Annotated in this window: 41 protein-coding genes and 1 riboswitch (2 of these 42 running past the window's edge); of the genes, 22 read left to right on the top strand and 19 right to left on the bottom strand. The window is 66.4% G+C overall.

All coding sequences use genetic code 11. The features are described from left to right. Positions 1-678, top strand: partial view of an endonuclease/exonuclease/phosphatase family protein gene (locus tag QZL87_RS04715; RefSeq protein ID WP_295324445.1) — the 3' portion only. Its footprint begins 189 nt before the window's first position; the window shows 678 of its 867 coding nt (coding positions 190-867); the start codon falls outside the window, past its left edge; it ends in the stop codon at positions 676-678. Between the two features lie 44 nt (positions 679-722). Here the strand turns inward: QZL87_RS04715 and QZL87_RS04710 are convergent, their stop codons facing one another. Next, on the bottom strand, positions 723-2,117 hold the full coding sequence (locus tag QZL87_RS04710) for a glucoamylase family protein (protein WP_295324440.1): 1,395 nt from the start codon (positions 2,115-2,117) through the stop codon (positions 723-725). Positions 2,118-2,296: 179 nt separating this feature from the next. After that, on the bottom strand, positions 2,297-5,332 hold the full coding sequence (locus tag QZL87_RS04705) for a TonB-dependent receptor (protein WP_295324435.1): 3,036 nt from the start codon (positions 5,330-5,332) through the stop codon (positions 2,297-2,299). Between the two features lie 214 nt (positions 5,333-5,546). On the opposite strand from QZL87_RS04705, the gene bglX reads away from it, so the two are divergent. The 3 genes from bglX (at position 5,547) to QZL87_RS04690 (ending at position 10,883) form a co-directional block, all read left to right on the top strand. After that, entirely contained in the window at positions 5,547-7,898 is a 2,352-nt protein-coding gene (gene bglX / locus QZL87_RS04700) for a beta-glucosidase BglX (protein ID WP_295324431.1), read from the top strand. A gap of 1 nt (position 7,899) precedes the next feature. Beyond that, on the top strand, positions 7,900-9,456 hold the full coding sequence (locus QZL87_RS04695; RefSeq protein WP_295324426.1) for a sulfatase: 1,557 nt from the start codon (positions 7,900-7,902) through the stop codon (positions 9,454-9,456). A gap of 185 nt (positions 9,457-9,641) precedes the next feature. Next, a complete protein-coding gene (locus tag QZL87_RS04690; RefSeq protein WP_295324422.1) occupies positions 9,642-10,883 on the top strand; it encodes an MFS transporter in 1,242 nt (413 codons plus the stop codon). 3 nt (positions 10,884-10,886) lie between these two features. Here QZL87_RS04690 and QZL87_RS04685 read toward each other — a convergent pair whose 3' ends face one another. Both QZL87_RS04685 and QZL87_RS04680 read right to left on the bottom strand, forming a co-directional pair. Next, complete coding sequence (locus QZL87_RS04685; protein ID WP_295324418.1) at positions 10,887-11,819, bottom strand: winged helix-turn-helix transcriptional regulator; 933 nt, start codon at positions 11,817-11,819, stop codon at positions 10,887-10,889. Between the two features lie 83 nt (positions 11,820-11,902). Then, positions 11,903-14,191: a TonB-dependent receptor gene (locus QZL87_RS04680; protein ID WP_295324413.1), complete on the bottom strand. Its 2,289-nt coding sequence runs from the start codon at positions 14,189-14,191 to the stop codon at positions 11,903-11,905. Between the two features lie 116 nt (positions 14,192-14,307). On the opposite strand from QZL87_RS04680, the gene QZL87_RS04675 reads away from it, so the two are divergent. The 11 genes from QZL87_RS04675 (at position 14,308) to QZL87_RS04625 (ending at position 27,231) form a co-directional block, all read left to right on the top strand. After that, positions 14,308-15,276: a nitronate monooxygenase gene (locus tag QZL87_RS04675; RefSeq protein ID WP_295324408.1), complete on the top strand. Its 969-nt coding sequence runs from the start codon at positions 14,308-14,310 to the stop codon at positions 15,274-15,276. Next, positions 15,273-16,769, top strand: a complete 1,497-nt coding sequence (locus QZL87_RS04670) for a carotenoid oxygenase family protein (RefSeq protein WP_295324403.1) — start codon at positions 15,273-15,275, stop codon at positions 16,767-16,769. The genes QZL87_RS04675 and QZL87_RS04670 overlap by 4 nt, the downstream gene beginning before the upstream one ends. A 1-nt stretch (position 16,770) precedes the next feature. After that, positions 16,771-18,462, top strand: coding sequence for a class I adenylate-forming enzyme family protein (locus QZL87_RS04665; RefSeq protein WP_295324399.1), 1,692 nt, complete (start codon positions 16,771-16,773; stop codon positions 18,460-18,462). A 1-nt stretch (position 18,463) separates the two neighbouring features. Then, positions 18,464-19,693 (top strand): acetyl-CoA acetyltransferase, encoded by a 1,230-nt coding sequence (locus tag QZL87_RS04660; protein ID WP_295324394.1) that lies wholly within the window; start codon positions 18,464-18,466, stop codon positions 19,691-19,693. A 1-nt stretch (position 19,694) separates the two neighbouring features. Beyond that, complete coding sequence (locus QZL87_RS04655) at positions 19,695-20,849, top strand: acetyl-CoA C-acyltransferase (RefSeq protein ID WP_295324389.1); 1,155 nt, start codon at positions 19,695-19,697, stop codon at positions 20,847-20,849. Between the two features lie 209 nt (positions 20,850-21,058). Next, positions 21,059-21,278, top strand: a riboswitch (cobalamin riboswitch). A 177-nt stretch (positions 21,279-21,455) separates the two neighbouring features. Further along, complete coding sequence (locus QZL87_RS04650) at positions 21,456-23,315, top strand: TonB-dependent receptor (protein ID WP_295324384.1); 1,860 nt, start codon at positions 21,456-21,458, stop codon at positions 23,313-23,315. Then, positions 23,315-23,923, top strand: a complete 609-nt coding sequence (cobO, locus tag QZL87_RS04645) for a cob(I)yrinic acid a,c-diamide adenosyltransferase (protein WP_295324380.1) — start codon at positions 23,315-23,317, stop codon at positions 23,921-23,923. The genes QZL87_RS04650 and cobO overlap by 1 nt, the downstream gene beginning before the upstream one ends. Then, entirely contained in the window at positions 23,923-24,780 is an 858-nt protein-coding gene (locus QZL87_RS04640; RefSeq protein WP_295324375.1) for an ABC transporter substrate-binding protein, read from the top strand. The genes cobO and QZL87_RS04640 overlap by 1 nt, the downstream gene beginning before the upstream one ends. Next, positions 24,777-25,778 (top strand): iron ABC transporter permease, encoded by a 1,002-nt coding sequence (locus QZL87_RS04635; RefSeq protein ID WP_295324371.1) that lies wholly within the window; start codon positions 24,777-24,779, stop codon positions 25,776-25,778. The genes QZL87_RS04640 and QZL87_RS04635 overlap by 4 nt, the downstream gene beginning before the upstream one ends. After that, a complete protein-coding gene (locus QZL87_RS04630; RefSeq protein ID WP_295324367.1) occupies positions 25,772-26,545 on the top strand; it encodes an ABC transporter ATP-binding protein in 774 nt (257 codons plus the stop codon). Before QZL87_RS04635 ends, QZL87_RS04630 begins: the two co-directional genes overlap by 7 nt. After that, complete coding sequence (locus QZL87_RS04625) at positions 26,509-27,231, top strand: hypothetical protein (RefSeq protein ID WP_295324364.1); 723 nt, start codon at positions 26,509-26,511, stop codon at positions 27,229-27,231. Before QZL87_RS04630 ends, QZL87_RS04625 begins: the two co-directional genes overlap by 37 nt. A 74-nt stretch (positions 27,232-27,305) precedes the next feature. Here the strand turns inward: QZL87_RS04625 and QZL87_RS04620 are convergent, their stop codons facing one another. Continuing rightward, positions 27,306-28,316, bottom strand: a complete 1,011-nt coding sequence (locus tag QZL87_RS04620) for a cupin-like domain-containing protein (RefSeq protein WP_295324360.1) — start codon at positions 28,314-28,316, stop codon at positions 27,306-27,308. A gap of 17 nt (positions 28,317-28,333) precedes the next feature. Continuing rightward, entirely contained in the window at positions 28,334-30,892 is a 2,559-nt protein-coding gene (locus QZL87_RS04615) for a family 20 glycosylhydrolase (protein WP_295324355.1), read from the bottom strand. Positions 30,893-30,992: 100 nt separating this feature from the next. On the opposite strand from QZL87_RS04615, the gene QZL87_RS04610 reads away from it, so the two are divergent. Beyond that, entirely contained in the window at positions 30,993-32,036 is a 1,044-nt protein-coding gene (locus QZL87_RS04610; RefSeq protein ID WP_295324351.1) for a glycosyl hydrolase family 18 protein, read from the top strand. Between the two features lie 100 nt (positions 32,037-32,136). Then, positions 32,137-32,874: a GntR family transcriptional regulator gene (locus QZL87_RS04605; RefSeq protein ID WP_295324348.1), complete on the top strand. Its 738-nt coding sequence runs from the start codon at positions 32,137-32,139 to the stop codon at positions 32,872-32,874. A gap of 94 nt (positions 32,875-32,968) precedes the next feature. Here QZL87_RS04605 and QZL87_RS04600 read toward each other — a convergent pair whose 3' ends face one another. The 4 genes from QZL87_RS04600 to QZL87_RS04585 form a co-directional block, all read right to left on the bottom strand. After that, positions 32,969-34,459: a tryptophan halogenase family protein gene (locus QZL87_RS04600; protein WP_295324345.1), complete on the bottom strand. Its 1,491-nt coding sequence runs from the start codon at positions 34,457-34,459 to the stop codon at positions 32,969-32,971. Beyond that, on the bottom strand, positions 34,456-35,919 hold the full coding sequence (locus QZL87_RS04595) for a tryptophan 7-halogenase (RefSeq protein WP_295324343.1): 1,464 nt from the start codon (positions 35,917-35,919) through the stop codon (positions 34,456-34,458). Before QZL87_RS04595 ends, QZL87_RS04600 begins: the two co-directional genes overlap by 4 nt. After that, positions 35,916-37,421: a tryptophan halogenase family protein gene (locus QZL87_RS04590; RefSeq protein ID WP_295324341.1), complete on the bottom strand. Its 1,506-nt coding sequence runs from the start codon at positions 37,419-37,421 to the stop codon at positions 35,916-35,918. Before QZL87_RS04590 ends, QZL87_RS04595 begins: the two co-directional genes overlap by 4 nt. Before the next feature lie 67 nt (positions 37,422-37,488). Further along, positions 37,489-40,722: a TonB-dependent receptor gene (locus QZL87_RS04585; protein ID WP_295324339.1), complete on the bottom strand. Its 3,234-nt coding sequence runs from the start codon at positions 40,720-40,722 to the stop codon at positions 37,489-37,491. A gap of 174 nt (positions 40,723-40,896) precedes the next feature. Here QZL87_RS04585 and QZL87_RS04580 point away from each other — a divergent pair, with 174 nt between their 5' ends. From QZL87_RS04580 to nagE, 5 genes are all read left to right on the top strand, one after another. Continuing rightward, positions 40,897-41,979, top strand: coding sequence for a heparan-alpha-glucosaminide N-acetyltransferase domain-containing protein (locus QZL87_RS04580; protein WP_295324335.1), 1,083 nt, complete (start codon positions 40,897-40,899; stop codon positions 41,977-41,979). An 88-nt stretch (positions 41,980-42,067) separates the two neighbouring features. Further along, complete coding sequence (locus QZL87_RS04575; protein ID WP_295324330.1) at positions 42,068-43,108, top strand: SIS domain-containing protein; 1,041 nt, start codon at positions 42,068-42,070, stop codon at positions 43,106-43,108. Next, entirely contained in the window at positions 43,105-44,235 is a 1,131-nt protein-coding gene (gene nagA, locus QZL87_RS04570; RefSeq protein ID WP_295324326.1) for an N-acetylglucosamine-6-phosphate deacetylase, read from the top strand. Before QZL87_RS04575 ends, nagA begins: the two co-directional genes overlap by 4 nt. A gap of 83 nt (positions 44,236-44,318) precedes the next feature. Next, positions 44,319-46,805, top strand: coding sequence for a phosphoenolpyruvate--protein phosphotransferase (ptsP, locus tag QZL87_RS04565; protein WP_295324322.1), 2,487 nt, complete (start codon positions 44,319-44,321; stop codon positions 46,803-46,805). Then, on the top strand, positions 46,805-48,487 hold the full coding sequence (nagE, locus tag QZL87_RS04560; protein ID WP_295326753.1) for an N-acetylglucosamine-specific PTS transporter subunit IIBC: 1,683 nt from the start codon (positions 46,805-46,807) through the stop codon (positions 48,485-48,487). Before ptsP ends, nagE begins: the two co-directional genes overlap by 1 nt. 74 nt (positions 48,488-48,561) lie before the next feature. On the opposite strand, the gene QZL87_RS04555 is transcribed toward nagE, so the two are convergent. From QZL87_RS04555 to QZL87_RS04515, 9 genes are all read right to left on the bottom strand, one after another. Next, entirely contained in the window at positions 48,562-48,882 is a 321-nt protein-coding gene (locus QZL87_RS04555; RefSeq protein ID WP_295324318.1) for a multidrug efflux SMR transporter, read from the bottom strand. A 231-nt stretch (positions 48,883-49,113) separates the two neighbouring features. Further along, positions 49,114-50,133 carry a sugar kinase gene (locus QZL87_RS04550; protein ID WP_295324315.1) on the bottom strand — a complete coding sequence of 340 codons (1,020 nt, stop codon included), beginning with the start codon at positions 50,131-50,133 and terminating at the stop codon, positions 49,114-49,116. A 3-nt stretch (positions 50,134-50,136) separates the two neighbouring features. After that, a complete protein-coding gene (locus QZL87_RS04545; protein ID WP_295324311.1) occupies positions 50,137-50,916 on the bottom strand; it encodes a 2-keto-4-pentenoate hydratase in 780 nt (259 codons plus the stop codon). Then, positions 50,916-51,662, bottom strand: a complete 747-nt coding sequence (locus QZL87_RS04540) for an FCD domain-containing protein (RefSeq protein ID WP_295324308.1) — start codon at positions 51,660-51,662, stop codon at positions 50,916-50,918. Before QZL87_RS04540 ends, QZL87_RS04545 begins: the two co-directional genes overlap by 1 nt. 92 nt (positions 51,663-51,754) lie before the next feature. Next, a complete protein-coding gene (locus tag QZL87_RS04535) occupies positions 51,755-54,625 on the bottom strand; it encodes a TonB-dependent receptor (RefSeq protein WP_295324304.1) in 2,871 nt (956 codons plus the stop codon). 112 nt (positions 54,626-54,737) lie between these two features. After that, positions 54,738-55,577 (bottom strand): rhamnogalacturonan acetylesterase, encoded by an 840-nt coding sequence (locus tag QZL87_RS04530; protein ID WP_295324301.1) that lies wholly within the window; start codon positions 55,575-55,577, stop codon positions 54,738-54,740. Continuing rightward, positions 55,577-56,329 carry an SDR family oxidoreductase gene (locus QZL87_RS04525; protein WP_295324298.1) on the bottom strand — a complete coding sequence of 251 codons (753 nt, stop codon included), beginning with the start codon at positions 56,327-56,329 and terminating at the stop codon, positions 55,577-55,579. The genes QZL87_RS04530 and QZL87_RS04525 overlap by 1 nt, the downstream gene beginning before the upstream one ends. 13 nt (positions 56,330-56,342) lie before the next feature. Beyond that, positions 56,343-57,626 (bottom strand): MFS transporter, encoded by a 1,284-nt coding sequence (locus QZL87_RS04520; protein WP_295324294.1) that lies wholly within the window; start codon positions 57,624-57,626, stop codon positions 56,343-56,345. Then, a protein-coding gene (locus QZL87_RS04515; protein ID WP_295324290.1) for a heparinase II/III family protein crosses the window boundary here: on the bottom strand, positions 57,623-57,671 show its end. The gene runs 2,114 nt beyond the window's last position; only the last 49 of its 2,163 coding nucleotides appear in the window; its start codon lies off the right edge, out of view; the stop codon is at positions 57,623-57,625. The genes QZL87_RS04520 and QZL87_RS04515 overlap by 4 nt, the downstream gene beginning before the upstream one ends.

Below are 57,671 nucleotides of genomic sequence, written 5' to 3'. Positions count from 1 at the left end.
GTCGGGATGCAGGAGGTTCTGCAGCACCAGAAGCAGGCGGTCGAGGCCGATCTGCCCGCCTATCAATTCGTCGGCGTCGCGCGCGACGATGGCAAGGCTAAGGGCGAATATTCAATGCTGGGGTTCCGCCGCGACCGCTTCGCGCTGGTCGGATCGGGCACCTTCTGGTTGTCGCCGACGCCCGACGTGCCGAGCAAGGGCTGGGACGCCGCGCTGCCGCGGATCGCGACCTGGGCGCGGCTGCACGACCGGACGGCGCAGCGCAATCTGCTCGTCGTGAACACCCATTTCGACCATATCGGCGAGGTTGCGCGGCAGGAAAGCGCCCGCCATATCCGCCGCTGGATCGACGGCGAACGCAAGCCCGGCGAGAGCGCGGTGCTGATGGGCGATTTCAACAGCCCCGCGACGAGCGAGCCCTATGCCGCGATCGTCGCGCCCGGCCAAGGCGCGCTGCGCGACAGCCGCATGATCAGCCGCACGCCGCACTATGGTCCGCTCGGCACCTTCACCGGCTTCGACATCGCGCGGACGGACGCGAGCCCGATCGACCATATCTTCGTCAGCGACGATGTCGCGGTGCTGCGCCACGCGACGCTGACCGACCAGAATGGCGGCAAGCTGCCGTCGGACCATTATCCGGTGGTCGCGGACCTTTGTATCGGAAGGGGTTGCTAAGGCTATCTACGTCATCCCGGCAAAGGCCGGGATGACGAAATGAATTAGTCTGCCTCCGCCTTGTCCAGCCAGCCGCCGGTGAAGCCGATACGCTTCAACCCGCGAATGATATGCGGGTTCTTGCGCATCACTTTCCACACCAACCCGCTGCGGTGGTTCTCCATCATCGCGAGGATCGGCCCCTGGTCGATGCCGAGATAATCGTTCGCGACCCAGCCGTGGACGGGATCGACCTCGCCCGATTTCGACCCGAAATCGGTGAAGGTGAAGCTGGGATTGAACGCATCCTTGAAACCGTAGCGCGTATAGAGTCTGGGGCCATATTGCCGCCGCATAGCCATCAGTGCGGGGATCGCCGCTTCGGGCGCAAAGGCGACCGAGCCGCCCGCCGCGGTCGGGACGACCGTGCCGTCGTCGACGACGCGGATCGCGCTGACGCCGCGCGCCATATAACCGTTGAAATCGCGCGGCGTGCCGTTGACGCTATATTTGCCCTGCGAATAGCCGGGCCCGTCGGAGGCGGTCCACCCCCAGATGTCGGCGCCATAGCCCTTCCATCGGTTCGGATTGTCGGCGCCATAGGGACGCTGCGCCAGCGTCGCGCGGCGGCTGTTCTCGAAATAATCGATGCCCTTGCCGCGCATGAACGCATCGCGAATGCCGCGGAAATCGACCCAGACATGGCTATACTGGTGCCCGAACAGCGGCTCGAACTGGAGGTGCTCCTGCCCGTAATAGCGGCCCCAATCCTTTTCTAGGTCGGCCGCCCAGCCGGTATCCCACGCATCCTTGCCCACCGGATGCGTCGGCGAACCGAGCGCGAGGATATAGACGAGCATCCCTTCGTTATAGCCGACCCAGTCGTGCGTCCCGAAATCGCCGCCATCACCGCGCTCGGGATACCAGCCCATCGCGATCGCCTTGCGTCCGCCGCCATTCGCCGACGGAATCCTGCTGTTTTCGCGCTGGACGAAGGTCCAGTCGACGCGAGCGTAGATTTTCTCCGCAAGGTCGCGAATCTCGCTCTCGACCGGATCGCTGCGATCATAATAGCTTTGGGCGAACAGCACGCCGCCCAGCAGCAGCGCGGTGTCGACGGTCGAAAGCTCGGTCTTGCCGCGGCGCGTGCCGTCCTGATTGTTGAGGAAATGATAGAAGAAACCCTTGTAGCCGGCCATGCCAGTGACGGCCGCTCCCTGCGGCGCGGTCCAGTAGAAGCGCAAGCAGTCGCGCGTGCGCTCCGCCGCCTCGGCGCGCGTGACGTAACCGCGCTCGGCGCCGATGCCATAAGCGGTGAGCGCGAAGCCCGTCGCGGCGATCGACGAAAAGGGGTTACTCGGCCAGCGGTCGGGCGCGAGACACCGTTTCGTGTCCGTCGTGTCCCAGAAATAACGGAAAGTGCGCTCGGTCAGCTCTTCCGAAAAGGCCGTCTCGGTCATTGGCGCCAGTGTCGGCGCTGGGGCGGCCGCGGAGGGAGCCGGACCCGGCGTGCAGGCGGTAGCCAGCGCGATCAGGGGCAGAAAAAGGACCCCGCTGCGAAACGACATGAAATACTCCAAAAAATGAGGCGCCCGGCCCGCGGGAGGAGGGGTGCGGAGCCGGGCGCCCGGTCAGCCGGTCAGAAAGAGAAACCGGCCGAGAACTTGACCGTCCGCGGCGGATTCCCGCCAACGCCATTGCCCGTAATGCTCAGATAATCGGGCGACGTCGGGTCATTATTGTAATCGACATAATTGCGGTCGTTGAACAGGTTCAAAATGTCGACACGGAGCCGCAGGCGCGATTCCTCGCTGATGAACCTGAACGGGATATATTTGGTGATCGCGATGTCCATCTGGCGGAAACCCCAGCGATCACCGTTGCCGTCGGCCTCGTTCGAGATCACGTCGCGCGACGGATTGGCGCCGCCGACGTTGATGAAGCGTTTCAGATAGGGCGGCGACGCGATCTGGAACTTGCCCGACAGCGTGACGCCGATCGGCAGGTCGACCGACCCCGTCGCGACGAGGCGATGCTTGCGCACTCCGCTCGACCGGGTGATCGGATAATCGTCGAGCGACGGGAAATCGAGGCTGAAAGTTTCGCCGAACTGACGATTTTCCTCGGCCTCGGTGTAGGTATAGGTCGCCGAGAAGCTCCACGGCGAAGCCGCCGTATAATTTTTGACGAGCTTCAGATAGCCCGAGTCCGCGCTCGTTTCGATCCCGTTCGTGCCGATGATGATCGAACCGAAGCCCGGAGGAGCGAAGCCGAAGGGCGAATCCGGCGCCGCCGGCGCCGCCGGGAAGAAGCTGCCATCAGGGCGGCGATTGCCGAGCAGATAGGCGAAACCATCCTTCGATTCGATGTGGCTATAGCCGACTTCGGCCTCGAACAGCGGGGTCACGCGCGCGCGAAACCCAAGACTGAACTGGTCCGAATAAGGAACCTTGAGGTCGTTGTCGATGAAACGCAGCTCGCGTCCGCCGCCCGGCCCGGCCTGCGCCAGCAGCTGGGCTCGGCCGGCCTCGGTCAGGTAGATCGGGTCCCAGGGAACGCAGGTCGGCCCGGGGGCGCATGTGTTGTTCGGATCGCCCGTGATGAAGTTGAACGTCCGGGTCGTATAGGAACCGACGCTGATCTCCTGCTGCAGGAAGTCGAACTGGTTGCGGTCGTAAGACCGACCGAAGCCGCCGAACAGGACGTAGCGCGCATCGTCGTCGAGTTCGTAGCTGAAGCCGATGCGCGGTTGCCACGCCCCGGTAAACGCCTTGCGCTCTGACCCCGTCGAGATGAAGTCGTTGATGTCGTAATCGGCATTGATCAGGTTCGGATAATTGGCCGGCGAAACCGCGTTCACGGCATCGGCCGGGTGGACGAAATCGAGGAAAGCGGGCGTCCGCTCATAATCCCAGCGCACGCCGAGGTTCAGCGTCAACCGGTCGGTGACCTCCCAGTCGTCCTGAACATAGATGCCGAACTGAAAATTCTTCGAATTGACGATCGGGCTGCCGTTGCCGGTCTGCGCGCCGAACTGGACGCGATACGGAATCGCGTCGTTGAAGCTGCCGCCGCCGGGGTTGAAGGCGGGGTTATAGGTATAGAGAGGGTTGAAATTGCCGAGTTGCAACGTGTTGAGTTCGACCCATTTCGCCTTCGCGCCGACCTTGATCGTATGGCCTTCGAACCCGGTCCAGGTGAAATCATTCTGGACGCCCCAGCCCTTCTGGCCCTTGTCCTGATAATTGCCGCCGCCGCCGACACGCAGAATATCCTCGCGCACGACAACGCCCGGTTGCGGGTTGGTTGGCGAGGGTCCCGCATAGGCGAAGAGCTGCGCATTTTCGAAAACCACGGGCGTCGGCGCCCAGCTGACATCTTCATACGTCAGCTTGAAATCGTTGATCCAATTGTCGGCCGTATGCTCCCAGCGCCCGGTGACGCGCAGCTCCTCGACGTCCTGCGAACTGATCGTGCTGCGAGCGTTGATGCCGGAACCCAGGAATTCACCGCTTTCGTCGCGATATTTTGCGGACACTTCAATGAGGTCGCTGTTCGACGGCTGAAAGCTGAGCTTGCCGAAATAGAGATCTTCGTTGAACGTCGCATTGGTCGGTCCGAAAACGCCCTGATATTCCGACGGAAAATAGCTGACGGGCAGGCTGAGTCCCGGACGAATGTCGACCGGATTTTCCTGCCGCTTGCCTTCATAGGTCACGAAGAAGTGCAGCACATCCTTGATGATCGGTCCGCCAAGCGCGCCGCCGAACTGGAAATCCTTGGTCTTGACCTTGGACGTCGTGAGCTCGTTCGGCCGCGCGTCACGCAGGCTCTGGTCGGTATAGTCGATGAAGGCTTCGCCATGGAATTCGTTGGTGCCCGACTTGGTCACCGCGGTGATCGCGACCGAGCTGACCTGGTCGAATTCGGCCTTATAGTTCGATGACAGGACGCGATACTCGCCGACCGCGAGTTGCGGGAAGGGGTTGCCTTGCGTCGAATCCTGGCCGGTGATGCCGTTCTTGAGGACATAGTCCTTTTGCCCGATGCCATCGATGAAGATGTTGACGCTGCGGCTGTCCTGCGCGCCGCCCTGCAAGCGCGACTGGCCGTTGCCGCCGGTCACGAACTGCACACCCGGCGCGAGATCGGCAAAGGCGAGAAAGTTGCGGTTGTTCTGCGGCAGCACCTCGATCTGGCGCTGGGTGATGTTCGAGCCGACCTCGCCGCCTTCCAGCGAGCGGAGGCGCGTGCCGGTGACGATGATCGCGTCGCCCTCGGCCGAAGCGATGTCGGGCTGCGAGAAGTCGAAGTCGAGTACCGCGCTCTGTCCGACCGATAGCGTGAATTCGTCGGTCCGCCGGACGCCGTTCGGCGTCGTGAGTTCGAGACGATAGGTGCCGACCGGGAGCGATGCGATATTGTAGCTGCCGTTCGCACCCACCGCGACGCTGCGCGTCAGGCCGGTATCGACGTTGATCGCGGTGACCTGCGACACGCCGCCCTCGGCTTTCACCGCGCCGCGGAGCGAGGCGTTCGAAACCTGGGCGTGCGCGGGGGTTGCGACACCGATCGCCAGCGCCGCGCCGGCGCTGCTCCATGCCAGCGCCGCGGCGAGCCGGCGCGCGCGCGACCGGTGCGCGGTCATGGTCTGAAATTCATTTGAAAACTTCACGGCATCCTCCCTTTTTGGCCCCGACATTTCCCGCCCCCCGCTTCATCCGCCGCCCGGCCTTGCCTCCGGTGCGGCGACGAGTCGCGAGAAATCGCGTCGTTGTTTTTTTGATTTGTAACCGGTTTCATGATCGCTGTATAGGGGGAAGCGACACAGATGGAGATGATCGGGGACCAGCCGGTTTTCGGCCGAAATTCGGCCAATCCGCGTGACAATGTACAAAGAGACCGATTGGGAAGGACGAATCATGCCGCCGATGCCGCGCAACCTCACATGCCTCACGCTGGCGACCCTGATGATGGCCGGACAACTCGCCCCCGCCCCGCTGTTCGCGCAGCCAGCGGCCGCCGCGTCCGAGGAGGTGTCCGCAAGTTCGGCGGCGTGGACGCGCCCCGATCCGAAGATGGACCGCTTCATCGCCGAGCTGATCGCGAAGATGACGCTCGACGAGAAAATCGGCCAGTTGTCGCTCCTGACGAGCGACTGGGATTCGACCGGTCCGACGATGCGGCAGGGTTATCAGGACGATATTCGCAAGGGTCGGATCGGGTCGATCTTCAACGCCTTCACCGCCAAATATACGCGCGACCTGCAACGGCTGGCGGTCGAGGAAACGCGGCTCAAGATTCCCCTGCTCTTTGGTTATGACGTCATCCATGGTCACCGCACCATATTCCCCATCTCGCTCGGCGAATCGGCAAGCTGGGACTTGAAAGCCATTGAAAAGGCAGCGCGAATCGCGGCAACCGAAGCCTCGGCCGAGGGCATCCACTGGACCTTTGCGCCGATGGTCGACGTCGCGCGCGATCCGCGCTGGGGCCGCATGTCCGAAGGCGCGGGCGAAGATGTCTACCTCGGCAGCAAGATCGCCGCGGCGCGTGTGCGCGGGTTTCAAGGCGACGATCTGAAGCGCGTCGATACCGTGCTGGCGACGGCGAAGCATTTCGCCGCTTACGGCGCCGCGCAGGCGGGGCGCGACTATCACACGGTCGACATTTCGGAACGCACGCTGCGCGACGTCTACCTGCCGCCCTTCAAGGCCGCGGCCGATGCGGGCGCCGCGACCTTCATGACCTCGTTCAACGAATATGACGGCGTCCCGGCGTCGGGCAGCCACTATCTGCTGACCGACGTCCTGCGCGAGAAATGGGGCTTCAAGGGCTTTGTCGTAACCGATTACACGTCGATCAACGAAATGGTCGCGCACGGCTATTCCAAGGACCTGAAGCAGGCGGGCGAACAGGCGATCAACGCCGGCGTCGACATGGACCTGCAGGGCGCGGTGTTCATGGACCATCTCGCCAAGTCGGTCGCCGAGGGCAAGGTCGACGTGAAGCGCGTCGATGCGGCGGTGAAGGCGATCCTCGAAATGAAATACCGCCTCGGCCTGTTCGAGGATCCCTATCGCTATTCCGACGAAGCGCGCGAGAAAGCGACCATCTATCGCCCCGACTTCCTCGAAGCCGCGCGCGACGTCGCGCGCAAATCGATCGTGTTGCTCAAGAATCAGGGCGATGTGCTGCCCCTCGCGGCGTCGGCGAAGTCGATCGCGGTGATCGGCCCGCTCGGCGACAGCAAGGAGGATATGATCGGCAGCTGGTCGGCGGCGGGCGACCGCAAGACGCGGCCGGTCACCTTGCTCGAGGGGATGCAGGCCGGCGCACCGAAGGGGACGAGTGTCGCTTATGCCAAGGGCGCGAGCTATGCCTTCGCCGACGCGGGCAAGAGTGACGGGTTCGCCGAAGCGATCGCGCTGGCGCAGAAATCGGACGTGATCATCGCGGCGATGGGCGAACGCTGGGACATGACGGGCGAGGCGGCGAGCCGCACCTCGCTCGACCTGCCCGGCAATCAGTTGGCGCTGCTCCAGGAGCTCGAGAAGACCGGCAAGCCGATCATCCTCGTGCTGATGAGCGGGCGGCCGAACAGCATCGAATGGGCCGACGCCCATGTCGATGCGATCCTCGAGGCCTGGTATCCGGGCACGATGGGCGGCCACGCGATCGCCGACGTCCTCTATGGCCGGTATAATCCGTCGGGAAAGCTGCCCGTCACCTTCCCGCGCAATGTCGGGCAGGTGCCGATCCATTACGACATGAAGAACACCGGGCGGCCGATCAATCCGGCGGATCCCAATGCGAAATATGTATCGCGCTACCTCAATACCCCGAACACGCCGCTCTATCCGTTTGGCTATGGGCTGAGTTACACCAGCTTCACCTATTCGCCGGTGACGCTCGACCGGGCGAAGATTCGCCCCGGCGAGACACTGACGGCGAGCGTTACCGTGACGAACAGCGGCGCGCGCGACGGCGAGGAAGTCGTGCAGCTTTACGTTCGCGATCTTGTCGGATCGGTGACGCGGCCGGTGAAGGAGTTGAAAGGCTTCGAGAAGATCAGCCTCAAGAAGGGCGAGAAGCGGACGGTCCGCTTCACCCTGACCGACGCCGATCTGGCCTTCACGCGGCAGGATATGAGCTGGGGCAGCGAGCCCGGCCAGTTCAAGCTGTGGGTCGGACCGTCGTCGGCCGAGGGTCAGGAAGCCAGCTTCGAGCTGACCGAATAGGATGCGCTTTCGCCCTCCTCTCGCGCTCGCGCTCCCGCTCGCTTTCGTAGCCGCGGCGGGCGCGCAGCCGGCCGCCCGCCCGAACATCGTCTACATCATGTCGGACGATCATGCCTATCAGGCGATCTCGGCCTATGGCTCGCCGCTGTCGAAGCTTGCGCCGACGCCCAATATCGACCGGATCGCGAAAAATGGCGCGATCTTCACGCAAAGCTTCGTCGGCAATTCGCTCTGCGGCCCCAGCCGCGCGACGCTGCTCACTGGGCGGCAGAGCCACGCGCACGGCTTTACGCAGAACGGCCAGCGGTTCGACAACCATGTCTGGGTCTGGCCGCGCGCGCTGAGCCAGGCAGGCTATGCGACCGCAATGTTCGGCAAGTGGCACATCAACCATTCGCCCGAGGGCATCGGTTTCGACGACTGGAAGGTGCTCGACGATCAGGGCGAATATTATAACCCCGACATCATCACGCCCAAGGGGCGCAGCATCGTCGAGGGCTATGCGACCGACCTGATCACGCAGTACAGCCTCGACTGGCTGAAGACCGGGCGCGACAAGTCGAAGCCCTTCGCGATCCTGATCCACCACAAGGCGCCGCACCGCAATTTCATGCCCGCGCTGCGCCACGTGCGGAAATATCAGGGCGTGACCTTTCCCGTGCCGGGCAATTATTTCGACGATTATCGGGGCCGCATCGCCGCGGGCACACAGGAAATGAACATCTATCGCGACATGTATGAGGGGCACGACCTCAAGATGACGGTCGCGAAGGGATCGGCGCAGCTGCGCTACAATCGCTGGCCCGGCGCGTTCGACCGCATGACGCACGCACAACAGGCCGAATGGGATGCGGCGATGCAGGCCGACAACGACCGGCTGAACGACGCGAACCTCTCGGGCCGCGACCTCGCGCTGTGGAAATATCAGCGCTACATGCAGCAATATCTGGGCACGATCGCCGCGGCCGATGAAGGCGTCGGCGCGGTGCTCGACTATCTGGAGGAAAGCGGCCTCGATCGGAACACGATCGTCGTCTATACCTCCGACCAAGGCTTTTACCTTGGCGAGCATGGCTGGTTCGACAAGCGTTTCATCTATGAAGAATCGATGCGTACGCCCTTCCTGATCCAGTATCCGGGGCATATCCGCCCGGGAACGCGGATCGCGGCGCCGATCCAGAATATCGACTATGCGCCGACCTTCCTCGACTATGCCGGGGTGAAGGGCCCGGCGACGATTCAGGGGCGGTCGATGACGCCGCTGCTCGCCGGCCGCACGCCGCGCGACTGGCGCAAGGATGTTTATTATCATTATTATGAATTTCCGGGGTTCCACTCGGTGCGCGCGCATTACGGCGTGCGCGGCGAGCGGTACAAACTCGTGCGCTTCTATGGCGAGGGGCTCGACGCGTGGGAATTTTACGACCTCGAGAGCGATCCGCACGAGATGAACAACCGGATCGACGATCCGGCGATGAAGGGCCCGATCGCGTCGATGAAGCGGCGGCTGATCGAACTGCGCCGCGAATATCAGGATGACAGCGGCCCCCCGGTTTGAAAACGGCAATTCCTTCATAATTATAGCGGCACTGTATCCCCGCGAAGGCGGGATCCATCTCCGGCCAGTTCAAGATAACGCGGGCAGGAGATGGGCTCCCGCCTTCGCGGGAGCACGCGGTTTTTGTTCGGAGCATTCCCCCGCCGCCCTTGTCGCATGACGCCGGCAGGGCTACCCGCTTTTGGGTGAGTCCCGCCGCGCCTCCTCCCCCGCCATCCGCGTTCGCTCCCTTCCGCTACCCGGCGTTCCGCGCGATCTGGATCGCCAATCTCGCGTCGAACATGGGGTCGATGATCCAGTCGGTCGCGGCGGCGTGGCTGATGACCGAGCTCACCGAATCGCACCTGCTGATCGCGCTGGTGGCGGCGAGCACGACGATCCCGGTCATGCTGCTCGGCATCTTCGCGGGCGCGATCGCCGACAATTTCGACCGCCGGCGCGTGATGCTCGCGGCGCAGACCGGGATGCTGATCGTCTCGGCGGCACTGACAGTCACGACCTATATGGATGCGATCGCGCCGCTCACCCTGCTCTTCTTCACGCTCGCGGTCGGGTGCGGTACCGCGCTCAACGGACCCGCCTGGCAGGCGTCGGTGCGATTGCAGGTCGGGCCGCGAGATTTGCCGCAGGCGATCGCGCTCAACACCATCGCCTTCAACCTCGCGCGCAGCGTCGGGCCCGCACTCGGCGGGATGCTGGTCGCGATCGTCGGCACCGCGGCCGCCTTCGGGCTCAATGCGCTGAGCTATGTCGCGCTGATTGTCGTGCTGCTGCGCTGGCACCCCGAAACGGCGCCGCCGCGCCGGACGCCGATGCTGACCGCGATCGCCGCGGGCATCCGCTTCTGCGCGCATTCGGACCCGGTGCGCCGCGTGCTGATCCGCGGTTTCGCCTTCGGTGTCGGCGCGGCGGGGTTTCAGGCGCTGCTTCCCTCGCTCGTCCGCGACCGGCTGCACGGGACCGAAATCGTTTATGGGCTGTGCCTTGCCGCCTTTGGCGCGGGATCGATCTTTGCCGCGCTGTGGGTCGGACAGGCGCGGCGGCGCTGGGGCAGCGACCGGGTGGTGACCACGGCGTCGCTGATCTTCGCCGCCGCGATGCTGCCCGTCGCGCTCACGGCCAATCTCCCCGCCTTGATGATCGCCGCCTTCATCGCGGGCGGCGCGTGGGTCTCGACGCTGACGACGCTCAATGTCGCGATGCAACTCCGCTCGCCCGAGGAGATTCTTGGCCGCTGCCTGTCGATCTATCAGGCGGTGACTTTCGGCGCGATGGCGCTTGGGGCCTATACGCTCGGACTGGTCGCCGACCTCAGCAGCCTGCCCGCGGCGATCCTCGGGTCCGCCGGCTGGCTTCTGCTCTCCGCGCTAGTGCTGCGTTTCGTCGCGCCGATGCCGCGCCGCGACGAAGGCCGCATCCTGCCCTGAGCCTCAGCCCGCCTCTTCGATCGTGAAGCGGCTGTTCGACAGCGCCAGTTCGTCGCCGCAATGGCTGCACGCCGCGACCATGTGCAAGTCATGGCCGCACGGGCGATGCGTCAGCAGCACCGGTGGGCCCCGCTCGTCGGAAAACCATTTATCGCCCCATTGCAGCAGCGCGAGCAGCACCGGGTAAAGATCGCGCCCCTTGTCGGTCAGGCGATATTCGAACCGGTCGGCGTGGCTCGAATAGGGCACGGTCTTCAAAATACCCTGCCGCACCAGCCGTTCGAGGCGGCCGGTCAATATATTTGTCGCCATCAGCGTGTCGCGCTGGATGTCGTCGAAACGGTTGATGCGCGTGAACATCGCGCGGACGACGAGCGTCGCCCAGCGGTCGCCGAACAGTTCGATCATCGTATCGACGAGCGGGCGACCGCCGGGGCGCCGCGCGCCGACTTCGCCGTTGAAGCGGCGGCGTTCGTAATGCGGCACGACCTGCGCGAGCCCCGGCCCCTCGCGCCAATCGACATCGCGTGGATCGATTTCGGCGCGGCAATGCGCGCATACGGGCACTGGCTCGGTCGCATGGCCGCACGTCGCATGGTGGAGCCGGACCTGGAAATCGCGGCTGTCCGCCTCCCACTTATGCTGCCAGCGCAGCATCATCAAACCGTTGGGGAACTGGTCGCGGCCCTTTTGGGTCAGGATATAATGAAAGCCGCGCCCATTCTTCTTGGGCACTTTGGCTAGGCAATCCTCCTCGACCAGCTTCTTGAGGCGGCCGTTGACCACCGAGCGCGCGAGGCCGGTGCGCGCGACGAATTCGTCGAAGCTGTGGATGCCGAGGAACGTCTGTTCCATGATCAACAGGACCGGCACGTCGCCGACGACATCGAGCGCGCGCCAGATCGAACAGGCCCTGATGGTGCGGTCGTGTTTCAATAGCTGCCCTAGCTGAATCCGTCATCCCAACCTGCGCCGGGATGACGTCTTTAAGGCAAAGCGCCGCGAAATTGAAACAGTCCTCAAAAGCGCCCGGTCAACTGCACCGCGATCGTGCGCGGGCGGTCGACGATGCCGTTATAGGCGTTACCCGCATTGCCGGTAATCGTCGTGGCGAGCGGCATCGAACTCCCCGTTTGCAGGATGCGCTGGTTGGTGAGGTTACGGCCGATCAGCGCAACCTCCCAGCGATCGTCTACCTGCGCCAGCGCGAGCCGCGCGCCAAGCTTCACATAACCGTCCTGATGCGTGCGCGGGTCGAGGTTCGCCGCCGCGATATAGGAGGAGGAGAAGTCGGCGTTGACGTTGAACGCGACCTTCATGTCGCTCGTCACCGGCGTGGTGTAATCGAGGTTGAGGTTGCCCGACCATTTGGGGCTGAGCGCGTTGCGCTTGCCCGAATAGTCGCAGAAGCCGTTCGCGTCGGGCGTCTGCAGATAATAGCATTGGCCGTCGGTGAAGTTGCTGAACTTGAAATCGAGATAGGCGACCGCGCCGCTGACCGTCAGCCCGGGGGCAAGCGCGGCGCGGAAGTCGGCCTCGACGCCCTGTGTGCGCGCTTCGGCGGCGTTGCGGACGTTGAAATTGAGCGTGCCGTCGAAGATGTTGACCTGAAGATCCTTGTAGTCGGTGCGATAGACCGAAAGGTTGAACGCGACATTGCGCCCCTTGTATTTGAGGCCGGCCTCGAAATTGTCGGCGCTTTCATCCTCGAACTCGAACGCGCCGGGCTTTGCGACGGTGGTCGAGGTCGGCAGCGAGTTCGAGCGAATGTCGAAACCGCCCGCTTTCGTCCCCTTGGCGTAGGAGGCGTAGAGCATCAAATCGTCGGTCGCGTCGAACTGGACGTTGACCATCGGGTTGAAACTGTCCTCGCTGATCTTGCCCGAAATGCTGTGCGCCTCGATGTTGAGCGCGCGGAACACCGCCGCGACGACCGGCGCGGGGGCGGTGCTGAGCGGCCCCTGGACGATCGCAAGGCTGCGGCTGCCGCTCTTCTTCTCATGGTTGAAGCGCGCGCCCGCCGTAACGCGAAGCTGATCGGTCACCGACAATTCGCCCTGCGCGAAAGCCGAGATCAGATCTGATTTCTGCGTGTAATTGCGGTCGTTGCTCGTATCGCCAAGCGCGCTGAACGGCGCGCCCAGCGCGAGGAAGGTCGGGTTGAACAAGGTGAAGTCCTGCACGTCGAGTTTCGCATGCTGGTAATAGACGCCCGCGATATAGTTGAACGCCTCGCCGCCCGGCGACGCGAGGCGCAGTTCCTGGCTGAACTGGCGATAATCCTCGCGCAAATTGGTGCCGTCGAGAAAGCTGATCCCCGAAAAATCGACATCGACGATCTCGCGCGTCTTGTAGTCGAGCAGCGACGAGACCGAGGTCAGCGTGTGGTCGCCGAGTTCGAGATCGGCGTTGAGCGTCGCGCCGAACACCTTGTTCTTGCTCTCATAACCATTGTCCTCGCGGACGTAATCGGGGTCGGTGCTGACGAAGAAGGGCCCCTGGAAGACGGCATTGTAATTGCCGACCGCGCCGAACACGTCGCGCGGCTGCCCCTTCATTTCAAAGTCGGCATATTCGAGCTTGAGTTCGGCCGCGAACGGCCCGCCCTTGTCGAATTCGAGCTTGCCGCGGAAATAATATTCGTCGACGTTCGGCTCGTCGCGGTCGAGCTTCTGGTTATAGAAATAGCCGTCCATCGAGCGGTGATAACCGACGACGCGCGCCTCGATCCCTTCGCTCAGCGGTCCCGAGAGCACGCCGGTGAGCTGCAATTCCTTGTGGTTGAATTCATAGAGGCCGCTGATCGAGCCTTCGAATTCGTCGGTCGGGCTGCGCGTCGTGATGTTGACCGCACCCGCGATCGCATTTTTCCCGAACAAGGTCGGCTGCGGCCCGCGCAGCACCTCGACGCGCTCCATGTCGACGAGCGGCAGGCGCGAGAGCTGGTCGCGGCCGTAATAGACACCGTCGACGAACATCGCGACCGACTGTTCGAAGCCCTTGTTGTCGCCCGACGCGATGCCGCGGATCGCGATGCGGTTGGCGATCGCGGTCTGGGTGATCTTGAGGTTCGGGACCGACGAGGAAATCTGTTCGAGGTTGGTCTGGCCGTAATTTTCGACCTGCTTGCCGCTGACCGCCGAGATCGAGATCGGCACGTCGGACAAACCCTCGGCGCGCTTTTGCGCGGTGACGATGATTTCCTCTAGCCCGCCCTGATCTTCCGCGGGCGCGGCGTTCTGCGCAAAGGCGGTGCCGGGGCTGGCGAGCGCCGATGCGGCGAGCAGCGCGACCAAATGCTTTTTCATGAAACTCTCTCCCTCCCACCACCGTCGGGTTCGCCCGCGATGTTTTTCTGGCCTTGCGACTCATACCGGGTTTAAGTATCGTTATGCAAGTCAGATAATTTGAGAGAGGATGACGAGTGCCGAAACACGGCCTTCCACCCGCGCTGACGCGGGGCCTGCGCCTGCCCGCGATCGCCGCCCCGATGTTCCTTGTCTCGGGTCCCGAAATGGTGATCGCCGCGTCGCGATCGGGCGTGATCGGCAGCTTCCCCGCGCCCAATGCGCGCACGTCGGCCGACCTCGAGGATTGGGTGCGCCGTATCGACTCGGCGCTCTCGAACGACCCCGACGCCGCGCCCTGGGCGGTGAACCTCGTCGTTCATCCGTCGAACAGCCGCCTCGCCGAAGACCTTGCCTGCGTCGTCCGCCACAAGGTGCCGCTCGTCATCACCGCGCTCGGCAGCCCGGCGCGCGTCGTCGAGGAAATTCATTCCTATGGCGGGCTGGTCTTCGCCGACGTCAATTCGGTCGGCTTCGCGCGCAAGGCCGCGGCGGCCGGGGTTGACGGGTTAGTACTCGTCGCGGCGGGCGCGGGCGGGCACACCGGCGCAACCGCGGGCTTCGCCTTCGTCGAGGAGGTGCGGCAATTCTGGGGCGGGCCGCTCGTGCTCGGCGGCGCGATCTCGACCGGCCACGCGATCCGCGCGGCTGAGATATTGGGTGCCGACCTCGCCTATCTCGGCACCTCGCTGATCGCATGCGCAGAAAGCATGGCGGTGCCGGGGTACAAGGAGATGGTCGTCGCGGCGGGCGCCGAGGACATCATCCCTTCAAAGGGCATTACCGGTGTGACCGCCAACTGGCTGAAATCGAGCCTGATCGCTGCGGGCTACGACCCCGCGAATATGCCCGAGGACAAGCGCCCGAATTTCTCCGACGCGCAGGATGACGCGAAGGCGTGGAAGAATGTCTGGTCCGCCGGACAGGGCGTCGGCGCGGTGCGCGCAGTCGAACCCGTCGGGGCCATCGTCGATCGTCTCGTGGAGGAATATGATACCGCCGCCGCAAGGCCCCGCTTTGCCGCCGCCGAAGGAGTCATCGCATGACCGCCCAGCTCGTCGATACCATCACCTCGACCATTCAGCCGAACGACCATCCCTATATGAAGGGCGCGTGGCGCCCGACCTATAATGAGTGGAACGCTATCTTCGCCGATGGCGATGCCGAGGTGATCGGCAATATCCCGACCGATATCGACGGCGTCTACGTCCGCACCGGCGAAAACCAGATCCACGAGCCGATCGGCCGCTATCATCCCTTCGATGGCGACGGTTTCATCCACGCGATCAGCTTCAAGGACGGACGCGCGAGCTATCGCAGCCGCTTCGTGCGCACCAAGGGGTTCGAAGCCGAGAAGGAAGCCGGCCGCTCGCTCTGGGCCGGCCTGATGGAACCGCCGCACAAGTCGACCCGCCACGGCTGGGGCGCGCAGGAGTGGCTCAAGGATTCAAGCTCGACCGACGTCGCGATCCATGCCGGCAAGATCATCTCGACCTTCTATCAGTGCGGCGAAGCCTATCGGCTCGACCCCTTCACGCTCGAACAATATGGCACCGAAAGCTGGGTGCCGCTCGACGGCATTTCGGCGCATTGCAAGGTCGATCTCGCGACCGGCGAGCTGATGTTCTTCAATTATTCGAAGCACGCGCCCTATATGCACTATGGCGTCGTCGGGGCGGACAACAGGCTCAAACATTATACCCCCGTGCCGCTCGCCGGCCCGCGCCTGCCGCACGACATGGCCTTCACGGAAAATTACACGATCCTCAACGACATGCCGCTCTATTGGAACGAAGAGCTGCTCGAGAGAGGTCTGCACGTCGTTCAGTTTCACCCCGACGAAAAGACGCGCTTCGCGATCATCCCGCGCCACGGTCAGCCGGAGGACATCCGCTGGTTCGAGGCCGAACCGACCTACACGCTCCACTGGCTCAACGCGTGGGAGGAAGGCGACGAGATCATTCTCGACGGCTATTATCAGGAAGAGCCGATGCCCAAATCCTATCCGAACGCGCCCGAGGGGCTCGAACGGATGATGGCCTATCTCGACCAGGGTCTGCTCAAACCGCGCCTCCATCGCTGGCGTTTCAACCTGAAGACTGGAAAGACAACCGAACAGCGGCTCGACGACCGCGACCTCGAATTCGGCATGTTCAACCATCGCTATGCCGGCAAGCCCTATCGCTACGCCTATAGCGCGATCCCCGAACCCGGCTGGTTCCTGTTCCGCGGGCTCGTCAAGCACGACCTGAATGCAGGGACGAGCGAGGAATATGAATTCGGTCCCGGCCGCTTCGGCAGCGAGGCGCCCTTCGCGCCGCGCATAAATGCGAAGGACGAGGACGACGGCTATCTGGTCTCCTTCATCGCCGACCTTGAAACCGACACCAGCGAATGTGTGCTCATCGACGCGAAGAATGTCGCGGCAGGGCCGGTATGCCGGATCATCCTGCCCGAACGCATCTGTTCGGGAACGCACAGCGTCTGGGCGAGCGGCGACGATATCGGCATGGGTCCGAACAGCGTGCTGGCCGCCTGAGATGATCGCCGCGGGAGAGGAAAAACGGCGACAATATCGCGAGAGCGGCTGGTGGGGCGACCAGAGCTTCGCCGACCTGTTCGCGGCCAATGCGGCGGCGCATCCCGAGTGGCTGGCGCTGGTCGACGCGCCCAATCGCGGCGAGTTCGCTTTCGGCGAACCGCGGCGGCTGACTTATGCGGAGCTGGCGGCGGAGATCGACCGGCTCGCGAGCGCGCTGGTCGTCGCCGGGATCGGCAAGGACGATGTGCTGTTCGTCCAGCTTCCGAACATCAGCGAATTCGTCGCGCTCTATTTCGCCGCCGCGAAGATCGGCGCGATCGTCAGCCCGGCGGCGGTGCAATATCGCAGCCATGAGCTGAAAGACATGCTCGCCATCGTCGAGCCCAAGGCCTTCGTCTGCGCGACGCAGGTGAAGGGCTGCGAGCATGTCGGCGTTGCGGCGCCGCTGCTGGACGGCATCGCGCTGATGACCTTCGGGCCCGGCGTCCCTGCGGGCGCGCTCGACCTCTCGACCGCTGGGGGCGACGCCGAAGTCCTCGCCGCGCATGTCGCGGCGAACCCGGTCGATGCCGACGATATCTTCACCATCTGCTGGACCTCGGGCACCACCGGCGTCCCCAAGGGCGTGCCGCGCAGCCACAACCACTGGATCGCGGTCGCGGGCGCGGGGTATGAGGCGATGAAGGTCGGGCCGGGCGACGTCCTCCTCAACCCTTTCCCGCTGATCAACATGGCGAGCATCGGCGGCATCACCATGTGCTGGCTGACCAGCGCGGGCACGATGGTGCTGCACCACCCCTTCGACCCCGGCGTCTATTTGAAGCAGATCGCGACCGAGCGGCCGAGCCTGACGATCGCGCCGCCCGCGGTGCTCAACATGCTGCTGCAGAATGAGGCTTCGCTCGCCTCTGTCGACCTCTCCAGTCTGCGCGTCATCGCCTCGGGCTCGGCGCCGCTCGCGCCCGCGATGGTGCGCGGTTTTCAGGAAAAGCTCGGCATCATCATCGTCAACGTTTTCGGATCGAACGAGGGGATGAGCTTCATCACCGGCGAAGGCGACATGCCCGACCCCGACAAGCGCGCGAGCCTGTTCCCGCGCCGTGGCACGTACCAACGCCCCTATGGCGAAGGCGCCGCGCCCAACATCGAAAGCCGGCTCGTTCCCCCCGGCGGCGGTGATCCGATCGAGGAAGACGGTGTATCGGGTGAGTTGCAAATCCGTGGTCCGACGCTGTTCGAGGGCTATCACAACGCCCCCGAACGGACTGCCGAGGCCTTCACCGACGATGGCTGGTTCCGCACCGGCGACCTGTTCGAGATCGCAGAGGGCGGCGACTTCTACCGCTTCGTCGGACGCTGCAAAGACCTGATCATCCGCGGCGGGGTCAATATCTCGCCCGAGGAGATCGACCAGTTGCTGGGCGGCCATCCGCTGCTGGCGGAGGCATGCGTCTTTTCGCTACCGTGCGAGCGAATGGGCGAGCGCATCGGCCTAGCCTATGTGCCGCGTGGGCCGGACGATGTCGGGCTGAGCGACGTCGCCGACTATCTCCGCGACAAGGATCTCGCCGTGTTCAAACTGCCCGAACGCCTGTTCCGCTTCGACGCGCTGCCGCGCAACGTCACGAACAAGGTGATGCGCAGTGAAGTGCGCGAAATGGCACTCGCGACTTTGCAAAAGGAAGCCTGATATGGCGAAAGACGTCTTCATTCTCGGCGGCGCGCAGACCGACTTTTCGCGCAACCTGGACCGCGAGGGCGGCGGGCTGTTCGAGCTATTCCGCGATGTCGCCGAAGCGGCTTTCGTCGCAACGGGTATCGAACCCAAGGAAGTCGAGACGGCGCATGTCGGCAATTTCGTCGGCGAGCTGTTCGCGGGACAAGGCCAGCTCGGCGGCTTTTTCGGCCATGTTCACCCCGACCTCGCAGGCATTCCGGCGTCACGCCACGAGGCGGCCTGCGCATCGGGCAGCATCGCGATCCTCGCCGCCGCCGCCGAGATCGAGGCCGAACGCTATGGTCTCGCGCTCGTGCTCGGCATCGAGCTGATGCGCAACGTCCCCGGCCAGCGTGCCGCCGAATATCTCGGCGCCGCGGCGTGGGCAGGGCGCGAGGCGCAGGAGGCGCGTTACCTCTGGCCCTATATGTTCGCGCGGGTCGCCGAGGAATATGAGGAGCGCTTCGGGCTCGACCGCGCGCATCTGCGCGGGATTTCGGCGAATAATTTCGCGAATGCCAAGAAAAACCCGTATTCGCAGACGCGCAGCTGGGCGATCACCGACGAGCATCTCGGCGAGAATGACGAGGTCAATCCACCGATAGAGGGCAGTCTGCGCAAATCCGATTGCGGCCAGGTCACAGATGGCGCCGCCGCGATCTTCCTCGCCTCGCGCGAGGTTGCCGAAGCCTATGCGAAACGCCGCGAGATTTCGGTCGACAGCATCCCGCGCATCAAAGGCTGGGGCCACGCCACCGCTCCCCTCCTCTATTCGACCAAGGTCGCGGACAGCCGCGGCGGCGACTATGTCTTCCCGAGCGTCCGCAAGGCGATGATGGACGCGCTGCGGCGCGCCGAGATGCCCGACATCTATGCGTGCGACGGGGTCGAGGTGCATGATTGTTTTTCGATCACCGAATATATGGCGATCGACCATTTCGGGATCACCAAGCCGGGCGAAAGCTGGCGCGCGGTCGAGGACGGGACGATTGCGCTGGGCGGGAAGTTTCCGGTCAATCCGTCGGGCGGGCTGATCGGCCTCGGGCATCCGGTCGGTGCCACCGGGGTGCGGATGCTGCTCGACAGCTGGCGGCAAGTCACCGGAAACGCGGGCGACTATCAGGTCGAGGGCGCGCGCAACTTCGCGACCTTCAACGTCGGCGGCAGTGCTACGACGGCGGTCAGCTTCGTCGTCGGCACCTGATTTGACCGACGTCTATCTCTACGACGCGGTCCGGACGCCACGCGGCAAGGCGCGCGAGGACGGGGGGCTCGCGCGCCTCAGCCCGCAGGAATTGGTGCGCCAGCAGGCCGCGGCGCTCGCGGCGCGATGCGGCGAGATCGTGCCCGATGCACTGATCCTCGGCTGCGTGACGCAGAGCGGCGCGCAGGGCGGGCATATCGCGCTGGTGTCGAAGCTCCACGCCGGGCTCCCCGATACGACTGCGGCGCACAGCCTTAACAATTATTGCGCCTCGGGGCTGTCGGCGATCGGCCAGGCGGTGGCGAAGGTCGCGAGCGGCGAGATCGCGGTGGCGCTAGCGGGCGGGGTCGAGTCGATGAGCAGCGCGCCCTTCCTCGGCGATCGCGCCGGATATTACACCAACGACGAATTGCCGCCACGCGCGCGCTTCGTGCCGCCGGTGCTGGCGGCGGACCGGCTCGCGCACGCCGAGGGGATCACGCGCCCCGAACTCGACGCCGTCGCCCTCGCCTCGCAGCAGAAGGCGGGCGCGGCCGAAAGCGACGCGGCGCTTCAGAAATCGCGCATCGCGACCGGATCGCTCGACGGCGAGGAATGTATCCGGCCGCAGACGAGCGCGGAATCGCTCGCCGCCGCGCCGGCGGCTTTCGGTGAATTGCAGGTGCAATATGCCGGCGCGCTCGAAGGCGCGACCTTCGAACCGCTGCACAGCATCGCGCACGCACCGCCGATCTGCGACGGCGCGGGGCTGGCGCTCGTCGGAGGCCACGGGCTCGGCATCGCGCCGCGCGCGCGCGTCGTCGCCTTTGCCGAAAGCGGCGGCGATCCGGCGGCGTCGCTGACCGCGGGGTTCGCCGCGATGGACAAGGTGCTGGCGCGCGCCGGGCTGACGCTCGGCGACATGGACCGGATCGAGTTCATGGAGGCCTTCGCGGTCACCATCGCCAAATTCTACCGCGACCGCGATGCCGATCCGGCGCGGGTCAATGTGTCGGGCGGGCATCTTGCCAAGGGCCACCCGATGGGCGCGAGCGGGGCGATCCTGACCTCGACCCTGCTCGACGCGCTCGATGTGTGTGGCGGGCGCTATGGGCTAGTCGTGCTGACCGGCGCGATGGGGGTTGGCGCGGCGATGGTGGTCGAGCGAGTGATTTAAGACCAGTTCCTCCCTGTGGCGAAGCCATGGGGAGGTGGCAGCCCGAAGGGCTGACGGAGGGGCGTTGCCGCAACCGTGGCCGCCCCTCCACCATTCGCTTCGCGAACGGTCCCCCCTCCCCATCGCTACGCGACAGGGAGGATTGGCGTTTGCAAAAGCCGATTGCCAAAAACCGCCATTCCGCTATGGGCGGCGCGTGCGGGGCTTGCCCCGCGCATGATCGCGCCGGTGCCCGAGAGGGCTTAATAGGGAACGCGGTAGGCGCGCCGGACGGCGCACCGAAACCGAGGCTGTCCCTGCAACTGTAAGCGGCGAGCGCGATGCACCGTCCGGATTCGCGTCCGGACAGCCACTGGGGCCACCCTGGGAAGGCGTGCATCAAGCCCTGACCCGCGAGCCAGGAGACCTGCCGGCGTGGGTCGCTCAATGCCATGGCCCAGGGAAAGGCCGCGGCACGGAGGTTTCCGTCGAGCGACGACCAGGCGGCTGGAGCCGCCTCGGTGCCGAAGTCGCAGGCCATGACGCCACTTGCGACGCCGGCATCGGCCGGTCGCGCCCGCGCATCGGCAGGCTCCGCCTTCGTTGCCGGCGTACGGGGGCCTTCCCATGTTGAAGTTTGCAAGCATTTCCCTGATCGCCTTGGCTACCGCAACGCCGGTTTTTGCAGAGACCGCCGACAGCGAGCGCGGCGACGACATCGTCGTCACAGCATCGGGGATCGAACAGCCGCGCGACGAGGTCGGGCAAGCGATCACGATCCTCGACGCCGAGACGATCGAGCGGCGTCGATCGGCCGATGTCGTCGACTTGCTCGCGACCACGCCCGGCGTGCGCTTCAGCCGGTCGGGCAGCACCGGATCGGTAGCGAGCATATCGCTGCGCGGGGCCGAAACGACGCAAACCTTGGTTCTGATCGACGGGGTGAAGGTCAACGATCCGAGCGGCATCGGCGACGGATATGATTTCGGCCATCTGCTGACCGGCAATATCGACCGGATCGAGGTGCTGCGCGGATCGAACTCGGTCGTCCACGGCAGCCAGGCGATCGGCGGCATCGTCAGCCTGATGACCGCGACGCCCGCCGACGGCTTCGCGGCCGACGCCTCGGCCGAATATGGCTATAGCGATAGTTTGAATGCCAAGGCCGACGTGTCGGGCACCACCGGGGCGATTTCGGGCAGGATCGGCGGCGCTTATTTCCGCACCGACGGCATTTCGTCGGCGGCGGTCGGCACCGAGAAGGACGGATACAAGAATTTCGCCGGCAACGCGCGGCTGAAGGTCGCGCTCGGCGACGCGCTGAGCCTCGACCTGCGCGGTTATTATATCAACGCCGACCTCGATTATGACAGCTTTTTCGGCGCCCCCGCCGACAGCGCCGACGTCGCCAAGCTCGACCAATATGTCGGCTATGCGGGGCTGAACCTTGGTCTGTTCGACGGCAATTTCACCAACCGCGCGGCGGTGACGTGGATGCGGAACGAGCGCGATTATTATTTCGTGCGCGGGACGGCGCCCGATTATGGTTATTCGGGCACCAATCTGCGGTTCGAATATCAGGGCGTCGTGACGCCGGCCAGCCAAGCGAAGCTGATCTTCGGTTACGAGCATGAGCGCCCCGATTATGATTTCTTCGGCTTTGGATCGACCGACAGCCAGCGTGCGAACATCGACAGCGTCTATGCGCTGGGGATCGTCCAGCCGCTTGCCGGGCTGTCGCTGTCGGGCGGCGTCCGCCACGACGACCATAGCCAGTTCGGCGGCGCGACCACGCTTGGCGCCAACGCCAATTATTCGCCCAATGCAGGCGCGACCAATTTCCGGCTGAGCTATGGCGAGGGTTTCAAGGCGCCGTCGCTCTATCAGCTTTACGACGCGTCCAGCGGCAACACCGCGCTGCGCCCCGAGCGGTCGAAAAGCTATGACATCGGCATCGACCAGAGCCTCGCCGACGGCCGCGCGCTGATCTCGCTGACCGCGTTCCTGCGCAACACGGTCGACCAGATCAATTACGACAATACGACCTTCACCTATGGCAATATCGACCGCACTCGCGCCAAGGGGGTCGAGGCGACGCTGGGGCTGAAGCCCGTCGACGCGCTGAACGTCACCGCGTCGTACAGCTATATCGACGCGCGCGACCGGTCGGGGCGACCCGCGTTCGACGGCAAGCGCCTGCCCCGCCGCGCCGAACATGCGGTCAGCCTGTCGGCCGATTATGACTGGTCGTTCGGGCTGTCGACGGGTGCGACGCTGACGATGGTCGACGACAGTTTCGACGATTTTGCCAATAACGTACCGCTCGACGGCTATGCGCTCGCCGGGATCCGCGCGTCCTTCCCGGTGGGGCCGAATTTCGAGATTACCGGCCGCGTCGACAATCTGTTCGACGCCGATTATGCGACGGCCTTCAATTACGGCACCTATGGCCGCGCGGCCTATGGCGGCGTTCGGGCGCGCTTCTGATGAAGGCGCGGAGCGACGCCGAGCACACGGCGAAGATGAAGAAGATCCAGGCGGCGCAGGCGAAGAAGGTCGCGGCGAAGACGGTCGAAAAGGGGCTCGTCATCGTCCACACCGGTCCCGGCAAGGGCAAGACTTCGGCGGCGCTCGGCATGGCGGTGCGCGCGATCGGGCACGGGATGAAGGTCGGCGTGATCCAGTTCGTGAAGGGCGCGATGACGACCGGCGAGAAAGCCGTGTTCGACCGCTTCCCCGACCTGATCGAATTCAAGCCGATGGGCGAAGGCTTTACCTGGGATACGCAGGACCGGACGCGCGACATCGCGGTCGCGCGCGCGGCGTGGGACGAGGTGAAGCGGATGATCGCCGATCCCGCCTATGCGATGGTGATCGCCGACGAGCTCAATATCGTGCTGCGCTACGATTATCTGCCGGTGGGCGAGGTGCTGGAAGCGCTGGCCGCGAAGCCGCATATGACGCATGTGATCGTCACCGGGCGCAACGCGCCGCAGCCGCTGATCGACGCCGCCGATCTGGTCACCGAGATGGCGCAGGTGAAGCATCCGTTCCGCGAGCAGAATGTGAAGGCGCAAAAGGGAATCGAGTTCTGATGCGGCGGCGCGGCCTTTTGGCGGCGACTGTGCTGCTCGCGGGTAGCGCGGGGCTGCTGTGGGCAACCTCCCCCGCCCCGCCTGTGAAGGCGCCGGCGGTGCCGCAGCGCATCGTATCGATCAACCTGTGCGCCGACCAGCTCGTGCTCGCGCTGGCCGACCGGAAGCAGATCGCCGGGCTGACGAAGAACGCCACCGATGCCGAAATGTCGGGCGAGGCGGCGAAGGCGCACGGCATCCCGCTGCTGAGCAATTCGGCCGAGCAGATTTTGGCGATCGAACCCGACTTGATCGTCGGCATGCCCGCGAGCCGCAGCGCGGCGCTCCGCGCGCTGCCGCAGCAACATTATCCGCTGCTGGATTTGGCGACCGCCAACACGCTTGGCGAAATTTACACGTCGATCCGCGAGACCGCCGCGGCACTCGGCCACCCCGAGCGCGGGACCGCGCTGATCGCGCGGATGGAGCGCGAGCTGGCGGGGCTGCCCAAGCCGGGCAAGGGCCGCGTCGCCGCCTATTATCAGCGGCGCGGCTATATGACCGGGACGGGAACGCTAATCGACGAAATGATGACGCGCGTCGGTCTGGTCAATCTGGCGGGCAAGCTCGGCAAGCCGCCGCTGTCGCAATTGAGCCTAGAAGAAATGGTCGCGGCGGAGCCCGATTTCCTGATCGTCGAGAGCGCGACCGATGTCGTGACCGACCAGGGGAGCGAGATGCTGCACCATCCGGCGATCAAGGATATTCCGCGCATCAGCATAGCGCAGGCGTGGACCGTGTGCGGCAGCCCCGCCTACACGCGGGCGGCGCGCAGCATGGCGGCGCAGATCGCGCGGCACGACGGGGGCCGATCATGAGCCGTTTTGCCCTGCCGCGCTGGCCGCTGATCGGCGCGCTGTCGCTGTTGACGCTGGTTGCGGCGGTCGCGTCGCTGCTGTTCGGCGCGGTCGATTTGTCGGTCGCGCGTCTCATCGCCGCGGCGGGCGGCGATGGCGACAAGGTTGCGTCGATCATCCTCTTCGACCTGCGGCTGCCGCGCACCTTGCTGGCGCTGGCGGTGGGCGCGATGCTCGGGCTCGCGGGGGCGGCGCTGCAAGGCTATCTGCGCAATCCGCTCGCCGAGCCTTCGGTGCTCGGCACGTCGAACGCCGCGGCGCTCGGCGGGGTGGCGGCGATCTATTTCGGGCTCGCCGAAATCCATGCGCTCGTGCTGCCGCTGCTCGCGACCGGCGGCGCGCTCGTCTCGCTTGCGCTGCTTTTCGTTCTCGCGGGCCGGGCCGAAAGCCCGCTGACACTAATCCTCGCGGGGATCGCGGTGGGCACGCTCGCGGTCGCGGGGACTAGCCTCGCGCTCAATCTGTCGCCCAATCCCTTCGCGGCGATGGAGATCATGACTTGGCTGCTCGGCAGCCTCGAGAATAGGTCGTTCGATCATGTGTGGATCGCGCTGCCGTGCATCGCGATCGGCGGTGCGATGCTGCTGTGGAACGGACGCGCGCTCGACGCGCTGACGCTCGGCGAGGATGCGGCGCAGGCGCTCGGCACCGATTTGCGGCGCACGCGGCTCCGCCTGCTGGTCGGCACCGCGATCGGGGTCGGCGGCGCGGTCGCGGTGTCGGGAGCGATCGGTTTCGTCGGCCTGATCGTGCCGCACTTGATCCGTCCGCTGACCGACCGCAGCCCGTCGGCGATCCTGCTGCCGTCGGCGATCGGCGGCGCGGCGTTGCTGACGCTCGCCGACCTGGGCGTGCGGATCATCCCGACGACGAACGAGCTGAAGCTGGGCGTCGTCACCGCCTTTCTCGGGGTGCCGGTCTTCCTCCTCCACCTGATGCGGGAGCGGCGGCTATGGTGAGCCTTATCCTCGATCATGTCGGCGTGACGCTCGGCCGCCGCACGGTGGTCCACGATGTCAGCGCCGCGTTCGGCGCGGGCACACTGACCGGGATCGTCGGGCCCAATGGCGCGGGCAAGTCGACGCTGGCGCGCGCGATGCTCGCGCTGGTGGCCGCGAGCGGCAGGGTCGAGATCGACGGGGTCGATGCGGCGGGGACGCCGCGCGGTGACCTTGCGCGGCGGATCGCCTATGTGCCGCAGGGGCAGACCTTGCACTGGCCGCTGACGGTCGAGCGGCTCGTCGGGCTGGGGCGGCTGCCGCACCTTGCCCCGATGTCGCGGATTTCGGAAGCCGACAGCGCCGCGATCGCGCGCGCGATGGACCGCGCTGACGTGCTCGAACTGCGCGACCGGATCGCGACCGAGCTGTCGGGCGGCGAGCGCGCGCGGGTGTTGTTCGCGCGCGCGCTGGCGGTCGAAGCCCCGGCGCTGATCGCCGACGAGCCGCTCGCGAGCCTCGACCCGGGGCACCAGATCGACGTGATGGAGTTGCTGCGCGCCGAGGCGGACGGCGGCGGGCTCGTCATCGCGGTGCTGCACGATCTGACGATGGCGGCGCGCTATTGCGACCGGCTGCTGCTGATCGATCAAGGGCGGATCGTCGCCGACGGGACGCCTGCCGAGGTGCTGACCGCCGAGCGGCTGCGCGCGGTCTATGGCATCGATGCGCGCGTAGAGACCGGCGGCGAATGGCCGACGATCACGACCTTCGGGCGCGCGCGATGAGCGCGGCGCTCTTCGCCGAGAAGGGTTATGCGGCGGTGCCGCTGTTCGACCCCGGGCTGGTCCACGCGGCGGCGGACGACATCACCGAACATATCGACCGGGTGGCACGGGCGCTTTACCTGCCGTTCGGGCAGAGCTGTCCTGACGCGCCGTTGGCCGAGCGGATCGACCGCGTTTACGCGCACGAGCGCAGCATCGCGAACCTGCTGCGCGTTGCCGTCTGCACCGACGCGCATCGCGGCGAACGGCTGCAGGCGCTCGCAAACGATCCGCGGCTGGTCGAAACCGCCGAACAGCTCGGCAGCCGCGCGTTGGCGGGCAGGATCGTCCGCGTGCGCGCGAGCATCGCTTGCTTTCCCGAGCATCGCCACGCGTGGCACAGCGACGTCGCGCGCGACGACGGGACGGGGTGCGGCAAGGTTGTCGTGACCGCGTGGATCCCGCTGAGCGATGCCGGACCGGCGAGCGGCGGGCTCGAGATCGCGGCGGGGCGCCAGCCCGCGCCGCTCGCGAGCGCGGGTGACGAAGGGTTCGAGATTCCCGAATGGCGGCTCGCGGGATTGCCGCGGGTGCAGCCCGAGTGCCCGGCGGGGACGGCGCTGTTCCTCGACCGGTTTACGCCGCATCGCACCTTGCCGGCGAAGGCGACGCGCTTCGCGCTCGTCGTATGGATGAAGGCGGCCTAGCCCGGACGAAGTCGACGCCATTCCTATCCGTCAACCCGGCGAAGGCCGGATGACGGTGAGATTGGGCGTTTTCTCTAACCGCTGCCGCCGCTGCGGCAGAAGCCGACGACATAGTCGATGATCATCCGGTCGCGCTGCGGCGACGGCGGGCCGAGCACGCCTTGTGCGTGTGGCGGAAGATGATCGACCGCGTGCGTCGCCCCCTCACCGAAGACATAATGGTCGAACCAGCTTTTCCACGCGGCGCGCTCCGCGCCCGGAAGTTCGCGGATCGAGTGCATCGCGAGCATCAGCGCGGCGAAGGGGAAACGGTCCTGCCGCTGACCGAACCAATAGTTGACGAGGACGTTCAGCGCGCCTTCGCTGCGGACATGGTGCCACCACATCGGCGGCATGTAGATCGCGTCGCCGGGAGCGAGTTCGACGACCAGCTTGTGGCGCTCCGCCTTGGCATAGAGCGGGTAGCGCGCATGATCGGGATGGTCGGGGTCGACCATGCTCGTCGGCTGGCCCGCGATCGTGCGCTCGACCGGGCCGACATAGAGGTTCGCGATCTGCTCGGGCGGGAAGAGGGTGAAACGCCTGCGCCCCGCAACGACCACGGCGATATTCGCCGCCATATCGTAATGCGGCGCGATGCGGCTGGCGTTGCCGACCCAGATGCGGGGATCGACGCCGGTATCGACGGTGAGCGGGTTTTCGGCGGCGAAGCTCGCGACGCTTTCGGGGGTCGGGGTCGATCCGGCGTAGAGGCTCGGCGCGTCGGCGGTGCCGCGCAGCGCCAGCAACTGCTCGACGAGCGCCGCCATCGGCATCTTTTCGCTGCGGAAATTCACCCCGCGCATATCGTCGGTGTAGAAATAGCGCCCGCCGGTTTCGGGCGGACCGACGAGCACGGTCAGCGGCTTGCCATTGTCGCGCGCGGCGAGATAGGCGGCGATGGCTTCGTCGCCCGCGCGCGCCGCGGCGACCGCGGGCCAGTCGGCCGCGATGCCACGAAGGATGGCGGGCTGGTCGGCCGCCGCGACCGCGCGCGCGATCGCGGCGTGGTCGCTGCCGGCAATTTCCTCCAATGTTCCGCTCACTCCGTCTCCCCTGCCCCTTAGCGGGCGGGTTCGACCCGCACCGTCCGGCTGGCGCGCTTGCCGTCGGCCGAGCGGCTGCGCAGATCCACCGCGCCGCCGACCGCGACCGGCCCGGCATAGCGCGTCCACGCGCCGCCCTCGACCCGATATTCGATCGCGGTGCCGGGGAACATGCTGTTCGCCTCGAGCTTGCCGTTCGCGATCCGCGCGCCCGGCGGCGCGACGCGGTAGGCGACGCCGATCCTTCCGAGCGTCGGCCATTGCGCCGCGACGCGCCCGGCGAAATCCTGCCAGCCCGCCTTGAGCTTTGCGGCGTCGACGCGGCTGTCGCCCCATTCGTAGCTGACGCCCGCCTGATAGGGCGGGGTCCAGGGCGCGGGCGCCCAGGCGCGCTCGGCGAGCGCGAGAAGGCGCGGGAAGAGCATATAATCGACCTGCGCATCGGTGCGGATCGTCTCGCTCCACAGCTGCGCCTGTAGCCCTGCGACGCGATGGCCGGGTTCAAGGACCGGCTTGTCCTCGATCGGCTTGCCCTCGGCACGGATGTTGCGGATCGTCGCGGCGTTGGCGGGCAGATTATCTGGCATGAAGCCGAAGACCTGCCAGGGATCGACGCCGCGCGAGGCCCAGTCGTAGCCGCCCTCTTCGGGATGCGGTGCATAGGGCATGTCGAAATAGCCGAGGTCGGGGATCGACAACACCGTATCCCAGCCGCGGTTCATCTGGTCGTGCGCCTCGCGGATCGCACCGCTGTGGAGCACGCCCCAGATGTTGGTCTGCACCAGATGCGGCGCCTTGGGCATGGCCGCGGTTTCGGTATGCCCCATGCCGTCGCTCCAGCCGCCGGTGCGCAGGCCTTTCGCCGCGAGGCTCGCGGTCACGCGCTCGATGAAGCGCGGGGTCAGCTTGCCCGCATCGCCGCCATTTTCGGCGATCATCGCCTGGCACGCGGGCGATTTGACCCACGCGCCCGCGGTTTCGTCGGCGCCGAGGTGGAAGGTTTTCAGCGGCACGCCCGCTTGGCTGTGCATCGCGGCGAGCGCATCGACGATGGTATCGACGAAGCGATAGGTCGAGGGAATGCAGACGTTGAGCGTATTGTCGTCGTAGTTCTGGATGCTGCGATATTCGGTCGTGTCGGCGGGGTCGATCAGGCGATATTCGTCGGCCTCGGCCTGTTTGCCCGCGGCGGTCAGGCGCGCGTGGCGCACCTCCATCGCCAGAATCGCGGCGCGGCTGTGGCCGGGCATGTCGATTGAAGGGATCACCTCGATCTGGCGCGCCGCCGCAGCCTGAACGATCGTGACATAGTCGGCCGCCGTCAGATAGCCGTTGACGCTGCCGGTGCCGTCGGGCCCGGCGCCGAGTTGCGGCAGTATGCAGGTCCGCTCGGACGGATCGTGGCAGCGTTTCGAACCGATCTCGGCGAGTTCGGGGAGCGCCGGAATTTCGATGCGCCAGCCCTCGTCGTCGGCGAGGTGAAGGTGGAGCTTGTTGAGCTTGTAGGTCGCCATCGCCTCGACGAGCTTCAGGATTTCGTCGCGGCTGTGGAAATTGCGCCCGAGGTCGATGTGGAGGCCGCGGAAGCCATATTCGGGGGCATCCTCGACATGGAGCGGGGTCAGCCTGCCCTTTTCGAATGCCGCCTGCTGCGCGAGCGAGCGCAAGGCATGGCTCGCGCCCGCGGCGTCGTGCGCGGTGATCGCGATGCCCGATGCCTTGGCGTCGAGGATATAGGATTCGGGCTTCGCCGCGGCGGCGCGATCGATGCGGATCGTCAGCGGCAGCGCGCCTTCGGGGGCGCCGAGCGCCGCGAGCGCGGGTGCGATCGCGCTGCGTTCGACCCCGTTCAAGGTGAGCGCGACGCCGCGGGTCAGGTCGACCGGCTTGCCCTTGCCCTGCACCGCCTTGGCGGGCTTGGGCAGGATCACGACGCCGGTGGCTTCGGGCGCGCGCCGGGCGGCCTGGAGGTCGAAGGCGCGCTCGGCGGTCAGCCAGCGCGTCTTGTCGGCCTCGCTCTTGGTCGCGAGCTTCGCCTCATCGGTCATCGGCGCCACGAAGGGCAAGGTTTCGAGGCCCGTTTCGGGGTCGATCACGGGACGCGTCGCGGCGATCGTGCGCGGTTCGAGCCCATCGGCGACGAGATAGGCGTTGGGCATGCCGAACGCCTTCGAGAAATTCGAGCCGACGCCCCAGAGTTTGATCTCATGCTTCGCGCCGGGGCGCAGCGTCGCGCCGGGTTTGAGCGTCAATTGCTGGACATCGCCGTTGATCAGCCGGTGCGCGAAGATGTCGCTCTCGACGAGCGGCAGCCGGTTGACGAAGCTGAAATAGAGCGCGAGCCCCTTGGTCGGCATGTCGGCGGGCAATGTTTCGGGCACGGTCAGCGTGATCGTCGTGAGGAAACAGCCTTCGATCCCCGCCGGGCACGCCGGGCCATTGTCGACCATCGTGAGGCGGTAGCCGAGCGTGTCGGCGAGGCGGTCGAGCGACGCTTGCGATCCCGTTTCGGCCGCCAGCGCCTGCGGCGCGGCGAGCGCCATCATCGCTATCGTGATCCACCCCGCAGTCCGCATCCATTTTCTCCCGCTCGACAATTTGTATCTAATTTGTCATGTAGTCGCGAGCGGGTCAACGCCTTTCGGATCGGGCGGAATCATGGGGGAAATTGATAAAATGACGAATATTCGCGCTTTTCGCTTCATCGCGTCGATCCTGATTGGTTTTATATTAGTATTGTCGCTGCCCGTCCGCGCCGAGGAGCGGCGGCCCGTTGTGGTCGGCTATCTCGCGGCGTTCAAGGGGCTCGAGCTGTCGATCGCGCGCACCGACCTCGCGGCCTTCACCCATTTCAACCTCTCCTTTGCCAACCCCGATGCCGCCGGGCGCTTCGTCGATCGGGGGAAGATGACGTGCATGGAGGGCGAGACGGGCGCCAACCTGTCGGTCGAGGCGCTGCGCGGCACGGTCGCGCGGCTGCAGGCGAGCGGGGCGAAGGTGCTGATCTCGACCGCGGGCGGCGTGATCCCCGGCTGTTCGGGCGACTGGAAGGCGCTGCTCGCGCCCGAGCGGCGCGCGGCGACGGTCGCGGCGCTGGCCGATCTTGCCGATTCGCTGGGCCTCGACGGGGTCGATATCGACATCGAGGGGACGCTGCTCACCGAAATCGACCGCGCGGGCGACTATACGCCCTTCATCGCGGCGCTGTCGGAGGCGATGAAGGCGCGCGGCAAGCTGCTGACCTGCGCCACCGCGTCCTATGAAGGCGGGATGATCCCGGTAGGTTCGATCCCCTATTTCGACCTGGTCAACGTCATGTCCTATGACGCGATCGGGCCGAGCTGGGGCGAAGCGGGCGCCGAGCATAGCAGCTATGCCATGGCCGCACGCGATCTCGACCTGTGGCTGGCGCGCGGCGTCGCGCGCGAGCGGCTCATCCTCGGCGTGCCCTTTTACGGCTATGGCTTCAGCGGCGCGAAGGCGAATTGGTCCTATCGCGACCTCGCCGCCGCGCATGGCCTAAATGCGACCAAAGCCGATGTGATCGGCGCGCTGTGCGCGGGATGCCGCTATATCACCCACAATAGCCCCGCGACGATCGAAAAGAAGGCGCGGCTCGCGGCCGAAAAGGCGGGCGGCATAATGGTGTGGGAATTGTCGCAGGACAGCCCCGACCACGCGCTGACGAAGGCGATCAAACGCGGGCTTTCGCGCGAATAAGTCGCAACAAGGTTGACGGAACGATACCAATGCAACACATGGGAATCCGGCGCTGGTCCTATCCGACCGGCGCGCCGGGCAACCAGGTGGAGCATCGTCCTTGTCACTGATCGAACGCGTGGGTCCGCTCCAGAAGGACGATCCGACACCGCTTTACCTGCAACTGCAGAAAATCCTGCGCGACGCGATCGAGGGACAGGTCGTGAAGGCCGAGGAAGCGATCCCGACCGAGCGCGACCTGGCCGAGGAATTCGACGTGTCGCGCATCACGGTGCGCAAGGCGATCGACGGGCTGGTCGCCGACGGCATCGTCACGCGCCGCCGCGGCGCCGGGACCTTCGTCACCCGCCCGCGCGTCGAAAAGAGTTTTTCCAAGCTCACCTCCTTTTCGGAGGACATGGCCTCTCGCGGGCGCAAGCCGCACAGCAAATGGGTGAGCAAGACCGCGGGCGCGGTAACGCCGGAGGAGGCGCTGTCGCTCGGCCTGTCGCCGGGGTCGCTCGTCTATCGCTTCCACCGCATCCGCTATGCCGACGACATTTCGATGGCGCTCGAATATGCGACGATCCCGGCCTATTGCCTGCCGTCGGTCGAGGCGGTGGGCGCGTCGCTCTACGAGGCGCTGGAAGCGGCGGGACATCTGCCCGTCCGCGCGCTGCAGCGGCTTCGCGCGATCGCGGCGACGGCCGAGCAGGCCGAGATGCTGGAGATCGAGCCGGGGACGCCGGGGCTGTTCATCGAGCGGCGTGGCTTTCTGGCCGACGGGCGCACTGCCGAGTTCACGCAGAGCTTCTATCGGGGTGATGCGTATGATGTCGTAGCGGAGCTGAACGGGTAGCCCAACTTCAACCGTCATCCCGGCGAAGGCCGGGATCTCGGCCTCGCGTCATGATACACCGGCGAGATCCCGGCCTTCGCCGGGATGACGAGCGTTAGGAATTGAGCCGTCGCAGAAATTCCGCATGCGGCGGCAGCTCGGCGAGCTGTTCGGCGACGCGGCCGCGCAGCGTCGCGAGGCGCGAAGCCAGTTCCTCGCCGGAGAGGCCGTCGGCGATCGGGTGCCAGCTTTGCGGCCGCACCCCCTGCCCCGTCAGCACCGCGTACCAGTTCGTCGGACCGAACAGATCGCCGGGTTCGAAGAGAATGTTGCCGGTGGCGCGAAACGCCTCGATCCGCTCGGCGAGGCTGTCGGGCATGCCCGCCGCGGCGACATCGCGCCAGAAGGGCGTGTCGTCGCGGTTCGCGAGCGCATAATGCGCGATCACGAAATCGCGTATCACCTCATATTCGTGGAGCGCGTCGCGGTTGAAGCGGCGGACGACATTCGGATCGACCGCGTCGCGCGGCAGCAGCGACAGCAGGCGGATGATGGTCGTCTGGATGAGGTGGATCGAGGTCGATTCCAAGGGTTCGATGAAGCCGCCCGCGAGCCCGATCGCGACGCAGTTGCGGTTCCAGATCGCCTTGCGATGCCCCGCGGCGAAACGCAGCCGGTTGGCGTCGGCGAGCGGCGCGCCGGGGAGGCGCGAGCGCAGCAGCGCCTCGGCCTCGTCATGGCCGAGATGCGCGCTCGAATAGACATAGCCGTTGCCGGTGCGGTGCTGGAGCGGGATGCGCCATTGCCACCCCGCCTCGCGCGCGGTCGAGCTCGTAAAGGGCGACGGGTCGCCGGTGCTTTCGCACGGCATGGCGACCGCGCTGTCGCATGGCAGCCAGTGGCTCCATTCGGTGTAGCCGGTGTGGAGCGCGCCTTCGATGAGGAGGCCGCGAAAGCCCGAACAGTCGATGAAGAAGTCGCCGTCGATGACGCGGCCATCGTCGAGCGCGAGCGCGGTGATGAAGCCATCTTCGGGATCGAGGCGGACGTCGGCGACCTTGCCCTCGATCCGCGTGACGCCCTTGTCCTCGGCATAGCTTCGCAGCAATCGCGCGTAGGCGGCGGCGTCGAACTGGACGGCATGATGCACCGGGCCGTGGCGGGTTGCGGGCGCAAAGCGGCCCTCGCGCGCGGCCATCGTCTCGAGATTATAGGGGCCGTGATCGCTATCGCCGCCCGCCGCGAGGTGCCTGAGCCAATAATGATGGAAATGGATGCCCGACATTTCGATGCCGAGATAACCGAAGGGATGAAAATAGCGGCGATCCGCCCCGCCCCAGCCCTCGAACGCGATGCCGAGCTTGATCGTGCCGTGCGTCGCGCGGAGGAAATCGGCCGGATCGAGCCGGAGGTAGCGGTTGAATTCGTGGATCGGCGGCACCGTCGCCTCGCCGACGCCGATGGTGCCGATCGCCTCCGATTCGACGAGGGTGATGTCGTGCGAGTGGCCGGCCAGCGCGCGGCCGAGCGCCGCCGCGGTCATCCAGCCCGCGGTGCCGCCGCCGACGATGACGATGCGCCGCACGGCGCGCGCCCGCGCGCTCATTCGCGCATCCGCCGTAGTGCGTCGGCGTGGCTTTCCATCGCATGGACGTCGCTCGCGACGGCGCGGAGCTGGCGCTGAAATTCGGCCATCAGCGCCTGATCTTCGGTCAAGAGTGCCTGCGGATCGAAGCTGCGCGGGGTCACGCCGTGCCCCGCCATGACGAGCGCCCAGCTGTCCTCGACATGCGCCTCGTGATTATAATGCGCGAACATGCCGCGCGCGGCGAACAGGTCGATCTTGGCCGCGAGTTCGACCGAGACCGGCGCGGCGCGCGCGGCGTCCCAATAGGGTTCGCCGATGCGCGCGTTGAGGCGGAAATGCTGCGCGGTGAAGTCGGCGACGCGCGCGCGGGTGCCCGCAAGTTCCTCGTTATAGATAGCGGCCTCGGGCATCTCGGCGCGGTCGATCGGCCAGAGCAGCACGAGCTGCGCGATGCCAAGCTGGAGCAGGAGCAGTTCGGCGCCGTCGAGCGGCGGGGCATCGCCTGCCCCCGGGCCGACCGCGACGACATTGCCGATCCACGGGCGCGGTCGCGCGGCCGCCCCGAGCGCGGCGGGCGGCGCGGCGTCGGCGGGGCGCCCCAGCGCCGCCGCGAGGGCGGCGGGAGCGCCGGCGTCGGACAATGATGCGCTGTCATAGGCGAACTCGATCGCGGTGCGGTTCGCGAGCGGGATCAACGTCAGCCACCCGGCCGGGTGCGCGGCGACGCGGCTGTAGAGCGGCAGCGGATCGAAGGCGGGCGCCGAAGCGCGGATGATGCGGTCGCAGAAGCCGGGGCGCGCTTCCGCGCCGCCGTCGAGCGCGGCGACCAGCGCGCCGTCGGTGTCGATGAACAGGTCGGCGCCGAGTTGCTCGCCGTCCGCGAGGTCGATGCGGTCGAGGCGCGATCCGCCCTTGTGCGGAACGGCGCCCGCGCCGGGCACGATGCGGATATCGGCCTGCTCGCACGCGGCGCGCAGCAGTTTCGCATAGCCGGCGGCGTCGAGGTGCCAGCCCGCCTTGACCGCCTGCCGCGTCGCCGTCTCACGCGGCGCGCCGGTGCGGCCCTGCTTGGCGGCGGCGGCGGCGAGGCAGAAATCCTCGAGCGCGACGCGCAGCCCCGCGGCGCGCGCGCGCGTCCAGTGCTGGACGAAGGGGAGCGAGGCGAAGGCGCTGCCCGCGTCGCCATAGGCGTGAAGGAAAGCATCGTCGCCGCCCGACCAGCCGGCGAATTGCTGGCCCATGTTGACCGTCGCGGCGGCGTGGCGGGCCAGCGCGGCTTCGTCGATGCCGAGCAGGCGGTGGAAGGTCGCGAGGTCGGGCGGCGCGACGAGCGCGGCGTGCGGCGCGGGCGCTTCGCCGGTGTCGACCCAGACGATGTCGGTGCCGAGCCGCGCATAGGCGCGGCTGACCGCGAGCGCCGCCATCGCCGCCGCAACCCCGCCGCCAAAGACGACCACCCGCTGCACCGAATGCGTCACGGCGCGGGCGCCGGGCAATAGCGCGCGATGAAATCGGCATGCGAGGGCACGGCCGCCGCGGCGTCGGCGATCATCGCGGCGAGGTTCGCGAGCCGCTCCTCGACGGTCGCGGCGGGCAGCGCGTCGGCGAGGCGGTCGGCGGCGAGCGGCTCGATCCCCTGCCCGACGAACACCGCCTGCCAGCTCGGCGGGCCGAAGAGGCCGTCGCGATAGGCCTGGACATGGCCGCGATGGCGAAAGCGGTCGATCTTGTCGGCGAGCGTATCGGGCACGGCCATCGTCGTCACGCGCTCCCAGAGCGGCGCGTCGGGCTCGTTCGCGACGTAATGGAGGATCAGGAAATCGCGGATGCGGTCATATTCGACGTCCATCACGCGGTTGAGTTCGCACGGAAGCGCCGGGTCGATCCCGGGCCCCGACGGCAGCAGCGTCAGCATGTGCATGATCGCCATCTGGACGAGATAGATGCTCGTCGATTCGAGCGGCTCGAGAAACCCGCTCGCGAGCCCCATGGCGATGCAATTATGCGCCCAGGCCTTTTCGCGCTTGCACGCCTTGAAGCGCAGCACGCGCGGTTCGGCCATCGCCTCGCCGTCGAGATTGGCGAGCAGGGTCGCCGCCGCCTCGTCGTCCGAAATGTCGGCGCTCGAATAGACATAGCCGTTGCCGGTGCGGTGCTGGAGCGGGATGCGCCACTGCCAGCCCGCGGTGCGCCGCGTCGAACGCGTATAGGGATGAAAGTCCGCCGAGCGCGCCGACGGCACCGCCGCCGCGCTGTCGCACGGCAGCCAGTACGACCAGTCCTCGATCCCCACCCCCAGCGTCTGCGCCATCAGCAGCCCGCGAAAGCCCGAACAGTCGACGAACAGGTCGCCGGCGATGCGCGCGCCCGACGCCAGCTTGACCGCGGCGATGTCGCCGGTCCCGCCATCCTGCTCGACCTCGACGATGCGGCCTTCGACGCGCTCGATCCCGCGCGCCTCGGCCCATTGCCGAAGGTATCGGGCATAAAGAAAGGCGTCGAATTGATAGGCGTAGGCGAAGGCGTTCCGCACATCATTCGCATCGCCATTGGGCAGCATGAAGCGGTTTTGCAGCGCGGTGACGATCGGGAAGCAATAGTCGGAGAGCGGGGCGGCGGTCCCGGCGCGGCGGGCGCGGATCCAGTAGCTGAAGAAATCGGCCTCGCCGATCGGACGGCCGAAGGTGCCGAAGGGGTGGACGTAGCGGTCGCCCGCGCGGCCCCAATTGACGAATTCGATCCCGAGTTTGAAGCTGGCTTGCGTCGCCTTCATGAACTCGGCTTCGTCGAGCCCGAGGAAGTCGTTGAAATCCTTCATCTGCGGCAGTGTCGCCTCGCCGACGCCGACGGTACCGATCTCCTCGGATTCGACGAGGCGGACGCGAAAGCGCGCGGGGTCGAGCTTGACGGCGCAGGCGGCGGCGCACATCCAGCCCGCGGTCCCGCCGCCGACGATCACGATTTCGAATTTATCCCCCATCGCGGGTCCAGCTTAACGCGGAAGAAAGTGGGCGCCAGCCCGAATGAACCGGCGCCCCTTCCCCCTTTTAGAAAGTGAGCCGCACGCCGAGCTGGTAGCGCCGGTCGTTCTTGAACCAGGCGTTCGGCTTGAGCGTTCCGTCGCCGTCGACCTGCTGCATCAGCACGGTGTCGGTGCCGAGCAGGTTGGTGCCCTCCAGCACGAACTCGATATTCGCCGTCGCGCGCAGGCGAAGCGACGCGTCGAGATAGCCCGTGCTCTTTTGCCAGATCGGGAAGCCGACGCAGCAGTCGATCGCGGTCACCAGATATTTAGAACGCCAGTTGTAGGCGACGCGCGCCGACACCGGGCCTTTCTCATACATGCCGACGAGGTTGTAGCTGTGCTTCGAAATGCCTTCTAGCGCATCGGGCTTTACCGTGCTGTCTTCGAAGGTGATGCCGCCGCCGGCGGTCCCGCCCGCGGTCTCGTTGGTCAGATTGACCGTCTCGATCCCGCTGTTCTTCACATAGGTATAGTTGGCCTGGACTCCGAAGCCGTCGAACGGCGCCGGCAGGAAGTCGAAAAAGGTCTGGAAGGCAAATTCCGCGCCGTAGATTTTCGCACCGTCGCCGTTGACCGGCCGGTTGATGCGGACATCCTCGGTCACGCCGTTATTGGTGATCGAGAGGTTGAACTGGCCCGCCTGAATATATTCGTTGAATTTCTTGTAGAAACCCGTGGCGGTGAACGAACTCGACCGGCCGAAATAATATTCGAGCGTCAAGTCGAACTGGTCGGCCGTCATCGGCTTCAGGCCCGGATTGCCCGACTGGCCGGTATATTGCCAGTCGTAAGCGATCGCATTGCCGTCGGCGTCGCGCGTAATATTGGTGTCGGAGAAGTCGTTGAGGTTGGGCGACAGGCGATTGACGGTCAGGAAGTTGCGCAGCAGGCCGAAATCGGGACGCGACATCGCGCGCGAATAGGCGAAGCGCGATACCAGCCTGTCGGTGAGGTCGAACTTCACGTTGAAGCTGGGCAGCGCGTGGAAATGATTGACCTTGGTCGTATCGGCCACGGTCGCGCCATTGTTGAACGCGATCTCGTCCGCGGTCACGACGCAGCCCGCGGTCGCCGTGGGCCGGTCATCGACGACCCCGCGATCGCAAGCCAGCTGGGCGGGTGTGAAGGGCGTCGCGAAAGTGGTCGCCCCCTGCGTGTCGTCGCGCGTCCAGATCAGGCGGACGCCGACATTGCCCGAGATCGGCACGCCGCCGATCGCGAGGCTGTCGCCGCCGAACTTCGCCATCGCATAGGCCGACACCGTGCGTTCGCTGACGCGATGGACCTCGCTCGGGAAATAGCAGCCGAAGGATTTTTCGATCGTTTCGGCACCGCGATAGCCCGCGCCCGAACAGACCGGATAATAGTCGCCGACGCCGATCGACGGACGCCCGAGCGCCGCCGCCAGCTGTTCGCGGTTCGACAGCATGTCCATGTTGAAGAAAGCGAAGCTGTTGTGATTGAGCTGGTTGCCGGCGAAGAAATCGCCGCCGAAGGTGTGCAGTTCGTTGGTACCCGGCGCGTAGACCGGGCTGTCGATGTTGAAATAGGGCGCCTGCGTATAGGTCCAGTTGTTCGAGATATTCGCCCAGTTATAAGCGCCCCAGCGCACCGTCTGATCGCGATCGGCGTAGCGCGCGCCGACCTTGATCGCATCGAGCCAGCCCGAATCGACATCATATTCGACGTCGGCGCGGAAGGCGATTTCCTGTCCGTCGCTGTCCTCGGTGTGGTCGGTGATCGCGTAATAATGATAATTGTTCGGGTTGTTGAGCCCGCCGTCCGACAGGTTGATGTTGTCGGCCTCGCCCGGCAGGATTTCCAGCCGCGGATATTTGCCGGTCAGATCGACATAGGTGTTGGCATAGCTGCGCGCAGTGACCGAAGCATTATAGTTGCTGACGCTCGCGTCGACATATTGGCCGTCCAGCGTGACGCGCAGCCGGTCGGAAACGTCCCAGCGGAAGTTCAGACCGAAATCCTGCGTGATCTGCTTGTTCCGGAGCGCGTTGGCCGCGGTGTCGAGTTGCGGCGCGCGCTGCGGGTTGTCGCAGAACGGAACGCCGTTCCCGTCCACTTCCCATGAATAGCAGCGATTGAAAAACGCCTCGCCATCCTCGTTGACGCCGAGCCCGAGATTGGCGTCGCCTTCGCCGACATAGGGGCGCGGCGCCGACCACCAGCCGCTGAGGAAATTGCCGTCGTCGTCGAAGGCGAAGGGCGCGGTACCCCGCAGCGGATTGACCAGCGTCGGATCGGTGACCTGATAGTCGCTCGGCTGTCCGTAGATGCTGAACGCGCTCGAATAGATCGCATGTTCGCGCCAGCTGTTGTTATATTGCGAGCGCAGATACTGGCCGGTCAGTTCCATGCCGCCGTCGTTCGAGCGCCACTGGAACGCCGCCGAGACGCCATAGCGTTTGCGGTCATATTCATTGTCGCGCATGTAGATGCCGCTGGGGATATATTGCTTCCCCGGCCCGAACACGCCGTCGAAAATCGCCATGCGGTCGAACTGGATGCCCTGGCTCGCGGTCACCGCATGCGAATAGGCGCCGCTGAGCATCAGGCCGATCTCGCCGATCCCGGTCTGCCAGCGGTCGGAGACGATGCCCGAGATTTCGGGCGTCGATTTCTCGGCGATGTCGCCATAGGTGTTCTTGATCGAGATCGAGATCAGGCGGCCGTCCTGATCGAAGGGCACGCGCGTGCGCAGATTGACCGTGCCCGCGATCCCGCCCTCGATCATGTCGGCGGTCTGGTTCTTGTAGGTGTCGATGCCGCCGAGAAGCTCGGGCGAGATGTCCTGCCACGACAGGCCGCGCGAACTGTTCGCGCTGAAGGTGTCGCGGCCGTTGAATTCGGAGCGGACCTGGCTGAGGCCGCGGACGATGACGCCCGAGGGTTCGGCCGAGAAGTGCGAAGTGTCGTCGGTGCCCGCGAAGCGGACGACGGTGATGCCGGGAACGCGCTGCAGCGCCTCGGCGACCGATTTGTCGGGGAAGGAGCCGATATCCTCCGCAGTGATCGAATCGACGACCGTATCGGCGTTGCGCTTGCGATTCTGGGCCGATTCGAGATTGGCGCGGATGCCGGTGACGACGATGTCGTTCGGATTTTCGTCGTCCGCGGATAGCGGCGCGGTGCTTTCCTGCGCCGCGGCGGGAAGGATCATCGCGCTCGCCAGTGCTGCGCCGCAGATCCCCTGGAGCAGACTGTGGCGAATCCGGTATGTCTTGGCAGGCCCCTTGATCATTTTAATTTCCCCCATCCAATGCGGCCCAGATTGCCTTCCCACAATCTCTATAAGACCAATTGCGTCCTTGGACTATTACCAATAGACTACAAATCCGACGCGCTGTCCATTGCAAATTTATGGCAGCGCCAGGATGCCGCCCGAAGGGGCGCTGGCGACCGGGGAGGAAAAGCCATGCGATTGATTTCACTCGACGTGTTGCGGGGGCTCACCGTCGCGGGAATGATATTGGTGAATTCGGCCGCGGCGATGAAATATGGCGCCGAGGCCGAAGTCGCGCCGATGCTGCTGCACGTCAGCTGGGACGGGCTCACCCTCGCCGACCTCGTTTTTCCGGGCTTTCTGACGATGGTGGGCATCGCCATCCCCTTTTCGATGCGCGATGCGAAATTCGATTGGGCGCAGCGCGGGCATATTTTCGGCCGCACCGGCCGCCTGCTGCTGCTGGGTTTCATCCTCAGCAATCTTTACTGGTTCGCCAGCTTCGCCTCGGGCGACTGGCGGCTGTTCGGCGTGCTCCAGCGAATCGGGTTGGTCTATTGCGCGTGCGCGATTCTGTTCCTGCTGTCGGGCCCGCGCGCGCGGCTGATCATCGCCGCGGCGATCCTCGCGCTCTACTGGCCGCTTGCGCTGCTGCCGTCGCTCGACGGGCTGGCGACCGACATATGGGTGCGCGGGCATAATTTCGTCGCCTCGCTCGACCGGCTGCTGCTCGGCAACCATCTCTATGTGAAGGGGCCCGAAGGCTATGATCCCGAGGGGATATTGGGCACCCTCCCCGCAATCGCCCAAGGCCTGATCGGCGTCGCGATCGGCGAGCTGCTGATCGGCCGGAAGGACTCCGCGGCGCGCCAGCTCGCGACGATCGGCGCCGCGATGCTGGTCGCCGGCGGCGTCTGGAGCCTCGCCTTCCCGATCGTGAAAGATATCTGGTCGAGCAGCTTCGTGCTCGTCACCAGCGGCATCACCGTTCTTGCGCTCGCGCTGCTGCATCATTGGCTCGACCGCGCGGACCGCACGCCCGGGATTGCTGCGACCGCGATGCTGGCGTTCGGCGCCAATGCGATCGCGGCCTATACGCTGCATCAGGTGACGGCGGGCGTGGTCACCTGGGACGCGCTGCTCCTGCCCTTTCGCGCGCTGCGCGAAACGCTGGGCGATCCGGTCGCGTCGCTCATCCCCATCTTGCTTTATATGCTGCTGATCTGGGGCGCGATGGAATGGCTGCGCCGCAAGGGCTGGATCATCAAAATCTGATCCGCCCGAACATACCTCTTGATGAGACATATATAACCTATATAATACCAATGATCGGCCGGCGCCGCGCCGTCCGATCCGGAGACGAATGACGATGCCGAACGCCGCAACAGACGGACGAACGACGCTGATGGAGCAGGAAGCCGGCGAGGCCGCAGCGGCCGTCGCCGCGATGCTGACGGCGAATCGCGACGCCTTCGCCGCTATCGGCAAGCGCCTGCGCGCCGCGCCCCCCGCCGCGGTCGTGACCTGCGCGCGCGGGTCGTCGGACCATGCCGCGACCTATGCCAAATATCTGATCGAGACGATGACGGGGACGCCGACCGCGTCGGCGGCGCTGTCGATCGCGTCGCTCTACGACGCGCCCGCGGTCGCGGGCAATCGCCTGTGCCTCGCCATATCGCAGTCGGGAAAAAGCCCCGACCTGCTCGCGGCGGTCGAGCAGCAGCGCGAGGCCGGCGCCTTCGTCGTCGCGCTCGTCAATGCCGGGGGTTCGCCGCTCGCGGGGCTTGCCGATGTGGTGATCCCGCTCTCGGCCGGGCTCGAGCGATCGGTCGCGGCGACCAAATCCTATATCGCCTCGCTCGCCGCCATCGCCGCGCTGGTCGCGGCATGGGCCGAGGATGAGGCGCTCGACGCGGCGCTGACCGCCCTGCCCGGCCAGCTCGAGCAGGCGTTCGCGCTCGACTGGTCGCCCGCGGTCGCGGCATTCCGGGGGGCGACCAATTTGTTCGTGCTCGGCCGCGGTTACGGGCTCGGCGTCGCGCAGGAAGCCGCGCTCAAGTTCAAGGAGACCTCCGCACTCCACGCCGAAAGCTTCAGCGCCGCCGAAGTGCGGCACGGGCCGATGGCGATCGTCGGCGATGCGTTTCACGTCCTGGCGTTCGGCGGCAGCGACCGCGCGGCGGCGAGCGTGCGCGACGCCGCGGCCGAGTTTCGCGGGCGCGGCGCGACGGTGCTGCTCGCCGACGCCGAGGGCGGCGACCTGCCCGCCCTCGTCGCGCATCCGGCCACCCAGCCGATCCTGATGATCCAGAGCTTCTATCGCATGGCGAGCGCGCTGGCGCTCGCGCGCGGGCAGGACCCCGACTCGCCACCGCATCTCAACAAGGTTACCGAGACTTTATGATCGTTCGTTTCCACAACGGCCGGATTGCGCTGCCGGACGGCGCCGTCGATGCGGCGGATCTGGCCGTGACCGACGGCATTGTCACCGCCGTGTCGGCGCCGGGCGATACGCCCGCGGACCGCGAGATCGACCTTGCGGGCGGCTGGCTGCTGCCCGGCTTCGTCGATACGCAGGTCAACGGCGGCGGCGGGGTGCTGTTCAACGATCAGGTCGACGTCGAAGCGATCGCGGCGATCGGCGCCGCGCACGCGCGCTTCGGGACCACCGCCTTCCTGCCGACCTTGATCAGCGACACGCCGGCGCAGATCGCCGCCGCGCTCGCCGCGGTCGATGCCGCGATCGCGCAAGGCGTGCCGGGCGTCGTCGGCATCCATATCGAAGGCCCCTTTATCAACGAGGTGAAGCGTGGCATCCACGAAGCGCATCGCATCCGCCGCCTCGACACCGACATATTGGCGACGCTCACCGCGCCGCATCGCGGGCGGGTAATGCTGACGCTCGCGCCCGAGCTGTGCGACGCGGAGGATATTCGCACGCTCGTCCGGCACGGCGTGATCGTCAGCGCGGGGCATAGCGACGCGACCTATGACGAGGCGCAGCGCGCGATCGCGGCGGGATTGTCGGGCTTCACCCATTTGTTCAACGCGATGTCGCCGCTGCACCATCGCCATCCCGGCGCGGTCGGCGCGGCGTTCGACTCCGACACCTGGTGCGGGCTGATCGTCGATGACGTCCATCTGCATCCCGCCGTCGTGCGGCTGGCGGTGCGCGCGAAGGGCAAGGACCGCATCATGCTGGTTACCGACGCGATGCCGAGCGTCGGCACCGACGCCGCCGAATTCACGCTGCAGGGCAAGCGCATCGCGGTGAAGGACGGCGTCTGCATCTTCGAGGACGGCACGCTCGCGGGAACGCATCTCGACATGGCGTCGGCGCTGCGCAAGACGGTCGAGGTCACCCGCCTGCCGGTGCCCGACGTGTCGGCGATGGCGAGCGCGACGCCCGCCGCCTTTCTGTCGCTGCAAGGCCGCATCGGGTCGATCGCGGCGGGGCAGCGCGCCGACTGGGTGGGGCTGGACGCGGATTTGACGCCGTGCGCGACATGGATCGGCGGCGAGAGGCTTTAGCGATCGCCGCCGGGCTTTGTGCAAGCGACGTAATGACAGACAAGCCGCAAGGATAAGCGGCGGAAGTTTTGGGGATTATAGCGATGGGCCTGATCATCACCTCTCCGCTCAGAGGGTGGGCGACGACGCTGGACGAGGTTCCCGATCCGGTCTTTGCCCAGCGGATGATGGGCGACGGGGTCGCGATCCAGCCGCTCGGCGATACCGTCGTCGCGCCGTTCGACGGCGAGGTGGTGACGCTGCACGAAGCGGGCCATGCGGTGTCGCTGCGCAGCGCCGAGGGCGCCGAAATACTGATCCATATCGGGCTCGATACGGTGATGCTGAAAGGCGAAGGCTTCACGCCGCTCGTTGCGGCGGGCGACAGGGTAGCGCGCGGCGATCCGCTGATCCGCTTCGACCTCGATGCGGTCGCGCTCGCGGCGACGAGCCTGATCACGCCGGTGATCGTGACCAATGCCGAGGCCTTCGCGATCGGCCGCCGCACGACGGACGCCGCCGTGGGCGCGTGCGAGGCGCTGATGACGCTGGTCCCGGTGCAGGGCGAAGCGCGACGCCGGTCGGATGACGGCACATTGGTCGAGCAGGCGGTGACGCTGTCGCTGCCGCACGGCATCCATGCGCGACCCGCGGCGCGGATCGGCGAGGCGGCGCGCGGCTTCGAGGCCGACGTGCATCTGATGAAGGGCGGCAAGCGCGGCGACGCGCGGAGCACGGTCGCGCTGCTCGCGCTCGGCACGGCGTTCGGCGACGAGGTGGTGGTGCAGGCGCACGGCGACGATGCCGAAGCGGCGCTGGCGGCGGTCGTCGCGTTGCTCGCGACCGATATGGGCGAAGGGGAGCCGGCGGCGGCGCCCCTGCCCGTCGCCGCGACGAGTCCGCTGCGCGCGGGACAGATCGGCGGCGTGATCGCCGCGCCGGGCCTCGCCATGGGGCCCGCCGCGCGGCTGCGGCAGGCCGACATCGCGGTCGCGCGCGAAGGCAAGGGAGCGGCCGAGGAACGCGCGGCGCTGCTGTCGGCGCGAAGCGAGGTTCGCGCGCAGATCGCGGCGCGCGCCGAGGGGGCTGGCGGCAGCGTCGCGTCGGTGATGCAGGCGCATCTCGCGCTGATCGACGATCCCGAATTGATTGCGGCGGCCGAGGGGCGGATCGCGGCAGGCTACAGCGCCGGTTTCGCGTGGCGCGGCGCGATCCACGACCAGATCGACGCGATCCGCGCGACGGGCAATGCCCATCTGATCGAGCGGATCGACGATCTGATCGACATCGAGCGGCAGATGCTCGCGGCGCTGACCGGCACGGCGCTGGGCGGCACGGCGGTTCCGGCGGGCGCAATCGTCGTGGCGGGGGATTTATTGCCGTCGGAGCTGGTCGCATTGGCGGCGGCGCGGCCCGCAGGGCTGTGCCTCGCGCGCGGCGGGCCGACGTCACATGTCGCGATCCTGTGCGCGGGGATGGGGCTGCCCGCGCTCGTCGCGATGGGCGATGCGCTCGACGAGATTGCGGAGGGCACGCCGTTGCTGCTCGATGCCGAGCTGGGGCATGTCACGGCGGCGCCGTCGGCGGCCGAGGCCGAAGCCTTTTCAGCGCGGCTCGCGAAGCGCGACGCGCGGCGCGAAGCGGCGCGGGCGGCGGCGAAGGACGCCTGCCACAGCGCCGACGGCACGCGCGTCGAAATCTTCGCCAATGTCGGCAGCGTCGAGGACGCGCGGGCCGCCGCGGCGCAAGGCGCCGAGGGATCGGGCCTCGTGCGCAGCGAGTTTCTCTTCCTCGATCGCGACACCGCGCCGTCGGAGGATGAACAGCACGCCGCCTATCAGGGGATCGCCGACGCGCTGGCCGGTAAGCCGGTGATCGTCCGCCTGCTCGACATCGGCGGCGACAAGCCCGCCGCCTATATTCCTATAGACGCCGAGGAGAATCCGGCGCTCGGCCAGCGCGGCATCCGGGTGGCGCTGGCGCGGCCCGACCTCCTCGAAACGCAGCTTCGCGCGATCCTGCGCGTCGAACCCGCCGGGCAATGCAAGATCATGATCCCGATGGTCGCGAGCGTCGACGAGCTGCGGCAGGTGCGCGCGGTGGTCGAAAGGCTGCGCGGCGAGATGGGGGTCGCGGCGCCGGTCGAGGTCGGCGTGATGGTCGAGACCCCCGCCGCCGCGATGACCGCCGACCTGCTCGCCGCCGAAGCCGATTTCCTGTCGATCGGCACCAACGACCTGACCCAATATGTGCTCGCGATGGACCGCGGCAATCCGGCGGTCGCCGCGGGGGTCGACGCGATGCACCCCGCGGTGCTGCGGATGATCGGCGAAACGTGCCGCCTTGCCGCGGTTCACGGGCGCTGGGTCGGGGTGTGCGGCGGGCTCGCGTCCGATCCGGCGGCGCTGCCGATTCTGATCGGGCTGGGCGTCACCGAATTGTCGGCGGTGCCGGGGTTCGTCGCCGAGGCGAAACAGATCGTGCGCGGCCTCGCGTTGCCCGAGACGCAAGCGCATGCCGCGCTGGCGCTGCAATGCAAGTCGGCGGCGGAGGTGCGCGCGCTCGCCCGCGCGTTCGAGGAGACACGATGATGCGCAAGATACTCGAAACGCTCCAGCCATTGGGCCGCGCGCTGATGTTGCCGATCGCGGTGCTGCCGATCGCGGGGCTGCTGCTGCGCATCGGCCAGCCCGACCTGCTCGACATCGCCTTCATTTCGGCGGCGGGCGCCGCGATTTTCGAGAATCTGGGCATCCTCTTCGCGATCGGCGTCGCGGTCGGCTTTGCGCGCGACGGCAATGGCGCGGCGGCGCTCGCGGGGGTGGTCTGCTATCTTACGACGACGACGGGCGCGCAGACCTTCATGACCCCGCCCCCCGACATCGGCGCGGGGCTTCCCGAAGCCGCGGCGGCCTTGACGGCGAAGCAATGGGCGGTCGGGCTGATCGACCGGCTCGAGGTCCCGGTCGGCATATTGTCGGGGTTGATCGGCGGGCATTTCTACAATCGTTTCGCGACGATCGCGCTGCCCGAATATCTCGCTTTCTTCGGCGGCCGGCGGTTCGTGCCGATCGCCAGCGGGGTCGCGGGGCTGCTGCTCGCGGCACTCGTCGGCTACAGCTATGCGCATATCAGCGGCGCGATCGACACCGCGAGCCGCGCCGTCGTCGCCTCGGGCGAGATCGGACTATTCGTCTATGGCGCGCTCAACCGGCTGCTGATCGTCACCGGATTGCACCATATCATCAACAATGCCGCCTGGTTCGTCGTCGGCGACTTCGAAGGCGCGACGGGCGACCTTCGCCGCTTCTTCGCGGGTGATCCGAGCGCGGGCGCGTTCATGTCGGGCTTTTTCCCGGTGATGATGTTCGGCCTGCCCGCCGCCTGCCTCGCCATGTATCACGAGGCGCGGCCCGAGCGGAAAAAGGCGGTCGGCGGCATGCTCTTCAGCCTCGCCTTCACCAGCTTCCTGACCGGGGTGACCGAGCCGATCGAGTTCAGCTTCATGTTCGTCGCGCCTTTGCTCTATGCGATCCACGCCGTCCTGACCGGCGCGTCGATGGCGCTGATGAATGCGCTCGACGTCAAGCTCGGCTTCGGCTTTTCGGCGGGGCTGTTCGACTATGTGCTCAATTTCAGCCTCGCGACGCGGCCCTGGCTGCTGCTGCCGATCGGCGCCGCCTATGCCCTGCTCTATTACGGCCTGTTCCGCTTCTTCATCCGCCGGTTCGACCTGACGACACCGGGGCGCGAGCGCGGCGAGGTCGCCGAGGCGTCGACCGTTTCGACGGGCGGCGCGCGCGGCGAAGCCTTTGTCGCGGCGCTCGGCGGCGCGGGCAATCTCGTCAGCGTCGATGCCTGCACGACGCGCCTGCGCCTGATCGTCGCCGACCAGAGCGCGGTCGACGACGCCGCGCTGACGGCGCTCGGTGCGCGCGGCATCATCCGTCCGTCGGAGAATGCGGCGCAGGTCGTGCTCGGGCCGGTCGCCGATCTCGTGGCCGAGGAAATCCGCGGCGCGCTGGCGGGCGGCGGCGGGACGGCTATCGCCGCCCCTGCCCCCGTAGCGGACGGGAGCCGAGCGGAAACGACGCTGCCCGACGACTTGACCGGTGCGCTTGGCGGCGCCGCGAATGTGCGGTCGGTCCGCGCGCTCCACGGCCGCTACCGGGTCGAACTCGCCGACGCGGCGCAGGTCGACGAAGGCGCGCTGGCGCGGCTGACGCGCGGTCTCGTCCGGCCGGCGCCCGATGTGTGCCATATCCTGATCTGAACAGGGCGGCGGTCTTCCCGCCGTTTGCCCTTGGCGCCCGCCGTGGTTCTTCGCGAACGCGGCGGGCGCCACACTCAAGCGGGCGACGACAGCTTCATCAGGATGAGGCCGCTGACGATCAGCAGCGCGGCGACGATACGCATCGCGTTCGCCTGTTCGCCGAGAATGAAGATTCCGACGAGGAACGCGCCGACCGCGCCGATGCCGGTCCAGATCGTGTAAGCAGTGCCGAGCGGCAGCGATTTCATCGACAGCGCGAGCAAAGCAAAACTCACGATCATCGCCACGATGGTGATGGCGGTCGCGCCCGGGCGCGTGAAGCCTTCGGATTGCTTCATCGCAAACGCCCACACGACTTCGAAAATTCCGGCGATCGTCAAATATATCCAGGCCATGGCAGCCCTCCTTCAAGTGCTGCCGGGCCGTCCCGGACTTGATAACCCGCGTGATGCGGGCGGGGACGTGGCCTCCGTCGCGTGATCCTCTTTGGCTGAATAAGCCGCGTGCTCCCGCGAAGGCGGGAGCCCATCTCCGGTCGGTGCCATCTTGAACCGGCCGGAGATGGGCTCCCGCCTTCGCGGGGACACAGGAAACGCTATAACGCTTCAGTCGAAGCGGATCACAATCTAACGCGAAATATCCTGCGCTGCGCTGGACACGCGGTCAAGCATCGAACGCGAAAAGGGCGCGAAATCACCGTGGATGCCGTGCTTGAGCGCCGCAAGCGCGAGGCCGTGCGTCGCCGCGTCGGCGAGGCCCTTGCCGCTCCACAAGCCGTCGAGAACGCCCGCCGCGAAGGCGTCGCCGGTCCCGACGCGGTCGATCACCGGGGTGACGAGGGTGGGATCGCTCGCGCCCCGCCCCTCCCGCGTATCGATACGCGCGGTGATCCGGTGGGCGTCGGGGCCGAGGATTTCGCGAGCGGTCGAGGCGATATGTTCGAGCGCGGGAAAATGGTCGAACAGCGCCAGCGCCGCCTCGCGCCGCCGGTCTTCGCCCTCGCCCGAAAATTCGCGGCCCAGCAGCAGCCCCGCGTCGCGATGATTGCCGAAAAGCAGGGTCGCCTGCGCGACGATCGGCTTGAGGACCGCCGCCGGATCGGGCTGCCAGCGCTCCCACAGGCGTCCGCGCCAATTGCCGTCGAACGACACGCCGATCCCGGCCGCACGGGCGTGCGTGACGGCGGCGAGCGTCGCCGCGGCGCTGCCCGGCCCGAGCGCGGGGGTGACGCCCGAGACATGCAGCCAGTCCACGCCGTCGAGCAACGCGTCCCAGTCCCAATCCTCGGAGCTGGCCGCGGCAAAGGCCGAGCCGGCGCGGTCGTAGACGACTTCGGCGGGGCGCATCGGGCCGCCGGGGAGGTGATAATAGAGGCCCATGCGGCCCGCGGGGCGGCGCACCGATGCGGTATCGACGCCATGGCGGCGCAGCTCGCCCATGACGCCGTCGCCGATCGGACCTTCGGGAACCGCGCTGATCATCGCGGTAGGGCGGCCGAGCGCGGCGAGCGCGACCGCGACATTGGCTTCGGCGCCGCCGGCATGCGCGCCGAAGCGCGCCGACTGCAGGGGCAGTTCGCCCTCCGGAACCGAGACGCGCATGACGATTTCGCCGAAACAGGCGATGCTGCGGGGAGGAGGGATCATAGGTTAGACTCTGAATCCGGTTTCGGGGGCAGCGATGCAGGTGATGGCGGCGGCGGAACCGAAGTGCGCGGTCGCCGTCTGGCCGATCGCGATCGGGTGGACCCCGGTGATCGCGCCGGCCGAAACCCACTGTCCGGGCTTGAGTTCGATCACGCCGCGGCGATGGAGGTCGGCGAGGAAATCGAGCGCGCCCCACGGGCCGTCGAGCACGTCGATCGCCCGCCCGCTGCCGACCGCCACGCCGTCGATTTGCGTTTCGACCGCCAGCGTGGCGAAATCCTCGAAGTCGAGCCGCGGCCCGAGCAGCAGGCCGTTGTTGATGCCGATGTCGGCGATGATGCCATAGGGGGCGTGGTTATGGACATCGGGCGCGGGCGAGCTTGCGACCTCGAACCCCGCGCGGATTTCGTCGACCCAGAGCGCGCCATCGCCGTTCGTCACGCGCCCGTCGGGCACGGCGCAGAGGCGCAGCATCACCTCGGACTCGATCGCACCGGCACCGCCGTCGAAGACGAAGGCGTCGCCCGGCGCATCGCCGGCGAGTTCTGCGACGCGCAGCACGGGCCCGGCGACGCGCTCGGCACCCAGCGCTTCGACGAGCGCGGGCGGGATACGCCCGACCTTCCAGCCGAGCACCGGCGCGCCGAGCGCGGCGGTGAGGCGCTGCTGCACGTCATATGCGTCCCCCAGCGTCGCGGGAATCGGCGCCGGAAAGGCGGTCAGCGCCTGCCCCGAAAGGCGCGCGGCCAGCAGCGCGGCGACCGGATCGGGGGTATCGGGCATCAGGCGAGTTTTGCGCTCAGCAGATAACGCTGGCGGCTTTCGGCCGACTGGCGCCGCAATTCGACCAGCGCGCGTTCCTCGGTCTCGTCGAGCATCGATTCGAGCAGGCGGTTGAAATGGCGCCGCATCGCGAGCCGCGCGCCGGTCGCGTCGCGATTGCGCAGCGCCGCGACGACGTCGGCATGCTCGGCCTGGCGCGCGGCGCCGTCCTTGCGGCAGACGAGCGAGTGGCTGCTCCGCACCTCGGGCAATTCCATGCGCATCCGCCACAGGCTCTCGATCACATGGATGATCGCCTTGTTGCTCGACGCGGCGGCGATCGTCATGTGAAACTCGCGGTCGATCGCGCTGATCTCTTCCTCGCTCTTGCTGTCGTCGGCCATCGCCACGAGCAGTTCGTCGAGCTTTTCGAGCGTCTCGCTCGAGATGGTCGGGGCAGCGAGCGCCGCCGCCTCGGCCTCGAACAGCGAGCGCGCCTCGGTCAGCTCGAACGCGCTGACCTTGGGCAGGATCGCATTGTCGCCGGGCAGCACCGCCTCGACATAGGCGCCCGCGCCGGTGCGGATATGAATCCACCCCGTCGCCTGCAGCGCGATCTCGGCCTCGCGGATCGTCACCCGGCTGACCTCGAACCGTTCGGACAGTTCGCGCTCGCCGGGCAGCCGCGTTCCGGGCGGATAGGTTCCGTCCAGAATCAGGCGCCGGATCGTGTCGGCGACATCCTCAAAAAGGCGGCGTTCGGCCATGGTCAATCTTCTCCCCACATAGGCGTATGGAAGTCCATACAATCAGGTAGGACAAGTTTGAAGCCCATGACCGAACTTAGTTTCCGTTCCGCCTAAATCCGCGCCCGCAGGCCGATGAAATATTTGGATCCGTAATAGTGATATTGGCGGCTGCTGCCATAAACGGGCATATAGGTCGCCTTGGGCTCGTTGAAGAGGTTGAGCGCCTCGAACCGCAGCGACACGCCGGGCATCAGCGCGAGCGAGGCGCGGAAATCGACCGTTTCGCTCGGCCCGACATAGCGCAGCTGGCTGTTGCCGCCGACGAAGTCCTGGAAATATTTGCTGCGGTAATTGTAGATCGCCTGCAGCGACACCGGGCCGAGTTCGTAATAGGCCTGCGCCGACAGAACATGTTTCGAATAGCCCGAGAGACCGGCGGGGGCGATGAGCCCTTCGCGGACCTCTTCGGTCACCGGATCATATTCGTCGCCCAGACGGATGTCCTGCGTTTCGAAGTTCGAATCGGCGTAATTGTAGCTGACCTTGGCGCCGAGACCGTCGAGCGGCTTGGGCAGGAAGCTGAAGCGCGTCGCGGCGGTGAGCTCGAGGCCGTAGATGCGCGACTTGTCGGGGCTGTTGCGCGTCTGGGTGACCGGAACGGTGACCTGCTCGCCATTGATCGTGAAAGTCTCGTCATAGACGACCGGCTGAAAGCCGCCGTTGAACTGTTTGTAATAGGCGGTCGCCGACAGCAGGCTGTCCTTGTTCGGATACCATTCGATCGCGGCGTCGGCGTTCCACGACATCAAAGGCTTGAGGCGCGGGCTGCCGTTGGCGCGGACATTGCCGATCGCCTCTTCGATCGAGGTGAAGCCGCCTTCGTTGCCGTCGCCGAGCGTGTAGGTGCGCCCGGCGCCGAGCGCGCTCGGGTTGGGACGCGACATCGCGCGATAGCCCGCTAGGCGCACCAGCGTATCGGGCGCGACCTCGAAGATCGCGTTGACGCTCGGCAAGATGCGCGTGCTGCGGCTCTTGATCCGCACCGTCTGGAAATCGCTGGTCTCGGCGAGCGTGAACCGGCCGGGATCGGTGTCATCGGGGACGAGGACGAGGTCGCTGCGCAGCCCGTTCGAGGTGACGTCGGTGCGGACGATGCGGACGCCGAAATTGCCGCGGACGGGCATATTGCCGAGATCGGCGTCATAGTCGGCCATCACATAGCCCGCGAGCGTGCGTTCGGTGACGTCGCGGTTGGCGGCCGCGCGCAGCTCGTCGGGCAGCCCTGGATCAACGGTGCCCAGATAAGCGCCGAACAGGCAATCGACGTCGAAGGTCGCCCAGCTGTTGATGCTGTTCCCCTCGGCCGCCGACAGATAGCCCGTTTGCGGGAAGGCCTGGCGGCACTGGTTGTTGATCGTCCGCTCCCCCTCCATGTCGATGTCGGAGATCAGGTCGTTGAAATCCTCGTTGCGCAGGTCATAGTCGCGAAAGGTGAGTTCGGACCAGCGCGCGCCCGCCGAAATCCGGCTGAGGAAGCCGTCGAGCTCGTAAGCGGCGTCGAAGCGGCCCGCGATGATCTCGTTGCGGCGCTTGCTCTCGTCGCGGCGGAAGCGGGCGTCGTCCCAGAAGAGATCATGGTTGTTGAGGTCGAAGCGCGGGTCGATCGTGATTGTGGGCACGAAGCTGCCCGGTGCGAGTTCGTAGATATAGGGAATGCGCTGGTCGCCCACCGGGGTCCGATCGCCGTTGAGGTCGTTCCGGTCGGTGCGCAGGCGGAAATTGCGTTCGATCTCCTTGCGGATCGTGCGCGAATAGCTGCCGTCGAAGGTCAGCGTCAGCCGGTCGTTCGGCTGCCATTCCACCGACAGGCCGCCGCCGAGATATTCTTCCGAGCGCGACAGTTCGGAACCGTTCGATTCGAGCGAGCTCGATCCTTCGAGGTAGCGGACGATGCCATTCTCGTCATATTCGACGTTGGTGAGGCCGCGCCGCGCCTCCGAAATGGTCAGGTCGCGGCGGCTTTCGACGAAGGTGCGGTCCGAATATTGGACGTCGAGGTTGACGTTGATCCGGTCCGACGGGCGCCACTGGATCGCGCCGAACGCCGCGTCGCGCTTGTCGGTCTCGCTGATCTGGCGGAAGATGTAGGAATTGGGGACGAGGTAATAGGGATCCTGGCCGTAATCCTCGCGCTGGAGTTCGTCGCAATTGCCGCTGGCGGCATTGTCGGCGCGGCACGCGACCCAGGTGCTGCTGGCGGCGTAGGTTTCCTCGGGATTGTTGGTGTCGTTGCGCTGGACGCCGATCGCGATGCCGATCGTATCGTTCGCGAACTGGTCGACATAGCTCAGCGTCCCGCGCCAGCCGATGCCGCCCGAGCCGACGATGCGGTCGCCATAGGGGTTGTACTGCGCCTTGACCTCGCCCTGGATGCGGCGCTTGCCGAAGTCGAGCGGGCGCAGCGTGCCGATCTCGATCGTGCCGGCGACGCCGCCCTCGACGAGGTCCGCCTGCTGCGTCTTGTAGATCTTGATATTGTTGACGAGTTCGGAGGGGAATTGATTGAAATTGACCGAGCGGTCGCCGCTGCCGTTCGTCGCGTCGCGGCCGTTGAAGGTCGCGTTCGAGAGGAAGGGGCCGAGGCCGCGCAGCGCGATTTCGGAGGCGTCGCCCTTTTCGCGGTGCGTCGTCGCGCCGGTGATCGTCTGGATCGCCTGACCGACCGACAGCGCAGGAAGGTCGCCGATGTCGTCGGCCGACAGCGCGTCGACGATCGCGGTTTCCTCGCGCTTGGTGTTGATCGAATTCTGGATCGTCTCGCGAATCCCGGTGACGACGATCGCGTCTTCTTCGTCCTGCACGGCAGGCGCGGCGGCGTCCTGGGCCATCGCGGGCATCGCGGCGACGAGCAAGGTCGTGCCGGCGCCGGCCAGCAAGACGGCGCGGAGCGAACGCGCACGGATTTGATTACGAGAATTCACTTCGTCTCTCCCAGATACCGATTCTGTTATGACCAATGCTGTCGAACATCGCAGCACGATTGTCAACCATTGTGTATGGCAGATTGGTTAGTCCATATTGCCATACATGATTTTAGCGCACCAATTGGCTCCGAAGCCCCGGCACGGCGCGGGCAAGCGCCTGCGTCACCAGCTTGGCGGTGACTTCGGCGCCGACATTGCCGAGATGCGTATAGTCGAACTTGCGCGTCACCTGCCCGCGCGCGCCATCGCCGGTGATCGGCGGCGGCGGAGGCGGCGCGGGGCGCGCTTTCAGCGTCGTTCCGGCTTTCGCGGCGGCGAGTTCCTCGGGGGTCGGCGGCACCTGCGCGAGCTTGGTCGCCGTCTCGGCGCCCATCTCCTGCGTCTGTGCGGCGCTGAGCGCGTTGAGATCGACGAGCGGCACGTCCATCGCCTTCGCGACGGTGCGGATCTGGTCAGACCAGCTCGCGAGCGTGTTCTTGAGCTTGCCGCCCTGGAACTCGCGCCGCGTCAGCGGGGTGACGAGCACCGGCGTCGCGCCCGCCGCCCTCACCTCTTCGACGAAGCGGCGGAGGTTGGCGGGGAACTCGGTCGTCTCGTCGGTCCAGCGTTCGGGTTTCGACGACTGGTCGTTGTGCGCGAACTGAATGAGGACCCAGGTACCGCGATAGCCCGGCACCTTCGCCTCGGCGAGCGCGATGTCCCAGCTGCCTTCCTGCCGATAGCTGCGCGTCGAACGCCCGCCGCGCCCGGTGTTGAGACACGCGACCGACGATTTGACGTGATGCGCGCAAAACGCCCCGCCCCACCCGCTGTGCGGTGCCATCGTCGAATCGCCGACGAGGATGATCTTGTACGGCTCGAGCGGCGGCGCGTCGGTGCGTTCGCGCTCCTGTGCCTGCGCCCCGCTCGCGAGCAGGGCGCAGGCCGCGGTTGCGAGAAGCCGGCGCATCACGAGAAGGCCAGTCCGCCGTTGATGTCGAGGCAGACGCCGGCGAGGAAGCTCGCGGCGGGCGACGCGAGATAGACGATCGTGTCGGCAACCTCGTCGGGATGGCCTTCGCGGCGGAGCGGCGTGTTGTTCGCGGTCGCGGCGCGGCCTTCGGGCTTCGAGAAGATGTCGTGGAAGCTGGTGCCGATCAGGCCGGGGCAGACGGCGTTGACGCGGATGCCCTGCGGCCCGAGTTCCTTCGCCATCGAACGCGTGTAGGTCATCAGCGCGCCCTTCGCGGTCGCATAGACCGACGCGCCGGGGCCGCCGCCGTCGCGGCCCGCGAGCGACGAGACGTTCACCACCGCCGATCCTTCGCCGAGGAAGGGCTGCGACGCCTGGAGGACGAGGAAGGCCGATTTGAGATTGAGCGTCATGACATGGTCGAAGAACTCCTCGTCCATCTCGCTCAGCGTCTTGCGCGCGACCATGCCGCCCGCGAGGTTGACGAGGATGTCGAGCCGGCCGCTGAAGGCGATGCCGACCTCTTCGAGCATCGCCCGGACGGCGTTGCTGTCGGTGACGTCGGCCTGAACCAGAAAGGCGTCGCCGCCCGCGTCCTGGATCATCCGGAGCGTTTCCTCGGCGGCTTCGCGGCCGCTGTTATAGTTGATCGCGACGCGCACCCCGGCGCGCGCGAGCGCGATCGAGACCGATCGGCCGATGTCGCGGCCGCCGCCGGTGACGAGCGCGGTTTTGCCCTGGAGAGTCATGTGGTGCATTTCCTTATTCTTGATTGGGAGTGGGTTGGGTGGCGACCGGTGCGACGCGACCGCCGACCAGCCAGAAACACAGGAAAGAAATCGGGACGATCGCCGCCGAGAGCGCGAAGATCGGCGCATAGCTCGTCTTGGTGAGTATGGGGACGAGCCAGGTGGTGATCAGCGTGCCCGCGACCGCGGCGGTGCCGCTGACGCCTGCGAGGCTGCCGACCGCGCCGCCGCCGAAATAGTCGCTCGGCAGCGTCTGGATGTTGCCGATCGCCATCTGGAAGCCGAAGAGGATGCACGCGATCAGCAGCACCGCGGTCAGGGGATCGCTCGCGCCGATGGTGAAGAGCAGCGCGGGGAGCATGATCGCGCAGCCGATCGCGATGCTGAGCGTGCGCGCCTTGTGGACGCTGCCGCCGCTCGTGATGATCCGGCCCGCGAACCAGCCGCCGAACAGGCTGCCGAGCATCGCGCCGACGAAGGGCACCCAGGCGAAGAGGCCGATCTGCTTGACGTCGAAGCCGAAGGTTTCGGCGAGGTAGATCGGCAGCCACGACACGAAGAGCCACCAGACCGGATCGAGGAAGAAGCGCGACAGGATGACGCCCCAGCTCTGGCGATAGCGGAGCAGTTCGCCAAGCGGCACCCGGCGGCCGTCGTCGCGGCCCGCCTCGGTGCGGCCGGTCAGGATATAGGCGCGCTCTTCCTCGCTGATCCCCGGATGCTTGTCGGGATCGGCCTTGTAGAACCAGAGCCAGGGGACGAGCCAGATGAAGCCGAGCACGCCGATGAGGAGGAAGGTGCCGTGCCAGCCGAACTGGACGAACAGAAGCGCGATCAACGGCGCCGAGATGATGCCGCCCAAGGAGGCGCCGGCGTTGAAGATGCCCTGCGCCAGCGCGCGTTCGCGCGACGGGAACCAGAGCGCGTTCGCCTTGGCCGCGCCGGGCCAGTTGCCCGCCTCGCTGACCCCCAGCGTCGCGCGCAGGAAGACGAGCAGCGGCATCGAGCGCACGAGGGCGTGGGCTGCGATCGACAGCGACCAGATGACGATCGAAAGGGTGAAACCCATCCGCGTGCCGATCGCGTCGAAGATGCGCCCGAAGAGCGACTGGCCGAAGGCGTAGAAGATCATGAAGATCGTCACCAGCAGCGCATAATCTTCCTTGGTGGCGCCGATTTCCTTCGACACTTCGGGCCACATCACGGCGAGCGCGTTGCGGTCGATATAATTGATGACGGTCGCAAGCGCGATCAGCGAGATCACGCCCCAGCGGAAGCGGCCTTTGATATTGCTCATTTCTTCGCTCCGGTCTTGGCGAGGTCGAGGCGGCCGACGGGGCCG

It is taken from the genome of uncultured Sphingopyxis sp. (assembly GCF_900078365.1).
In the GTDB taxonomy this organism is placed as follows: Bacteria; Pseudomonadota; Alphaproteobacteria; order Sphingomonadales; family Sphingomonadaceae; genus Sphingopyxis.
This window is presented reverse-complemented; position numbering and strand designations above follow the sequence as displayed.

Excerpts from the sequence above, each read along its gene's own strand:
- QZL87_RS04710 (WP_295324440.1), bottom strand. The coding sequence starts at position 2,117 with ATGACCGAGACGGCCTTTTCGGAAGAGCTGACCGAGCGCACTTTCCGT.
- cobO (WP_295324380.1), top strand. The coding sequence starts at position 23,315 with ATGAAGGCGCGGAGCGACGCCGAGCACACGGCGAAGATGAAGAAGATC.
- nagA (WP_295324326.1), top strand. The coding sequence starts at position 43,105 with ATGATCGTTCGTTTCCACAACGGCCGGATTGCGCTGCCGGACGGCGCC.
- QZL87_RS04680 (WP_295324413.1), bottom strand. The coding sequence starts at position 14,191 with ATGAAAAAGCATTTGGTCGCGCTGCTCGCCGCATCGGCGCTCGCCAGC.
- QZL87_RS04630 (WP_295324367.1), top strand. The coding sequence starts at position 25,772 with ATGGTGAGCCTTATCCTCGATCATGTCGGCGTGACGCTCGGCCGCCGC.
- QZL87_RS04590 (WP_295324341.1), bottom strand. The coding sequence starts at position 37,421 with ATGGGGGATAAATTCGAAATCGTGATCGTCGGCGGCGGGACCGCGGGC.
- bglX (WP_295324431.1), top strand. The coding sequence starts at position 5,547 with ATGTACAAAGAGACCGATTGGGAAGGACGAATCATGCCGCCGATGCCG.
- QZL87_RS04610 (WP_295324351.1), top strand. The coding sequence starts at position 30,993 with ATGACGAATATTCGCGCTTTTCGCTTCATCGCGTCGATCCTGATTGGT.
- QZL87_RS04615 (WP_295324355.1), bottom strand. The coding sequence starts at position 30,892 with ATGCGGACTGCGGGGTGGATCACGATAGCGATGATGGCGCTCGCCGCG.
- QZL87_RS04635 (WP_295324371.1), top strand. The coding sequence starts at position 24,777 with ATGAGCCGTTTTGCCCTGCCGCGCTGGCCGCTGATCGGCGCGCTGTCG.
- QZL87_RS04550 (WP_295324315.1), bottom strand. The coding sequence starts at position 50,133 with ATGATCCCTCCTCCCCGCAGCATCGCCTGTTTCGGCGAAATCGTCATG.
- QZL87_RS04525 (WP_295324298.1), bottom strand. The coding sequence starts at position 56,329 with ATGACTCTCCAGGGCAAAACCGCGCTCGTCACCGGCGGCGGCCGCGAC.
- QZL87_RS04695 (WP_295324426.1), top strand. The coding sequence starts at position 7,900 with ATGCGCTTTCGCCCTCCTCTCGCGCTCGCGCTCCCGCTCGCTTTCGTA.
- QZL87_RS04580 (WP_295324335.1), top strand. The coding sequence starts at position 40,897 with ATGCGATTGATTTCACTCGACGTGTTGCGGGGGCTCACCGTCGCGGGA.
- QZL87_RS04540 (WP_295324308.1), bottom strand. The coding sequence starts at position 51,662 with ATGGCCGAACGCCGCCTTTTTGAGGATGTCGCCGACACGATCCGGCGC.
- ptsP (WP_295324322.1), top strand. The coding sequence starts at position 44,319 with ATGGGCCTGATCATCACCTCTCCGCTCAGAGGGTGGGCGACGACGCTG.
- QZL87_RS04545 (WP_295324311.1), bottom strand. The coding sequence starts at position 50,916 with ATGCCCGATACCCCCGATCCGGTCGCCGCGCTGCTGGCCGCGCGCCTT.
- QZL87_RS04640 (WP_295324375.1), top strand. The coding sequence starts at position 23,923 with ATGCGGCGGCGCGGCCTTTTGGCGGCGACTGTGCTGCTCGCGGGTAGC.
- QZL87_RS04575 (WP_295324330.1), top strand. The coding sequence starts at position 42,068 with ATGACGATGCCGAACGCCGCAACAGACGGACGAACGACGCTGATGGAG.
- QZL87_RS04585 (WP_295324339.1), bottom strand. The coding sequence starts at position 40,722 with ATGATCAAGGGGCCTGCCAAGACATACCGGATTCGCCACAGTCTGCTC.
- QZL87_RS04520 (WP_295324294.1), bottom strand. The coding sequence starts at position 57,626 with ATGAGCAATATCAAAGGCCGCTTCCGCTGGGGCGTGATCTCGCTGATC.
- QZL87_RS04650 (WP_295324384.1), top strand. The coding sequence starts at position 21,456 with ATGTTGAAGTTTGCAAGCATTTCCCTGATCGCCTTGGCTACCGCAACG.
- QZL87_RS04530 (WP_295324301.1), bottom strand. The coding sequence starts at position 55,577 with ATGCGCCGGCTTCTCGCAACCGCGGCCTGCGCCCTGCTCGCGAGCGGG.
- QZL87_RS04625 (WP_295324364.1), top strand. The coding sequence starts at position 26,509 with ATGGCCGACGATCACGACCTTCGGGCGCGCGCGATGAGCGCGGCGCTC.
- QZL87_RS04600 (WP_295324345.1), bottom strand. The coding sequence starts at position 34,459 with ATGAGCGCGCGGGCGCGCGCCGTGCGGCGCATCGTCATCGTCGGCGGC.
- QZL87_RS04660 (WP_295324394.1), top strand. The coding sequence starts at position 18,464 with ATGGCGAAAGACGTCTTCATTCTCGGCGGCGCGCAGACCGACTTTTCG.
- nagE (WP_295326753.1), top strand. The coding sequence starts at position 46,805 with ATGCGCAAGATACTCGAAACGCTCCAGCCATTGGGCCGCGCGCTGATG.
- QZL87_RS04555 (WP_295324318.1), bottom strand. The coding sequence starts at position 48,882 with ATGGCCTGGATATATTTGACGATCGCCGGAATTTTCGAAGTCGTGTGG.
- QZL87_RS04665 (WP_295324399.1), top strand. The coding sequence starts at position 16,771 with ATGATCGCCGCGGGAGAGGAAAAACGGCGACAATATCGCGAGAGCGGC.
- QZL87_RS04670 (WP_295324403.1), top strand. The coding sequence starts at position 15,273 with ATGACCGCCCAGCTCGTCGATACCATCACCTCGACCATTCAGCCGAAC.